Source organism: Kineococcus sp. TRM81007, from assembly GCF_022669155.1.
In the GTDB taxonomy this organism is placed as follows: Bacteria; Actinomycetota; Actinomycetes; order Actinomycetales; family Kineococcaceae; genus Kineococcus.
This window is the reverse complement of the sequence record NZ_JALBVB010000053.1, coordinates 112,556-170,226: the sequence shown is the minus strand read 5'-3', so window position 1 is coordinate 170,226 and position 57,671 is coordinate 112,556. Positions and strand designations below refer to the sequence as shown.

Annotated in this window: 55 protein-coding genes and 1 pseudogene (1 of these 56 cut by a window edge); 35 read left to right on the top strand and 21 right to left on the bottom strand. The window is 75.7% G+C overall.

Annotated elements, in window-relative coordinates:
• The 3 genes from MN205_RS12325 to MN205_RS12315 all read left to right on the top strand — a co-directional run.
• Positions 1-654 carry the 3' portion of an iron chelate uptake ABC transporter family permease subunit gene (locus MN205_RS12325; protein ID WP_242127650.1) on the top strand. The gene continues 465 nt to the left of window position 1, outside the view, so only the last 654 of its 1,119 coding nucleotides appear in the window; its start codon lies beyond the left edge, outside the window; its stop codon occupies positions 652-654.
• A gap of 116 nt (positions 655-770) precedes the next feature.
• A complete protein-coding gene (locus tag MN205_RS12320) occupies positions 771-1,628 on the top strand; it encodes an ABC transporter ATP-binding protein (RefSeq protein ID WP_242127648.1) in 858 nt (285 codons plus the stop codon).
• Positions 1,629-1,679: 51 nt separating this feature from the next.
• Positions 1,680-2,678 (top strand): NAD(+)/NADH kinase, encoded by a 999-nt coding sequence (locus MN205_RS12315; RefSeq protein ID WP_242127646.1) that lies wholly within the window; start codon positions 1,680-1,682, stop codon positions 2,676-2,678.
• Positions 2,679-2,721: 43 nt separating this feature from the next.
• Here the strand turns inward: MN205_RS12315 and MN205_RS12310 are convergent, their stop codons facing one another.
• Positions 2,722-3,627, bottom strand: coding sequence for a hypothetical protein (locus tag MN205_RS12310; RefSeq protein ID WP_242127644.1), 906 nt, complete (start codon positions 3,625-3,627; stop codon positions 2,722-2,724).
• Positions 3,628-3,759: 132 nt separating this feature from the next.
• Between MN205_RS12310 and MN205_RS12305 the strand changes: the two genes are divergently transcribed.
• Entirely contained in the window at positions 3,760-4,122 is a 363-nt protein-coding gene (locus MN205_RS12305) for a PRC-barrel domain-containing protein (protein ID WP_242127642.1), read from the top strand.
• Positions 4,123-4,158: 36 nt separating this feature from the next.
• Here the strand turns inward: MN205_RS12305 and MN205_RS12300 are convergent, their stop codons facing one another.
• From MN205_RS12300 to MN205_RS12280, 5 genes are all read right to left on the bottom strand, one after another.
• Complete coding sequence (locus tag MN205_RS12300) at positions 4,159-5,199, bottom strand: hemolysin family protein (RefSeq protein WP_242127640.1); 1,041 nt, start codon at positions 5,197-5,199, stop codon at positions 4,159-4,161.
• Positions 5,196-6,620 (bottom strand): hemolysin family protein, encoded by a 1,425-nt coding sequence (locus tag MN205_RS12295; protein WP_255819402.1) that lies wholly within the window; start codon positions 6,618-6,620, stop codon positions 5,196-5,198. The genes MN205_RS12300 and MN205_RS12295 overlap by 4 nt, the downstream gene beginning before the upstream one ends.
• A 175-nt stretch (positions 6,621-6,795) precedes the next feature.
• The gene (locus MN205_RS12290) at positions 6,796-8,037 is read right to left on the bottom strand and encodes an acetamidase/formamidase family protein (RefSeq protein ID WP_242127636.1); all 1,242 of its coding nucleotides are present in this window, start codon (positions 8,035-8,037) and stop codon (positions 6,796-6,798) included.
• Positions 8,038-8,140: 103 nt separating this feature from the next.
• The gene (locus MN205_RS12285; protein WP_242127633.1) at positions 8,141-8,971 is read right to left on the bottom strand and encodes an alpha/beta fold hydrolase; all 831 of its coding nucleotides are present in this window, start codon (positions 8,969-8,971) and stop codon (positions 8,141-8,143) included.
• Between the two features lie 53 nt (positions 8,972-9,024).
• Complete coding sequence (locus MN205_RS12280) at positions 9,025-10,485, bottom strand: GuaB1 family IMP dehydrogenase-related protein (RefSeq protein ID WP_242127631.1); 1,461 nt, start codon at positions 10,483-10,485, stop codon at positions 9,025-9,027.
• Between the two features lie 110 nt (positions 10,486-10,595).
• On the opposite strand from MN205_RS12280, the gene MN205_RS12275 reads away from it, so the two are divergent.
• The 5 genes from MN205_RS12275 to MN205_RS12255 all read left to right on the top strand — a co-directional run bounded on the left by MN205_RS12275 (position 10,596) and on the right by MN205_RS12255 (position 17,477).
• Positions 10,596-11,369 (top strand): response regulator transcription factor, encoded by a 774-nt coding sequence (locus MN205_RS12275; RefSeq protein WP_242127629.1) that lies wholly within the window; start codon positions 10,596-10,598, stop codon positions 11,367-11,369.
• Complete coding sequence (locus MN205_RS12270; RefSeq protein WP_242127627.1) at positions 11,366-12,544, top strand: HAMP domain-containing sensor histidine kinase; 1,179 nt, start codon at positions 11,366-11,368, stop codon at positions 12,542-12,544. Before MN205_RS12275 ends, MN205_RS12270 begins: the two co-directional genes overlap by 4 nt.
• Before the next feature lie 103 nt (positions 12,545-12,647).
• Entirely contained in the window at positions 12,648-16,520 is a 3,873-nt protein-coding gene (locus MN205_RS12265; protein ID WP_242127625.1) for a multifunctional oxoglutarate decarboxylase/oxoglutarate dehydrogenase thiamine pyrophosphate-binding subunit/dihydrolipoyllysine-residue succinyltransferase subunit, read from the top strand.
• Positions 16,521-16,620: 100 nt separating this feature from the next.
• Positions 16,621-16,878: a hypothetical protein gene (locus MN205_RS12260; protein ID WP_242127623.1), complete on the top strand. Its 258-nt coding sequence runs from the start codon at positions 16,621-16,623 to the stop codon at positions 16,876-16,878.
• Positions 16,875-17,477, top strand: a complete 603-nt coding sequence (locus tag MN205_RS12255) for a GDSL-type esterase/lipase family protein (RefSeq protein WP_242127621.1) — start codon at positions 16,875-16,877, stop codon at positions 17,475-17,477. Before MN205_RS12260 ends, MN205_RS12255 begins: the two co-directional genes overlap by 4 nt.
• Positions 17,478-17,508: 31 nt before the next feature.
• On the opposite strand, the gene MN205_RS21910 is transcribed toward MN205_RS12255, so the two are convergent.
• Positions 17,509-18,261 (bottom strand): AAA family ATPase, encoded by a 753-nt coding sequence (locus tag MN205_RS21910; RefSeq protein ID WP_242127619.1) that lies wholly within the window; start codon positions 18,259-18,261, stop codon positions 17,509-17,511.
• Between the two features lie 181 nt (positions 18,262-18,442).
• Between MN205_RS21910 and MN205_RS12245 the strand changes: the two genes are divergently transcribed.
• The 3 genes from MN205_RS12245 to MN205_RS12235 are packed head-to-tail and all read left to right on the top strand — an operon-like array spanning position 18,443 to position 21,110.
• Positions 18,443-19,360, top strand: a complete 918-nt coding sequence (locus tag MN205_RS12245; protein ID WP_242127617.1) for an ABC transporter substrate-binding protein — start codon at positions 18,443-18,445, stop codon at positions 19,358-19,360.
• On the top strand, positions 19,357-20,325 hold the full coding sequence (locus tag MN205_RS12240) for an amino acid ABC transporter permease (protein ID WP_242127615.1): 969 nt from the start codon (positions 19,357-19,359) through the stop codon (positions 20,323-20,325). Before MN205_RS12245 ends, MN205_RS12240 begins: the two co-directional genes overlap by 4 nt.
• Positions 20,322-21,110: an amino acid ABC transporter ATP-binding protein gene (locus MN205_RS12235; protein WP_308220277.1), complete on the top strand. Its 789-nt coding sequence runs from the start codon at positions 20,322-20,324 to the stop codon at positions 21,108-21,110. Before MN205_RS12240 ends, MN205_RS12235 begins: the two co-directional genes overlap by 4 nt.
• A 22-nt stretch (positions 21,111-21,132) precedes the next feature.
• Here MN205_RS12235 and MN205_RS12230 read toward each other — a convergent pair whose 3' ends face one another.
• From MN205_RS12230 to MN205_RS21900, 3 genes are read right to left on the bottom strand one after another with little or no spacing between them, the layout of a single operon-like run.
• Complete coding sequence (locus tag MN205_RS12230; protein ID WP_242127613.1) at positions 21,133-21,882, bottom strand: GAF and ANTAR domain-containing protein; 750 nt, start codon at positions 21,880-21,882, stop codon at positions 21,133-21,135.
• Between the two features lie 58 nt (positions 21,883-21,940).
• Positions 21,941-22,963, bottom strand: coding sequence for a PDR/VanB family oxidoreductase (locus MN205_RS21905; protein ID WP_242127611.1), 1,023 nt, complete (start codon positions 22,961-22,963; stop codon positions 21,941-21,943).
• Entirely contained in the window at positions 22,956-23,756 is an 801-nt protein-coding gene (locus tag MN205_RS21900) for an MOSC domain-containing protein (protein ID WP_242127609.1), read from the bottom strand. Before MN205_RS21900 ends, MN205_RS21905 begins: the two co-directional genes overlap by 8 nt.
• A gap of 107 nt (positions 23,757-23,863) precedes the next feature.
• On the opposite strand from MN205_RS21900, the gene MN205_RS12215 reads away from it, so the two are divergent.
• Both MN205_RS12215 and MN205_RS12210 read left to right on the top strand, forming a co-directional pair.
• On the top strand, positions 23,864-24,382 hold the full coding sequence (locus MN205_RS12215) for a DinB family protein (protein ID WP_242127607.1): 519 nt from the start codon (positions 23,864-23,866) through the stop codon (positions 24,380-24,382).
• A 78-nt stretch (positions 24,383-24,460) separates the two neighbouring features.
• Positions 24,461-26,575, top strand: coding sequence for a methyl-accepting chemotaxis protein (locus tag MN205_RS12210; protein ID WP_308220276.1), 2,115 nt, complete (start codon positions 24,461-24,463; stop codon positions 26,573-26,575).
• Positions 26,576-26,597: 22 nt separating this feature from the next.
• Here MN205_RS12210 and MN205_RS12205 read toward each other — a convergent pair whose 3' ends face one another.
• Together MN205_RS12205 and MN205_RS12200 are read right to left on the bottom strand one after the other, a co-directional pair.
• Complete coding sequence (locus tag MN205_RS12205) at positions 26,598-27,503, bottom strand: YihY/virulence factor BrkB family protein (RefSeq protein ID WP_242127604.1); 906 nt, start codon at positions 27,501-27,503, stop codon at positions 26,598-26,600.
• A complete protein-coding gene (locus MN205_RS12200; RefSeq protein WP_242127603.1) occupies positions 27,500-28,543 on the bottom strand; it encodes a GlxA family transcriptional regulator in 1,044 nt (347 codons plus the stop codon). Before MN205_RS12200 ends, MN205_RS12205 begins: the two co-directional genes overlap by 4 nt.
• Before the next feature lie 100 nt (positions 28,544-28,643).
• Between MN205_RS12200 and MN205_RS12195 the strand changes: the two genes are divergently transcribed.
• Positions 28,644-28,850, top strand: a complete 207-nt coding sequence (locus MN205_RS12195) for a hypothetical protein (protein ID WP_242127600.1) — start codon at positions 28,644-28,646, stop codon at positions 28,848-28,850.
• Positions 28,851-28,902: 52 nt separating this feature from the next.
• On the opposite strand, the gene MN205_RS12190 is transcribed toward MN205_RS12195, so the two are convergent.
• Complete coding sequence (locus MN205_RS12190; protein WP_374115932.1) at positions 28,903-30,033, bottom strand: type IV pilus twitching motility protein PilT; 1,131 nt, start codon at positions 30,031-30,033, stop codon at positions 28,903-28,905.
• Between the two features lie 102 nt (positions 30,034-30,135).
• Here MN205_RS12190 and MN205_RS22345 point away from each other — a divergent pair, with 102 nt between their 5' ends.
• Positions 30,136-30,210 carry a 50S ribosomal protein bL37 gene (locus tag MN205_RS22345; protein ID WP_099052597.1) on the top strand — a complete coding sequence of 25 codons (75 nt, stop codon included), beginning with the start codon at positions 30,136-30,138 and terminating at the stop codon, positions 30,208-30,210.
• A 64-nt stretch (positions 30,211-30,274) separates the two neighbouring features.
• Here MN205_RS22345 and rsrA read toward each other — a convergent pair whose 3' ends face one another.
• The 3 genes from rsrA to MN205_RS12175 all read right to left on the bottom strand — a co-directional run bounded on the left by rsrA (position 30,275) and on the right by MN205_RS12175 (position 32,070).
• Positions 30,275-30,553 carry a mycothiol system anti-sigma-R factor gene (gene rsrA, locus MN205_RS12185; protein ID WP_242127596.1) on the bottom strand — a complete coding sequence of 93 codons (279 nt, stop codon included), beginning with the start codon at positions 30,551-30,553 and terminating at the stop codon, positions 30,275-30,277.
• Positions 30,550-31,305 carry a sigma-70 family RNA polymerase sigma factor gene (locus MN205_RS12180; protein ID WP_374115921.1) on the bottom strand — a complete coding sequence of 252 codons (756 nt, stop codon included), beginning with the start codon at positions 31,303-31,305 and terminating at the stop codon, positions 30,550-30,552. Before MN205_RS12180 ends, rsrA begins: the two co-directional genes overlap by 4 nt.
• Positions 31,306-31,389: 84 nt before the next feature.
• Positions 31,390-32,070: an SOS response-associated peptidase gene (locus MN205_RS12175; protein WP_242127592.1), complete on the bottom strand. Its 681-nt coding sequence runs from the start codon at positions 32,068-32,070 to the stop codon at positions 31,390-31,392.
• Between the two features lie 215 nt (positions 32,071-32,285).
• Here MN205_RS12175 and MN205_RS12170 point away from each other — a divergent pair, with 215 nt between their 5' ends.
• The 3 genes from MN205_RS12170 (at position 32,286) to rsgA (ending at position 35,324) form a co-directional block, all read left to right on the top strand.
• Complete coding sequence (locus tag MN205_RS12170) at positions 32,286-32,753, top strand: DoxX family protein (protein ID WP_242127590.1); 468 nt, start codon at positions 32,286-32,288, stop codon at positions 32,751-32,753.
• Between the two features lie 110 nt (positions 32,754-32,863).
• Positions 32,864-34,219: a 3-phosphoshikimate 1-carboxyvinyltransferase gene (aroA, locus tag MN205_RS12165; RefSeq protein WP_242127588.1), complete on the top strand. Its 1,356-nt coding sequence runs from the start codon at positions 32,864-32,866 to the stop codon at positions 34,217-34,219.
• Positions 34,220-34,244: 25 nt separating this feature from the next.
• The gene (gene rsgA, locus MN205_RS12160) at positions 34,245-35,324 is read left to right on the top strand and encodes a ribosome small subunit-dependent GTPase A (protein WP_242127586.1); all 1,080 of its coding nucleotides are present in this window, start codon (positions 34,245-34,247) and stop codon (positions 35,322-35,324) included.
• A 51-nt stretch (positions 35,325-35,375) separates the two neighbouring features.
• Here the strand turns inward: rsgA and MN205_RS12155 are convergent, their stop codons facing one another.
• Positions 35,376-36,056, bottom strand: a complete 681-nt coding sequence (locus MN205_RS12155) for a vitamin K epoxide reductase family protein (RefSeq protein WP_242127584.1) — start codon at positions 36,054-36,056, stop codon at positions 35,376-35,378.
• Between the two features lie 148 nt (positions 36,057-36,204).
• Between MN205_RS12155 and hisN the strand changes: the two genes are divergently transcribed.
• The 4 genes from hisN (at position 36,205) to MN205_RS12135 (ending at position 40,141) form a co-directional block, all read left to right on the top strand.
• The gene (gene hisN / locus MN205_RS12150) at positions 36,205-37,056 is read left to right on the top strand and encodes a histidinol-phosphatase (protein WP_242127582.1); all 852 of its coding nucleotides are present in this window, start codon (positions 36,205-36,207) and stop codon (positions 37,054-37,056) included.
• 10 nt (positions 37,057-37,066) lie between these two features.
• Positions 37,067-37,873 (top strand): CPBP family intramembrane glutamic endopeptidase, encoded by an 807-nt coding sequence (locus tag MN205_RS12145; RefSeq protein ID WP_242127580.1) that lies wholly within the window; start codon positions 37,067-37,069, stop codon positions 37,871-37,873.
• 261 nt (positions 37,874-38,134) lie between these two features.
• Positions 38,135-39,310, top strand: a complete 1,176-nt coding sequence (locus MN205_RS12140; protein WP_242127578.1) for a mechanosensitive ion channel family protein — start codon at positions 38,135-38,137, stop codon at positions 39,308-39,310.
• Between the two features lie 144 nt (positions 39,311-39,454).
• The gene (locus MN205_RS12135; protein WP_242127576.1) at positions 39,455-40,141 is read left to right on the top strand and encodes a SemiSWEET family transporter; all 687 of its coding nucleotides are present in this window, start codon (positions 39,455-39,457) and stop codon (positions 40,139-40,141) included.
• On the opposite strand, the gene MN205_RS12130 is transcribed toward MN205_RS12135, so the two are convergent.
• Entirely contained in the window at positions 40,081-40,491 is a 411-nt protein-coding gene (locus MN205_RS12130; RefSeq protein ID WP_242127574.1) for a MarR family winged helix-turn-helix transcriptional regulator, read from the bottom strand. The genes MN205_RS12135 and MN205_RS12130 overlap by 61 nt on opposite strands.
• Positions 40,492-40,547: 56 nt before the next feature.
• On the opposite strand from MN205_RS12130, the gene MN205_RS12125 reads away from it, so the two are divergent.
• The 9 genes from MN205_RS12125 (at position 40,548) to MN205_RS12085 (ending at position 49,988) form a co-directional block, all read left to right on the top strand.
• On the top strand, positions 40,548-41,687 hold the full coding sequence (locus MN205_RS12125; RefSeq protein ID WP_242127572.1) for an ABC transporter substrate-binding protein: 1,140 nt from the start codon (positions 40,548-40,550) through the stop codon (positions 41,685-41,687).
• A gap of 151 nt (positions 41,688-41,838) precedes the next feature.
• On the top strand, positions 41,839-43,512 hold the full coding sequence (locus MN205_RS12120) for a cytosine permease (RefSeq protein WP_242127570.1): 1,674 nt from the start codon (positions 41,839-41,841) through the stop codon (positions 43,510-43,512).
• 43 nt (positions 43,513-43,555) lie between these two features.
• Positions 43,556-44,236 (top strand): urease subunit gamma, encoded by a 681-nt coding sequence (locus tag MN205_RS12115; RefSeq protein WP_242127568.1) that lies wholly within the window; start codon positions 43,556-43,558, stop codon positions 44,234-44,236.
• Positions 44,229-45,947, top strand: a complete 1,719-nt coding sequence (locus MN205_RS12110; RefSeq protein ID WP_255819191.1) for an urease subunit alpha — start codon at positions 44,229-44,231, stop codon at positions 45,945-45,947. Before MN205_RS12115 ends, MN205_RS12110 begins: the two co-directional genes overlap by 8 nt.
• On the top strand, positions 45,947-46,642 hold the full coding sequence (locus MN205_RS12105) for an urease accessory protein UreF (protein ID WP_242127566.1): 696 nt from the start codon (positions 45,947-45,949) through the stop codon (positions 46,640-46,642). The genes MN205_RS12110 and MN205_RS12105 overlap by 1 nt, the downstream gene beginning before the upstream one ends.
• 50 nt (positions 46,643-46,692) lie before the next feature.
• Positions 46,693-47,451 carry an urease accessory protein UreG gene (ureG, locus tag MN205_RS12100; protein WP_242127565.1) on the top strand — a complete coding sequence of 253 codons (759 nt, stop codon included), beginning with the start codon at positions 46,693-46,695 and terminating at the stop codon, positions 47,449-47,451.
• Positions 47,448-48,149, top strand: a complete 702-nt coding sequence (locus MN205_RS12095) for an urease accessory protein UreD (RefSeq protein WP_242127563.1) — start codon at positions 47,448-47,450, stop codon at positions 48,147-48,149. The genes ureG and MN205_RS12095 overlap by 4 nt, the downstream gene beginning before the upstream one ends.
• 118 nt (positions 48,150-48,267) lie before the next feature.
• Positions 48,268-49,491: a GGDEF domain-containing protein gene (locus tag MN205_RS21895; RefSeq protein ID WP_242127561.1), complete on the top strand. Its 1,224-nt coding sequence runs from the start codon at positions 48,268-48,270 to the stop codon at positions 49,489-49,491.
• 83 nt (positions 49,492-49,574) lie between these two features.
• A complete protein-coding gene (locus MN205_RS12085; protein WP_242127559.1) occupies positions 49,575-49,988 on the top strand; it encodes an HNH endonuclease in 414 nt (137 codons plus the stop codon).
• A gap of 19 nt (positions 49,989-50,007) precedes the next feature.
• Here MN205_RS12085 and MN205_RS12080 read toward each other — a convergent pair whose 3' ends face one another.
• Entirely contained in the window at positions 50,008-51,489 is a 1,482-nt protein-coding gene (locus MN205_RS12080; protein ID WP_242127557.1) for a glucose-6-phosphate dehydrogenase, read from the bottom strand.
• A gap of 235 nt (positions 51,490-51,724) precedes the next feature.
• Here MN205_RS12080 and MN205_RS12075 point away from each other — a divergent pair, with 235 nt between their 5' ends.
• Complete coding sequence (locus MN205_RS12075) at positions 51,725-53,707, top strand: anthranilate synthase family protein (RefSeq protein WP_242127555.1); 1,983 nt, start codon at positions 51,725-51,727, stop codon at positions 53,705-53,707.
• A 46-nt stretch (positions 53,708-53,753) separates the two neighbouring features.
• Here the strand turns inward: MN205_RS12075 and MN205_RS12070 are convergent, their stop codons facing one another.
• Positions 53,754-54,401 (bottom strand): DUF305 domain-containing protein, encoded by a 648-nt coding sequence (locus MN205_RS12070; protein ID WP_242127553.1) that lies wholly within the window; start codon positions 54,399-54,401, stop codon positions 53,754-53,756.
• Between the two features lie 103 nt (positions 54,402-54,504).
• Between MN205_RS12070 and MN205_RS12065 the strand changes: the two genes are divergently transcribed.
• Together MN205_RS12065 and MN205_RS12060 are read left to right on the top strand one after the other, a co-directional pair.
• Positions 54,505-55,983, top strand: coding sequence for an LVIVD repeat-containing protein (locus MN205_RS12065; protein WP_242127551.1), 1,479 nt, complete (start codon positions 54,505-54,507; stop codon positions 55,981-55,983).
• Between the two features lie 158 nt (positions 55,984-56,141).
• Positions 56,142-56,327 carry a hypothetical protein gene (locus MN205_RS12060; protein WP_242127549.1) on the top strand — a complete coding sequence of 62 codons (186 nt, stop codon included), beginning with the start codon at positions 56,142-56,144 and terminating at the stop codon, positions 56,325-56,327.
• Between the two features lie 33 nt (positions 56,328-56,360).
• Here MN205_RS12060 and MN205_RS12055 read toward each other — a convergent pair.
• Positions 56,361-57,536, bottom strand: a pseudogene (locus tag MN205_RS12055) (hypothetical protein); the annotation flags it as partial.
• Positions 57,537-57,671 lie beyond the last annotated feature (135 nt).

Sequence of the window (57,671 nt, the reverse complement as noted above, 5' to 3'; positions counted from 1 at the left end):
GACGTCGCGGTCGGCGCGGTCGCCGGTGGCTTCGCCAGCGCCCTGCTCGTCTACTTCCTCTCCCGCGGGGGCGGCGGCGTGCAGGGCTACCGCCTCATCCTCGTCGGCATCGGCACGAGCGCCGCCCTGCAGGCGGTGAACAGCTACCTGCTCACCCGCTCCGAGGTGGAGGAGGCCCAGGCGGCGCAGGTGTGGGTCACCGGCAGCCTCAACGGCCGCGGCTGGGAGCAGGCCGCCCCCCTGGGTGCCGGGCTGCTCGTGCTGCTGCCCGTGCTGCTGGTGCTGAGCCGCGCGCTGGGGATGCTCGACCTCGGCGACGACGCCGCGCGCGCCCTGGGCGTGCGGGTCGACGGGGTGCGGGTGGCGGTGCTCCTGCTCGCCGTCACGCTCACCGCGCTGGCGGCGATGGCCGCCGGCCCCGTGGCGTTCGTGGCGCTGGCCGCCCCGCAGGTGGCCCGCCGCCTCACCGGGACGGTCGGTCCCGGGCTGGTGGCCGCGGGCCTGACGGGGGCGCTGCTCGTGGTGGTCAGCGACTTCGCCGCGCAGCGCCTGTTCGCCCCCACCCAGCTGCCCGTGGGCGTCGTCACCGGCGCCGTGGGCGGCGTGTACCTGGCGTACCTGCTCGTGGGGCAGTGGCGCCGCGGGCGCGGCTGACCGGCCCCGGCGGCGACCGCCCGCGACGGCGGCGGACCTCCGGGGAGGCACCCCGGACGGCGACCCGAACGACCCCAACGACCCCAACGACCCGCACGACGAGGAACGGCTGAGCATTGGCGAAGGACGCGCGCACCACCCCCGGGCCCGGGCCCGGGACCCCCGGCGGCAACCGCCTGCGAGGGGAGGACCTGACCCTCGCCTACGGCGAGCGCACCATCGCCACCGGGCTGGGCATCGAGGTGCCCGACGGCTCGTTCACCGTCGTCATCGGCCCCAACGCCTGCGGCAAGTCCACGCTGCTGCGCGCGCTGGCGCGGATGCTCCCCCCGCAGCGCGGGCACGTGTACCTCGACGGCTCCGTCATCCAGTCGCTGCCGTCGAAGGAGGTCGCCCGCCGGCTGGGCCTGCTGCCGCAGAGCGCCACCGCGCCCGACGGCATCACCGTCGCCGACCTCGTGGCCCGGGGCCGCTTCCCGCACCAGAAGCTGCTGCGGCAGTGGACGCGCGAGGACGAGCGCGCCGTGGACGCCGCGATGGCCGCCACCCGGGTGCTCGACCTCGCCGAGCGGGGCGTCGACGAGCTCTCCGGCGGTCAGCGCCAGCGGGTGTGGATCGCGATGGCGCTGGCGCAGGAGACGCCGCTGCTGCTGCTGGACGAGCCGACCACCTACCTCGACATCGCCCACCAGATCGAGGTGCTGGACCTGTGCGCGCAGCTGCACGAGGAGCAGGGCCGCACCCTGGTGGCGGTGCTGCACGACCTCAACCACGCCTGCCGCTACGCCACCCACCTCGTCGCGATGCGCGACGGGCGGGTCGTCGCCGAGGGCGAGCCCACCCGGATCGTCACGGCCGGGCTCGTGGAGGAGGTCTTCGGGCTGCCGTGCGTGGTGGTGCCCGACCCGGAGACCGGCACGCCCCTGGTGGTGCCGCGGGCGCGCAGCGGGCGCGGACGGACCGTGGCCGTCTGAGGCCGCGCACGGGGGCGGGCCGGCGGCGGGGTGGGCAGTAGCGTGGGCGACGTGCCCCCCGCCGCGCCGACCGCACCGACCGACGCGGCCCGGGACCGCAAGCGCCTGGGCCTGGTGGTCCACCCCACCCGCGACGTGACCGAGCAGGTCGCCCTCGTCGTGGACTGGGCCCGCGGGCACGGCGACGAGGTGGTGGGGCTGCGGGCCGACGGCGCTCGCCTGGGTGAGCGCGGCCGCGACGTGGTCCTCGTCGGTGAGGACGAGTTCACCCGCACCGTGGACGCCGTCGTCAGCCTCGGCGGGGACGGCACGATGCTGGGCGCGCTGCGCCTGCTGGTGGGCCGCCGCATCCCGGTGCTGGGGGTGAACCTGGGCCACCTGGGCTTCCTGGTGGAGCTGGAGCCGCGCGAGCTGCCCGGAGCGCTGGAGCGCATCACCGCCGGCGACTTCACGGTGGAGCCGCACCTGTGCCTGCGCGTGCAGGGCCCGGGCCACGAGTGCGTCGCCTTCAACGACGTGGCGCTGGCCCGCACGCCCGGGCGCGGCACCGTGGTGGCCGCGCTGTCCGTGGCGGAGCAGCGCATCGGCTACCTGCGCTGCGACGCGGTCGTGCTCGCCACCCCCACCGGGTCCACCGCCTACAGCTACGCCGCCGGCGGGCCGGTGGTCTCCCCCGGCGCCGACGCCCTCGTCGTCACGCCCGTCGCCCCCATGTCCGGGATCGGGCGGCCCATCGTGCTGGGCGTGGACGAGCCGGTGCGCGTGGAGCTGCTGGAGTCCTCCGGGCCGCCGGTGCTGGAGGTCGACGGCATCGCGTCCGGGGAGCTGGCCGTGGGCTCGGTGCTGGAGGTGCGGGCCGAGCGCGACGCGGGGCACGTCATCCGCCTGGACCCCACCGGCCACGGCCGCCGCTCGCGCGTGAAGCTGAGCCTGCTGGACCTGCCCCTGCTGCCCGACGAGATGCTCGAGCTGGTCCCGCAGGCCATGCGCCGCCACGACGCGCCCCGGCCGGAGAGCCCGCACCCGCACCAGCGGCCGCAGCAGGGCTGAGGGCAGCGGCTCCGGGGCAGGGAGCGGCGGGGACCACCGCGGGTCAGGGGGCGGTGGGGACGACTTCCGCGGGCCCGGCGGGCGCCTCGGGGCTCGGCGCGGTCACGACGTCGGCCTCCCCGGACCCCGAGGACCCGGGGGACCCCGCGGCGGCCCCGTCCGCCGCGCCGTCCGGCTCGTCCGGGTCGCTCGTCGCCGTCGCGGTGGACGAGGCGGTGGACGAGGCGGTGGCGGTGGGCGAGGCCCCGCGCGTGCTCGTCCCGCCGGTGGCGGAGGCGTCCGGGCTCCGCGTCGCGGACGCGGTGGCCGTGGGCGTGGCGGTGGGGCTGGTGCTCGCCGTGCCGGTCGGGCTCGCCGCCGGGCCGGTGGGGGTGTCCGCGGGGGCCGGCGTGCGCGGCGCCTGCGTGAGCGAGCCGCCCAGGACGCCGGTGGTCACCTCCTCCTCGACGTCCTGGCGCTGCGCGGCCACGCTGCGGCCCCCGACGTGCTCGTAGACGGCGATGCCGCCCACGGAGATCACGAAGGCGAGCACGCCGAGCAGCACCGCGTGCCGGGCACCGAAGCGGCGGGCCGTCACGGGCGCGGGCACCAGCTCCGGGGCGGGCGCGGGCACCGGCGCGGGGTCACCGGCTCCGCCGGGCGGCGCGTCGGCGCGCTCGGGGTGCTCGTCCTGCGGTGCGGGCACCGGCGAGGGGTCCTGGCGCCGCTCGCGGGCGCGCCGGGCCGCCTCGGCCAGCCGCTCCTGGCTGGTGGTCAGGTAGTGGTTGTAGACCGCCGCCGCCGTGGAGGCCGCGATGCTGCCGACGGCGGCGCCCAGCAGGGTGCTCAACGGCCCCAGGCTGCGCAGTCCGGCCAGCAGCACCGCCGAGGTGGCCGCCGCCAGGGCGCCACCGGCGATCTGCACCCAGTTGATCTTGAGTCGGGTCCGCTCGGGGTTCTGCTCGCTCATTCCGCGCTCATCGTCGCACCCCGCGCCCGGCGCGCCGCGCACCCGCACGGGGTGCGCAGCGGGAGGGTTCGTGGAGCTGTGGTGAGGACCGCACCGGTGGCCGCCCGGGACGGGCTCGGCCACAGTGGCGGCATGACGATCCTCGTGCAGGACCTGAACCAGTGGAAGGGCGCTCCGGTCACCGACGCGGCCGATCAGAAGATCGGCACGCTGGCCTCGGTCTACGTCGACGCGGCCACCGACGAGTGGTTGTTCGCGGCCGTGGAGACGGGCGTGGTGGGGTTCAGGAAGGTGGTGCTGGTGCCGCTGGAACGGGCGGCGGTCGGCCGGCACGACATCCGCGTGGACTTCGCGAAGGACGACGTGAAGGCCGCCCCGGAGTTCCGCACCGACGAGGAGCTGGGCCCGGACGACGAGCCGCGCATCTACGCCCACTACGGCATGGCGTACTCCCCGGCGGACACGCCCAGCGGGCGCCGGCTGGCGCGCCGCTGAGCGTCCCTCCCCGCACGCCCCGGGCGCGCCCNCGCGTCAGGCGCGGGCGCGCTGGGTGGCGTCGCTGACCTCCCCGACGAGCTCCTCGATGACGTCCTCGAGGAAGACCACGCCGGTGACCGCCCCGCCGGCGTCGACGACGCGGGCCAGGTGCGCTCCGGTGCGGCGCATCGAGGCCAGCGCGTCCTCGACCTCCTCGCCGGCGCCGAGGGTGCCGAGCTGGCGGATCCGCTTCTCCGGCACCGGCTGGTGGTAGCGCTCGTCGTCGGCGTAGAGCAGGTCCTTCAGGTGCAGGTAGCCGTGCAGGTCCCCGGCGGCGTCCAGCACGGGGAACCGGCTGAACCCGGTGCGCGCCACCAGCGCCTCCACGTCCGCGGGCGTGGCGCCCACGGTGACCGTGCGCAGGTCCGCCAGCGGCACGGCGATCTCCTCGACGCTGCGGTCGGAGAACTCCAGCGCCCCGGTGACCAGGCCGTTGGGGTCGCCCAGGGTCCCCTCCCGCTGGCTCTCGGCGACGATCGACTGCACCTCCTCGACGGTGAAGGCGCTGGAGACCTCGTCCTTCGGCTCCACGCCCACCAGGCGCAGCACCGCGTTGGTCAGAGCGTTCAGGGCGCGGATCACCGGGCCGATGGCCCGGCCGATCGCCACGAGAGGCGGCGCCAGCAGCAGCACCGCCCGGTCGGGCCCGGCGATGCTGAGGTTCTTCGGGATCATCTCGCCCACCACGACGTGCAGGTACACCACGACGGTCAGGGCGAGGACGACGGCGACCGGGTGCACGAGGCCGTGCGGCACGTGCACGGCCTCGAACAGCGGCTCGAGCAGGTGCGCGAGCGCCGGCTCGGCGACGGCCCCCAGCCCGAGGGAGCACAGCGTCACCCCCAGCTGGCAGGCGGCCAGCATGAGGGAGACGTGCTCCATGGCCGAGAGCGCGGAGCGCGCGCGGGCGCTGGTCGCGGCCAGCGGCTCGATCTGGCTGCGCCGCGCGGACAGGACGGCGAACTCGGCGCCGACGAAGAAGGCGTTGCCGAACAGCAGCAGCACGCCCACCAGCAGGGACGCCCCGGTGCTCACGAGCGCCCCCCGGTGCCGGCGCCGGCGGGGTGCGCACCGGAGGGTGCGGCGCCCTGCGAGGCGGCCCGCGCGGGGTGCGCGCCCGCCTGCGCCCTGTCGGCGGCGTGCGCGGCGGCCTCGGTGAGCGGCGGGCGAGGGCGCAGCCGCAACCGGTCCACGCGGCGGCCCTCCATGCGGGTCACGCGCAGCACCCCGCCGTCCACCGCCACCTCGTCACCCACGGCGGGGATGCGCGACAGGCGCGCCATGACGAACCCGCCGAGGGTCTCGTACTCGGGCGCCTCGGGGACCTCGACGCCGGTGCGGTCCTGCACCTCGTCGGGGCGCGCCAGGCCGGGCACCGTCCACGAGCCGTCGCGGTGCTGGCGCAGCCCGCCGCGGTCGCGGTCGTGCTCGTCGGAGACGTCGCCGACGATCTCCTCCACGAGGTCCTCCAGGGTGACGACCCCGGCGGTGCCGCCGTACTCGTCGACGACGAGGGCGAACTGCAGGCCCTTCTGCCGCAGCTGCAGGAGCAGCGGCTCCAGGCGCAGCGAGTCCGGCACGCGGCGCACGTCCTGCATGAGCGCCGCGGCGGGCACCTCGTGGCGGCGTTCGACGGGCACGGCGACGGCGGCCTTGACGTGCACGACGCCGCGCACGTCGTCGTCGTCGTCGCCGGTGACGGGGAAGCGGGAGTGCCCGGTGCTGCGGGCGAGGGCGACGACGTCGGCGGCGGTGTCGTCCAGGCGCACCGCCTCCATCCGCACCCGCGGGGTCATGACGTCGGCGGCGGTCTGGTCGCCGAAGACGAGGGTGCGGCTGAGGAGGTTGGCGGTGCCCGGGTCGAGGGTGCCCATGTCCGCGGAGCGGCGCACGAGCGAGGCGAGCTCGCGGGCGGAGCGCGCACCGGACAGCTCCTCCTGCGGCTCGACGCCCACGGCCCGCAGGAACCGGTTGGCGCTGCCGTTGAGGACCTTGATCAGGGGCCCGGCGCCCCAGGTGAAGCCGCGCTGCAGCGGTGCGACGACGCCCGCGGTGGGCAGCGGCAGGCTCAGCGCCAGGTTCTTCGGGATGAGCTCGCCGACGACCATGGAGAAGACGGTGGCCGTGACGACGCTGGCGACGGTGGCGACGGTGGCCGCGGCAGGCTCGGACAGGCCGGTCGCCGTCAGCGGCACCTCGAGCAGCGCCGAGAGCGAGGGCTCCATGAGGTAGCCGAGCAGCAGCGTGGTGAGGGTGATGCCGACCTGGGCGCCGGACAGCTGGGTGGACAGGGTGCTCAGCGCGGGCAGGACGCCGGCGGCCCGGCGGTCACCGCCCTCCGCGGCCTTCTCGACCGCGAAGCGGTCCAGGGTGACGAAGGCGAACTCGGCGGCGACGAACACGGCCGTGCCGAGGGTGAGGAGGACCCCGACGAGCAGGAGGAGCCACTCGATCAGCACGGGGGCTCCCCGGGCGACGCCGGGCCGGGATGGTGGGGGGGGCCGCTGAGCGGCCCTTCAGATGAGTCCATGGCGCCACGGATTCTAGGAGCACCGGCCCCCGGCGCGCCCGTCCGAGCGGGGCGCGCCGGGGATGCGCGGGGAACGCGCCGGGGACCCGGGCCGCCGCCGGTCAGCGACCGCCGAAGTCCCCCTTGCGCAGCGTGGCGTGCACGCCGACGGTGCGGTCCACGACCTGCGAGACGTGGAAGTCGCCGGCGGCGCTGAGGTAGGCGTAGGCGACCGGGCCGGGCAGGCCGAGGTCCTCGGTGAGGAAGGACATCGCGTTGCGCACCGCGGTGCGCATCGCCACGTCGAGGTCGGTGCCGTTGCCGCCGCCGTCGGGGCCGTCGGGGTCGGACAGCCCCACGGGGATCCAGTGCTCGGGCGTCTCCGCGAACGGGTACTCCCCCGCGATGCGCGGCGCACCGTCGCCGGGCCGCACCACCGACAGGCGCACCGTGGCCCGCAGGGAGCCCTCCATGGCGGTCAGCGCCACCTCGCCGTGGCCCTGCGCCATGTGCGGGTCGCCGGCGAAGAACATGGCGCCGGGCACCTGCACGGGCAGGTACAGGGTGGAGCCGACGACGAGGTCCTTGACGTCCATGTTGCCGCCGGCGACGGTCGGCGGCACGGAGTCGACCACGGCCGAGGTGTCGCGGGCGACGCCCATGAGGCCGAGGAAGGGCGCCAGCGGGAAGCGCGGGCCCGCGGCACCGGGCATCACGCCGACGAGGTCGCCGCCGGAGGCGGCCACGGACGTGAAGACGCTGACGTTGCCGCCGGCGTTGAAGTACTCCGCGAGGGCGGGGTCGTCCTGCCAGGCGCCGGGCAGCTCGTCGGGGAGCGCCCCCTTGCCGTGGCGGTTGGAGATCACGCCGTAGGGGACGCGCAGCGCCAGGTCGAGGACCTCCACCTTCAGGACGTCGCCCGGTTCGGCCCCGGCGACCGCGACGGGACGGCTGACGACGTGGGGGCCGGGGCCGTCGTGCGGGACGCGGGCCGCGATCTGCACCGCGTCGTCGAGGACGTCGCGCTCGTCGACGCCGAAGGAGGTGAAGTACCCCAGCGGGTCCTGCCCCTGGTCCTCCAGGACGCCCTCGTGGGAGACGGTGTCCAGGGTGACGACGGCGCCGGAGCGCACCACGGCGACCGGCTCGGTGTCCCGGTTGGGCAGCCGGCCCCACAGGACGTTCTCGGCGGCGGAGGACACGTACGTGCCGCGGCGGGGACCGCGGCCGGGCTGCAGGGTGCGCAGCGCGGCGCCACCGGGGCTCGCGGCGGCGGCACCGGTGGCGGACAGGGCGGCGGGGGCGGTGGACAGGCCGGCCGCGACGGCCAGGAGGGAACGGCGGCGGGGGTGCTGGGTGGTCACGGGCGCACTGCACCAACGGCGCGTTCCGCGCGGGTTTCCCGCCCGTTGCGCGCGAGTGACGCGCCGTTTCGCCCTCGTGACGAGGTGCTCACCGGTGCACGCCTCAGAAGAGAGTGTCCCCCGAGAGGAAGGTGACCAGCGGGTCCACGCACCGGCGCGCCGCCCGCAGCAGGGAGTCGTGCCCGCACCCGCCGGCCACCAGGGCCGTCGCCGACGGCACGGCGGCCGCGAACTCCGTCGCGGCGACGCGGAAGTACCCGGGGCTGCGCTCGCCCGTGAGCAGCAGGGCCCGGGCGGGCAGACCGGCGTAGGCGTCGACCGGGGAGTCCAGCTGCAGCCCCGCGCGGGTCTCCTTGAGCACCTGCGGCAGCCGCGCGGCGGTCGAGCGCCCCCACCCGGTGCGGGCCAGCACCCCGCCGACGAGCCGCTGCACCCGCTCGGAGCGCCCGGCGGCGGTCAGGCCCAGGGAACCGGTGCGCAGGTGCCGGTCCAGGTGGGCCAGCGCCAGCTCCGGCGAGCCCGTCGCCAGCGCCCGCGCCGCCTGCTCCAGCGCCTCCTCCGGCACCGCGCCGTCCAGCGGCAGCACCGCGTCGTAGACGGCTACCCGGTCGATGCGGCGCTCCAGCAGCCCGCCGGTGGCGAGCAGCGCCACCAGGCCGCCGAGGCCGTGCCCGAGCACCCGGCGGGCGCCGGTGGCCGCCAGCACCGCCCCGAGCAGGGCCACGTCGTCCGCCACGGCGTAGCGAACGCCGGGGCGCCCGGCCACCTCCCGGTCGTAGCGGTGCACGGTGAAGCGGGCGCCCAGCCTCTCGGCGAGCCGGTCGTGGTCGGCCGCCGGGCGGGCGCCGTGCACGAGGACGAGGCCCGGCCCGGCACCGCCGGTGACGAGCTCGACGGGCGAGCCGTCCGCGCGGCGCACCCCCTCGAGGATCACCGCACGACCCCCCGCCGCTCCCGGGCGGTGCCCACCGGCCCGTTCACCGGTCGTCACCAGCCCGCGGGCAGCGGGCGACCCTCCTCGTAGCCGGCCGGGGACTGCAGACCGACCACGGCGCGCTCGGCGAACTCCGCGACCGTGCGCGCGCCGACGTAGGTGAACGAGGAGCGCACCCCGGAGGTGATCTGGTCGATCAGGTCCTCCACGCCGGGCCGGGCCGGGTCCAGGTGCATGCGCGAGGAGGAGATGCCCTCCTCGAACAGTCCCTTGCGGGCGCGCTGGAACGGGGAGTCCGCGCGCGTGCGCGCGGCCACGGCGCGCGCGGAGGCCATGCCGAAGCTCTCCTTGTAGGGGCGCCCGTCGGCGTCCACCGCCAGGTCGCCGGGGCTCTCGTGGGTGCCGGCGAACCAGGAGCCGACCATGACCTGGCTGGCGCCGGCGGCCAGGGCGAGGGCGACGTCGCGCGGGTGGCGCACCCCGCCGTCGGCCCACACGTGCGCGCCGAGCTGGCGGGCGGCGGCGGCGCACTCCAGCACCGCGGAGAACTGCGGGCGGCCCACGCCGGTCATCATCCGGGTGGTGCACATCGCGCCCGGGCCCACGCCGACCTTCACGATGTCGGCGCCGGCGGCCACGAGGTCGCGCACGCCGGCGGCGGTGACGACGTTGCCGGCCACCACGGGCACCTGCGGGTCGAGCCCGCGCACGGCGGCCAGCGCCTCCAGGGTCTTCTCCTGGTGGCCGTGGGCGGTGTCCACCACGAGGGTGTCCACGCCAGCCTCCAGCAGCGCCTTCGCGGTGCCGGCGACGTCGCCGTTGATGCCCACCGCGGCGGCCACGCGCAGCCGGCCGGCGGCGTCCAGGGCCGGGGCGTAGACGGTGGAGCGCAGCGCGCCCGTGCGGGTCAGCGCCCCGGCGAGCACCGGGCCGTCGCCGTGGTCGCGCACCACGGGGGCGAAGCGGCGCCGGGCGGTGTGCAGCACCTCGAAGGCGGCCTCGAGCCCGTCGCGCTCGACCGCGGCGGCGTCCAGCGTCACCGGGGACGGGCTCATCACGGCGTCCACCCGCGTGAAGCGGTCCACGTCCGCGCAGTCGGCCGGGGTGACCACCCCGAGGACCCGGCGCTCGTCGTCGACGACGACGGCGGCGCCGTGGGAGCGCTTCGGCAGCAGGTTCAGGGCGTCGTGCACGGTGTCGGTCGGGTGCAGCACCACGGGCGTCTCGAAGACCCGGTGGCGCGCCTTGACCCAGGAGACGACCTCGGCGACGACGTCCAGCGGCACGTCCTGCGGCAGCACGGCCATCCCCCCGCGGCGGGCGACCGTCTCGGCCATGCGGCGGCCGGAGACGGCCGTCATGTTCGCCACCACGAGCGGCACGGTGGTGCCGGTGCCGTCGGCGGTGGCGAGGTCCACGTCGAGGCGGGAGACGACCGAGGACCGGCCCGGCGCCAGGAAGACGTCGTTGTAGGTGAGGTCGTGGGCGGGCCGCTGCCCGTCGAGGAAACGCACCCGACCAGGGTAGGCGCCGGTGCGGGCCGGCCGGACGGATCGCGTGGAGGGCTCGTGCACGCCGCGCCCGCCGCGGCTGCGCCGGTGCCGGCGCGCCCTACCGTGGGTCCATGACCACGGGCACCTCCCCCGCCGGCGGCGCCGCCGGCGCTCCCACCCCCTCCCGCACGGCCGTCGTCGTCGAGGACGAGCCGACCATCGCCGACGCCGTCGCCCGGCGCCTGCGCGCCGAGGGCTACGCGGTGGAGACCGCCGGCGACGGCCCCGGCGGCGTGGAGCTGTGCGAGCGGGTGGGCCCGGACGTCGTCGTGCTGGACGTCATGCTGCCCGGCTTCGACGGCCTGGAGGTGTGCCGGCGCGTGCAGGCGTCGCGGCCCGTGCCGGTCCTCATGCTCACCGCGCGCGACGACGAGACCGACAAGCTCGTCGGCCTGGGCGTGGGCGCGGACGACTACATGACCAAGCCGTTCTCGATGCGTGAGCTCGTCGCCCGCGTCAACGCCCTGGTGCGCCGGGTGGAGCGGGCCCGGCAGCTGGTGGGCACCCCCGCGGCGGTCGGCACGCTGACCTTCCCCGTCGACGGCGGTGAGCTGGTGGTCGACCGCGACCAGCGCCGGGTGCGCCGCTCGGGCGCCGAGGTGCACCTGACGCCCACCGAGTTCGACCTGCTGGTGTGCCTGGCGGCGTCCCCGCGCACCGTCCTGACGCGCGAGAAGCTGCTGGAGGAGGTGTGGGACTGGGCCGACGCCTCCGGCACCCGCACCGTCGACAGCCACGTCAAGGCGCTGCGGCGCAAGCTGGGGGCGGACCTGGTGCGCACGGTGCACGGCGTGGGCTACGCCTTCGAGCCCGCCGGGCCCGCCCCGGCGGAGGGCGCGCCGTGAGCGGCGGCGAGCGCGGCGCGGGCCCGCCCCCGCACGCGGGCACGGGGCTCACGGGGCCTATCCCGCTGACCGGCGCGGCCCGCGACGCGCGCGTGCGGGCCCGGGAGAGCGTGCGCGGCGACGCCGCGGCGACCCGCCCGTCCCGGCGCAGCTGGCCCGACGTGCGACCGCTGGACCCGGTGCACTCGCTGAAGACGAAGCTGGCGCTGCTGGTCGCGGCGTCGGTGACGGTGGCCTCCCTGCTGGTGTGGGCGGGGCTGCGGCTGGACCAGCTGCGCATCGGGCCCCGCTACACGCTGCCGCTGGCGATCGTCGTCACGCTGGTCTTCACGCAGCTGCTGGCGCGCGGCATGACCTCGCCGCTGCGGGAGATGACCGCGGCCGCGCGCGCCATGGCCACCGGGGACTACTCCCGGCGGGTGCGTTCCACGAGCAGCGACGAGGTGGGCGAGCTGGCCGACGCCTTCAACCGGATGGCGCAGGACCTGGAGGCCGTGGACCGCGAGCGCCGCGAGCTGGTCGCGAACGTCAGCCACGAGCTGCGCACGCCGGTCTCGGCGCTGCACGCGGTGATGGAGAACCTCGTGGACGGGGTCACCGAGCCGGACCACGAGACCCTCGGCACGGCGCTGGCGCAGACGGAGCGGCTGGGCCGGCTGGTCGAGCAGCTGCTGGACCTGTCGCGGCTGGACGCCGGGGCGGTGTCGCTGGACCGCGAGGAGCTGGCGCTGGAGCCGTTCCTGGGGCAGGCGACGCGCGCGATGTCGATGACGGGCCGGGACGTCCGCTACGTGCTCGACGTGGACCCGGAGGGCCTGTCGGTGCAGGTGGACTCAGCGCGGCTGCACCAGGTGGTGGCGAACCTGCTGGACAACGCCTCGCGGCACTCCCCGCCGGGGGGCACGGTCACGGTGTCGGCGCACGCGGCCGGCCCGGTGGTGCGCATCAGCGTGCAGGACGAGGGGCCGGGCATCGCCGACGCGGACCGCGAGCGGGTGTTCGAGCGCTTCCAGCGCGGCAGCGCGCGCACCGACGGCGGCACGGGGCTGGGGCTGGCGATCGCGCGGTGGGCGGTGCAGCTGCACGGCGGCACGATCCGCGTGGGGCCGACACCCCCGCAGGGCGGCTGCCGCATCGACGTGCACCTGCCGCGGGAGGTCGCGTCCGCCCGCTGACGACGGGCGCGGCGCGCGTCGCGCCGTGCCGCGCCGCTCCCGGGCGCGGGTAGGGTGGGAGTGCGCCCGCGTAGCCCGACCCGAGGAAGAAGGCGACAACGCCGTGCCTCAGCAGCCCTCGCCCCACGAGGACAAGCTCGCCACGTTCGGCCCGAACGAGTGGCTCGTCGACGAGCTGTACGAGCAGTACCTGAAGGACAAGCACTCGGTCGACGAAGCCTGGTGGGACTTCTTCGCCGACTACACCCCCGCGGACAACCCGGCCGGGTCCACCACCGCCGGCTCGGCGAACGGCTCGGCGAACGGCTCGGCGAACGGCTCGGCGAACGGCTCGGCGAACGGCTCGGCGGGCGACAGGTCCGCCCCGCGCGACACCGGCGCCGCGGCCCCCGCGCAGACCCCGGCGCCCGCGGAGGCGAGCAGCCCGGCGCCCGCGAAGGCCCCCGCCCCGGCGCCCGCGAAGGCCCCCGCGGCGCCGGCCGCGCGCACCACGACCCCCTCCGAGGCGCCCGCGAAGGCCCCCGCCCCGGCGCGGGCGGCCGGCGGCGCCCCGGCCCGGGTGCCCGCGAAGGCCCCGGCGCAGACGGCGTTCCCGGAGCGGGACACCGTGGAGAAGCTGCGCGGCCCCGCCGCGCGCGTGGTGGCGAACATGGAGGAGTCGCTCGAGGTCCCCACGGCCACGAGCGTGCGGGCGGTCCCGGCGAAGCTGCTGGTGGACAACCGCATCGTCATCAACAACCACCTCAAGCGGGCCCGCGGCGGCAAGGTCTCCTTCACGCACCTCATCGGGTACGCGATCGTCGAGGCGCTGGGGCAGATGCCGTCGATGAACGCGGCGTACGCCCTGGACGAGAAGGGCAAGCCCGCCGTCCTGCAGCCCGCGCACGTCAACCTGGGCATCGCCATCGACCTGCCCAAGCCCGACGGCTCCCGCCAGCTGATGGTGCCGGCGGTCAAGGAGTGCGAGACCAAGGACTTCGCGGAGTTCTGGGCCTCCTACGAGGACGTCGTGCGCCGGGCGCGCGGCGGCAAGCTGACCACCGAGGACTTCGCGGGCACCACGATCAGCCTGACCAACCCCGGCACCATCGGCACCGTCCACTCGGTGCCGCGGCTGGTCAAGGGCCAGGGCGCGATCGTCGGCGTCGGCGCGATGGAGTACCCGGCGGAGTACCAGGGCGCCAGCGAGGAGACCCTGACCCGCCTGGCGGTCAGCAAGGTCATCACGCTGACGTCCACGTACGACCACCGCATCATCCAGGGCGCCGGCTCCGGCGAGTTCCTGCGGATCGTGCACGCCAAGCTGCTGGGCGAGGACGGGTTCTACGACCGCGTCTTCCAGGCCCTGCACATCCCGTACCAGCCGATCCGCTGGACCGCTGACATCTCGGTCTCGCACGACGACCAGATCAACAAGACCGCGCGCGTGGTGGAGCTCATCCACGCCTACCGGGTGCGCGGGCACCTCATGGCCGACACGGACCCGCTGGAGTACCGCCAGCGCGTCCACCCGGACCTCGAGATCGAGTCGCACGACCTGACGCTGTGGGACCTCGACCGCGAGTTCCCCACCGGCGGCTTCGGCGGCAAGGCGCACATGAAGCTGCGCGACGTCCTCGGCGTGCTGCGCGACTCCTACTGCCGCACCGTCGGCATCGAGTACATGCACATCCAGGACCCGGAGCAGCGCCGCTGGATCCAGGACCGCGTGGAGCGCCCGTACGCCAAGCCCAGCGCGGCCGAGCAGCTGCGGATCCTGCGCCGCCTGAACGCCGCGGAGGCGTTCGAGACGTTCCTGCAGACGAAGTACGTCGGGCAGAAGCGCTTCTCGCTGGAGGGCGGCGAGTCCGTCATCGCGCTGCTGGACGCGCTGCTCTCGCGCGCGGCCACCGCCGGCCTGGACGAGGTGTGCCTGGGCATGGCGCACCGCGGCCGCCTGAACGTCCTGACGAACATCGCCGGCAAGAGCTACAGCCAGGTGTTCCGCGAGTTCGAGGGCGTGCAGGACCCGCGCACCGTCCAGGGCTCCGGCGACGTGAAGTACCACCTGGGCACCGAGGGCACCTTCACCGGTGAGGACGGCGAGCGGACCAAGGTCTACGTCGCGGCCAACCCCTCCCACCTGGAGGCCGTCGACCCCGTCCTGGAGGGCGTGGCGCGCGCCAAGCAGGACCGGCTGAACAAGGCGGGCGCCTCGTTCCCGGTGCTGCCGGTGCTGCTGCACGGCGACGCCGCGTTCGCCGGCCAGGGCGTGGTGGCCGAGACGCTGAACCTGTCGCAGCTGCGCGGGTACCGCACCGGCGGCACCGTGCACGTGGTCATCAACAACCAGGTCGGCTTCACCACCGGCCCGGCCTCGGCCCGCTCCTCGGTGTACGCCACCGACGTCGGCCGCATGATCCAGGCGCCGATCTTCCACGTGAACGGCGACGACCCCGAGGCGTGCGTGCGGGTGGCGCAGCTGGCGTTCGAGTTCCGTCAGGAGTTCGACAAGGACGTCATCATCGACATGGTCTGCTACCGCCGACGCGGCCACAACGAGGGCGACGACCCGTCGATGACGCAGCCGCTGATGTACAACCTCATCGAGAAGAAGCGCAGCGTCCGCAAGAGCTACACCGAGCAGCTCATCGGCCGCGGCGACATCTCGGTGGAGGACGCGGAGGAGGCGCTGCGCGACTACTCCGCCCAGCTGGAGCGGGCGTTCGCGGAGACGCGCAACGGCGAGGCGAGCGGCGGCGACGGCGACAGCCGCGGCGGCCTGGAGCGCCCCAGCGCGCAGGAGGCCGACGACCACACCCCGCACGCCACCCGGCCCACCGCGGTGGACGCCTCGGTGCTGGAGCACATCGGGCGGGTGCAGGCGAACCCGCCGGAGGGCTTCACCGTCCACCCGAAGCTGCGCCAGCTGCTGGACCGGCGCGAGCAGATGTCGCTCGAGGGCGGCGTCGACTGGGGCTGGGGCGAGCTGCTGGCGTTCGGCTCGCTGCTGCTGGAGGGCACACCGGTGCGCCTGGCCGGTCAGGACTCCCGCCGCGGCACGTTCGTGTCCCGGCACGCGGTCCTCACCGACCGCGTCACCGGCGAGGAGTGGACGCCGCTGCTGCACCTGGGCGGCGAGGGCCGCGAGCAGGCGAAGTTCTGGATCTACGACTCGCTGCTGAGCGAGTACGCGGCGATGGGCTTCGAGTACGGCTACTCCGTGGAGCGCCCCGACGCCCTGGTGCTGTGGGAGGCGCAGTTCGGCGACTTCTTCAACGGCGCGCAGACCGTCATCGACGAGTTCATCGCCGCCGGCGAGCAGAAGTGGGGCCAGCGCTCCTCGGTCGTGCTGCTGCTGCCGCACGGCTACGAGGGCCAGGGGCCGGACCACTCCTCCGGCCGCATCGAGCGGTTCCTGCAGATGTGCGCCGAGGACAACATGACGGTGGCGGTGCCGACGACGCCGGCCAGCCACTTCCACCTGCTGCGCCGCCAGGCGTACGCCCGCCCGCGCCGCCCGCTCGTCGTCTTCACCCCGAAGTCGATGCTGCGGCTGAAGGCGGCGCAGTCGGCGGTGGAGGACTTCACCACCGGCACCTTCCGCGAGGTCATCGGCGACGAGTCCGGCCTGGACCCGCGGGAGGTCGACCGCGTCCTGCTCTGCAGCGGCAAGGTCTACTGGGACCTGGTCGCCGAGCGCGCCAAGCGCGGCGACGAGCGCACCGCGATCGTGCGGGTGGAGCAGCTGGCGCCGCTGCCGGTGGACGCGCTGCTGGAGGCCGCCGGCGAGTTCCCGGGCGCCGAGCTGGTCTGGGTGCAGGAGGAGCCGGCCAACCAGGGCGGCTGGCAGCACGTGGCGATGAACCTGTTCCACCGCTCCGAGACGCGCCTGCGGCGCGTGTCGCGGCCCGCGTCGGCGTCCCCGGCCGCCGGGTCGGCCAAGCGCCACCAGGCCGAGCAGCAGCAGCTCGTGGCGGAGGCCTTCGACCGCTGAGCAGCGGCCGCTGAGCACCGTGCGCCCGACGCCCCCACCGCCCACCCGGGCGGCGGGGGCGTCGTCGTGGGCCGGCCCCGACGCGGAGGAGGTGGACCACGTGGCGGTGAGGACACCGGAGGGCGGTCGCCCGGTCTCCCGGGACGAGCACGACGCGCTGCCGGAGGACCCCCGTGTGGAGCACGTCGACGGGCACCTGCTCGCGAGCCCGAGCCCGACGCGGTGGCACCAGGAGCTGTGCGTCGACCTGCTGCTGGACGTCGCGGCGCTGCCGGGTCCGCAGGCGCACTACCCTGGCTCGCGCACTCCCCCGACAGACGACAGGAGCACCACACCCGTGCGCGAGGACCAGCTGTGAACGGCCGCTACGACGTGCGGGTGTGCCTGGTGGGCGACGAGTTCGTGACCGGCGTGGGCGACCCGCGCGCGCTGGGCTGGGTGGGCCGCGTCTCGGCCCGCACCCCCCGCGAGGACCGCGACATCACCCTGTACCCGCTGGGCGTGCCCGGCGAGACCACCACCGACCTGAACGCCCGGTGGCGCGACGAGACGGCCCGCCGCTTCGCCGGCGGCGACGAGCACCGCCTCGTCGTGGGCCTGGGGCACGCCGACCTCGACGCGGGCACCACGCTGGCGCGCAGCCGGCTGAACCTGGCGAACGTCCTCGACGAGTGCGAGGCGCGCGGTCTGCCGACGCTCGTGGTCGGCCCCACCCCGGTGGCCGACGAGGACCGCAACGACCGCATCGCGGACCTCGCCGACGCCTTCGCGGACGTGTGCACCCGTCGCCGGGTGGTGTACGTGGACACCTTCGGGCCGCTGGCGAACCACGAGGACTGGTACGCCGACCTCGCCGCCGGCGACGGCGTGCACCCCGGGCAGGCCGGCTACGGGCTGCTCGCGTGGCTGGTGCTGCACAGCGGCTGGTACGACTGGCTGGGCGTCCCGCAGCCCTGACCCGCCGGGGGCGGGGCGCACCGGCGCGGCGTCACAGCAGGCGGCGCCAGTACCGCTCCGGGGCGTCCAGGAAGAAGCGCCACTCGCGCACCAGGTCCAGCTCCTCCCACTCCACGGGCGTCAGGCCGCGCTCGTCGAGCTGGAGCACGTGCGCGCCGGGCAGCGCCGTCAGCAGCGGGGAGTGCGTCGCGCACAGCACCTGCCGGCCCTCCGCGGCCGCCGCGGCGAGCGAGGCGCCCAGCAGCAGCTGGTTCTCGAACGACAGCGCCGACTCCGGCTCGTCGAGCAGCAGCACCGACGCCTCGCGCACCCACCGGCTGCGCAGCAGCACCTCGGTGAACCCCTCGCCGTGGCTGACGCGGTGCAGCGCGTGCGGGCGCGGCGGGCCGTCGCCGGTGTGCGCCGCCTCCTCCAGGTAGGTGTAGAAGCGGTGCGCGGTCTCGGCGCGCAGGAAGAACACCGACCCGCGCCGCCCCGCCGAGCGCACCACCCGCAGCCGGCCGGCGAGACCGGAGCGGTCGGCCCCGCGCCCCCGGTCCGCCCCGGCCAGGTGCGCGGCCGAGCCGCCCTCGGGGTGCACGCCCAGCACCTCCGCGACCGCCTCGACGACCGTGGACTTGCCGGTGCCGTTCGCACCGACGAGGAACGTCACCCCGGCCGGCAGGTCCAGCCCCTCGCGCAGCAACTGCGCCACCGCCGGCACCGCGTCCGGCCAGGCACCCGGGTCCACCGCGGCCCCGGGGACGCGTTCGACGCGGCGCACGGCTCGACCCTCGCTCCTCACGCGGCCCAGGGTGCCGCGGCCCACCGACACCGCGGCGGCAGCGCGCGACCGGCCGGGCACGCGGCGGCGCCCCGGCGTGACGTCCGCGTGACGAACCCCCTCCGCGTGGACCGCCGTGCACCCGCGCCCCGCGGCGTGGTCCACACTGTCCTGGCTCACCACGACTCCGGAGGTACGTCCCGTGCTCCTCAGCACCCCCCGCAGGTCCCTGCTCGGCGCGGCCGGCACGTTCGCGCTCGGCGCCCTGGCCCTGGCCGGGTGCGGGTCCGACTCCCTGTCCGGGACCACGCCCTCCTCCCCGGCGTCCGCGGCGGCGGCGGAGATCACCGCCGACCCCGCGCTGACCGCGATGCTGCCGCAGTCCGTGCAGGACTCCGGGGTCCTGCGCGTGGGCACCAACGCCGAGTACGCGCCCAACGAGTTCCTGCGCGGCGGGGAGGTCGTCGGCATGGACATCGACCTGATGGACGCCGTGGCCGCCAAGCTGGGCGTCGAGGCCGAGTACCAGAACGCCGGGTTCGACACCCTCATCACCGGCGTGCAGGGCAACCGCTACGACGCGGCGATCTCCTCGTTCACCGTCAACGCCGAGCGGCTGGAGCAGGTGAACATGGTCCAGTACTTCGAGGCCGGCACCCAGTGGGCGGTGCGCGAGGGCAACCCCGACGGGATCGACCCGGACTCCCCGTGCGGCGCGACCGTCGCCGTCCAGAACGGCACCGTGCAGGCCGACGTGGACCTGCCCGCCCGCCAGCAGGCGTGCGCCGACGCCGGCGAGCCGGCCGTCGACGTGGTCCCCTTCGACTCCCAGCAGGACGCCACGGCGGCGCTCGCGCAGGGCCGGGTGCAGGCCGTGCTGGCCGACTCCCCCGTCCTGGGGTACGCCGTGCAGCAGACCGAGGGCATCGAGCTGGTCGGCGACGTGTACGACGCCGCCCCCTACGGCGTCGTCGTGCCGAAGGAGCAGACGCAGACCGCCGAGGCGATCTCGCAGGCGTTCCGGGCCATCGCCGAGGAGGGCGCCTACGACGCCGCGATCGAGGCGTGGGGCGCGCAGGACGGCGCCGTGGACGAGTTCCCGGTGAACCCGGCGCAGTGAGCGGGCACGGCTCCGTCGAGGACGCCCGTCCCGGGCGGATCGACGCGGTGGAGGTGCGCCACCCGTGGCGGTGGGTGGCGCTGGCGGTCATCGCGGTGCTCGTCGCGATGCTCGCGCACCTGCTGGTGACCAGCCCCGCGTTCGACTGGGCGTTCACCCTGGAGGTGATGAACCAGACGGCGGTCATCCGCGGCCTGCTGCTGGGCACCCTGCTGATGACGGTGCTGGCCATGGTCATCGCCGTCGTCGTCGGTGTCCTGCTGGCGATCGCCCGGTTGTCGGACAACCCGCTGCTGTCGGGCGCTGCGTGGGTGTACACGTGGTTCTTCCGCTCGATCCCCCGGTACGTGCTGCTGTTCCTCACCGGCACCCTCGGGGCCCTGTTCGCGGACGGGCTCTCGCTCGGCGTGCCGTTCGACTTCCTGCTCACCGACGTCCTCGGCACGCCGGAGCTGCGGTTCTTCTCCGTGGACCAGGCGACGGTGTACGCGTGGCTCGGCGGGTACGCCGGCGGCGTGCTGGCGCTGGGGTTGTCCGAGGCCGCGTACATGGCGGAGATCGCGCGCGCCGGCCTGCTCAGCGTCGACCGGGGCCAGCACGAGGCCGCCGCCGCGCTGGGCATGACCCAGCGGCAGGTGATGCGCCGGGTCGTCCTGCCGCAGGCGATGCGCGTGATCGTGCCGCCGACGGGCAACGAGGTCATCGCGATGGTGAAGGACACCTCGCTGCTGAGCGCGCTGCCGGTGACCGTGGAGCTCTTCTACCAGGTCACGCTGATCAGCGGCCGCACGTACCAGGTGCTGCCCGCGCTGGCCGCGGCGGTGATCTACTACCTCGTCCTGACCAGCGTGCTGATGGTCGGGCAGCACTTCCTGGAGCGGCGCTTCGGCCGCGGGTTCGGCCAGGGCGCCGGTGCGAGGACCGCGGCCGCGGGTGTCGCCGTCGGGCCGGGAGCGCAGAAGTGAGCGCCGGCGCGGCCCGCGAGCCGCTCGTGCGGGCGGTGAACGTCCACAAGTCGTTCGGGCAGGTGGAGGTGCTGCGCGGCGTGGACCTCGACGTCCACGCCGGGGAGGTCGTGTGCCTGCTGGGCCCCTCCGGTTCGGGCAAGACGACGTTCCTGCGCTGCATCAACGCCCTGGAGCGCATCGACGGCGGGCGCATCCGCGTCGACGGCGAGCTCATCGGCCTGGAGGAGCGCGGCGGGCGGCTGCACCGGCTGCCGGACGCGCGCATCGCCGCGCAGCGCCGCGACATCGGCATGGTGTTCCAGCGCTTCAACCTGTTCCCGCACATGACGGCCCTGGAGAACGTCACCGAGGCGCCCGTGCGGGTGCGCGGGGTCGCCCGGGCCGAGGCGCGCGAGCGCGCGCTGGCGCTGCTGGAGCGCGTCGGCCTGGCCGACCGGGTGCACAACTACCCGGCGCAGCTGTCCGGCGGTCAGCAGCAGCGCGTGGCCATCGCCCGGGCGCTGGCGATGCGGCCGAAGCTGATGCTGTTCGACGAGCCGACGTCCGCGCTGGACCCCGAGCTCGTCGGGGAGGTGCTGGCGGTGATGCGCGAGCTCGCCGCGGACGGCACCACGATGGTCGTGGTGACGCACGAGGTGGCGTTCGCGCGCGAGGTCGCCGACCAGGTGGTCTTCATGGACGGCGGTGTCGTCGTCGAGCGCGGGACCCCCGCCGACGTGATCGGCGCCCCGCGCCACGAGCGCACCCGGGCGTTCCTGGCGCGTGTGCGCGACGACGACTGACGGCGGGAGCGCGGCGGCCGGTTCAGCGCGGGGCCGGCCGCCCCGTCCCCGCGCCCGGCTCGGCCAGCTCCCCGGTCTCCAGGACCTCGGTGGCCACGTCGCGCAGCTTGCGGTTGGCGTGCTGCGAGACCCGGCGCAGGTCGGCCACGGCCTGCTCGCGGGTGATCTTCCGCAGCGCCATGAGGACGCCGACGGCTGCGCCGATGTCGCGGTTGGAGGCGACGGCCTCGGCGAGGTTGGCCGCCCGCTGCCGGTGGGCGAACGCCGTGACGGCCCCCGCGGCGACGGCCACCAGGAGGTCGGCCCGGGCGCGGTGGGCGGGGGGCAGGCCGCCGGGGACGGCGTACACGTTCAGGCCGGCCGCCCACTCGAGGTCCTGCGGCGGCACCAGCGGCATCGACAGGACGCTGCCCACACCCAGGTCCGTGAAGCGGCGCACCACGTGCGGCCAGCGCTCGTCCGTCCCCACGTCGGGCACGTGCACGGCGCGGCCGGAGGCGATGGCCTCCAGGCACGGGCCGGCGCCGGCGGCGTACTGCAGCTCGTCGCCGCGCAGGGGCTCCTCGCCGGAGGCGGCGACGGTGGTGGCGCGCGGGCCGCGGCGGACGGTCACGCTGGCGCCGCGCAGACCGGGAAGCACCGTCAGGAACGCCTGCACGACGGCCTCACCGGCCTCCGCCACCTCGCGGGCCCGGCCGACCGCCGCGGAGAGCGCCTCCGCCGCGTCCGCGAGGACGGCGACCTCCTGCTGCGGGGTCGTCGGGTCGCTCACGAACGTCAACGCTGGCCTCCCACCGACGGGGTACGAGGCTCTTGCTTGAACCGGCTGATCAAATCCTAGTGGACGCGCCGGGCACCGGCGCACCGGGCGCCGGGCCGCCGGGGCCCACCGGGTCCACCGGGGTCACGGGGTCGTCCACGGGGGCCACGACGAGCTCCCGCGAGCGCGCCCGGGACACGCACGGCATGACGAAGCCGCCGCGCTCCTCCCCGGTGAGGACCAGGTCGCGGTGCTCCGCCTCCCCGCCCAGCAGGCGCAGCCGGCACGTGCCGCAGGTGCCGGAGGCGCAGGAGGCGTCCACGGCGATGCCGGCGCGCCCCAGCGCGGCCAGCAGCGTGGTGTCCTCGCCGACCTCCACGCGCGCGCCCGTGGGCGCCCACACGGCGGTGAACGGCAGCCGGCGCCCGCCCAGGGGGTCGACGCCGGCGAAGTCCTCCACGTGCACCCGGCTGGGCCGCCAGTGCACCGTCAGGGCCAGGACCTCCTCGACCAGCTCCGTGGGCCCGCAGCAGTACACGCGGGCGTCGTCGTCGGGCTCGGCCAGGTGCGGCCACAGGTCGAGGCGGCCGTGCAGGGCGCTGTGGTGCACCACGGAGCCGTCGGCGGAGAACTCGTCGAGGAACGCCGTCTCCTCCGGGCTGCGCGTCAGGTACAGCACGGTGACGGCCGCGCCGCCGCGCTCGCGCAGCTCACCCACCATCGAGCGCACGGGCGTGATGCCGATGCCGCCGGCGACGAACAGGTAGCGCCGCGCGCGGCGCAGCGGGAAGGCGTTGGCGGGCTCGGAGACGGCCAGCTCGTCGCCGGCGGCGACGTCGTCGTGCATGCTCACGGACCCGCCGCGCCCGCCGGTGTCGCGGCGCACGCACAGCACGTACCGCCGCGGGGCGCGTGAGCCGGGCTCGACGAGGCTGTAGCTGCGCCGGTGCCCGGCGGGGGTGGTCACGCTCACGTGCGCGCCGGAGCGGTAGCCCGGCAGCGACCCGCCGGCCGGGTCCACCAGGACGAAGCGGCGCACCGAGGGCGTCAGGTCCTCGGTCTCGGCGACCCGCAGCCGCAGGTCCTCAGGCACGCACCCCACCCCCCACGGCCAGCGTGCCGCCGGTGACGACCTCGACGTAGAGGCCCATGAGCTGGTGGCCGTACGTGCGCTCCAGCAGCTGCGGCACGGGCAGGTCGCGGCGGCCGGTGGCCGGGTCGACCTCGGTGGCCGCGCAGCGCACCGTGGGCTTCTCCCCGCGCACGCGCACCCCGCCCAGGTCGAACTCGCCGCCCACCAGGTCCAGCTCGCTGAAGGCGGGCAGGCCGTCGACGTGCACGTTGGCGCGGAAGCGCAGCGGGTCCACCGGCGCACCCGTGCGCTGCTCGAGGTCGCGCACGGAGGCCAGGTTGAGGACGGAGACGAGCTCCATCGCGCGGTCGCCGCCGGGGGCGGTGTCGGTGAAGCGGCGCCCCTCCTCGTGCGCCCACACCGGCAGCTCGCCGGGCGGCAGGTCCAGGACGCGGGCGAACAGCTCCAGGACGCGCTGCACGCCCGCGTCCGTGCGCAGGTCGGCGCGCAGCACCTCGTGCCCGCGCACGGCGACGGTGAACGCACCCGTGGCGGGGTCCAGACGGGTGGTGAGGCCGGCGAGGCGGGCCTCGTCGACGAGGACGAAGAACTGCCGCTTGGAGATGCCCCGGCGCACGCCCGGCGCGTACTCGCCGCCGGGACGGGCCAGCGCGAACCAGCGGTCGAAGGGGAACGCGCGCCCCGGGCTCAGCTCCACCTCGGCCAGCGGCTGCGGGCTCAGGCCCTTGACCGGGTACACGTGCAGCGCCGCCACCGCGGCCCCCCCGCTCGTCCCCCCGCTCCTCGTCGTCACGGCGCCACGGTAGCGAGGCGGCCCGGTCGTCCCGCCTCCCGGCTTCCCGCGTCCCGGCTTCCCGCGTTCCGGCCGCGGGCGGGGCACCGGCCACTAGCCTGCTCACCGTGACGAGCCCTCAGAGCACGGCGAGTGAGAAGACGGCCGGCGAGAAGCGGGTCCTGGTCGCCGCCCTGGAACGGCAGCGCCAGGCCGTGCTGTGGAAGCTGGAGGACCTCGATGACGAGCGGCTGCGCCGGCCCCTGGTGCCGTCGGGCACCTCGCTGCTGGGCATCGCCAAGCACCTCGCCTCGGTCGAGAACGGCTGGTTCGGGCGCACGTTCGGGCGGGCGAACGAGGAGGTGCCCGACCAGGCCCTGGCCGAGGACCCGCACGCGGAGTGGCGCATCCACCCGTGGGAGACCACCGAGGGCGTGCTCGCCTACTACGCGCGGGCCCGCGCCGCCTCCGACGCGGTGGTCTCCGAGCTGAAGCTCACCGACCGCGGCACCACCCGCCACGGCGAGGCGGTCTCGCTGCGCTGGGTGCTGGTGCACATGGTGCAGGAGACCGCCCGGCACGCCGGGCACGCCGACGTGCTGCGCGAACTGCTCGACGGCCGCACCGGCGAGCGCCCCGGCGCCTGAGCACCCCCGGTCGGTGACCTCGGCGAACCTCCCGGCGGGTGGGACGAAGGTCCCGCCCACGCTTGCCGATGGGGTGCCGTGCCTCCCCTCCGCCCCCGCTCCCTGCGTTCGCAGATCCTGGTCCCCGGCGTGGGCGCCGTCGTGGTCACCGCCGGCCTGCTCAGCGCCCTGACCGCCTGGCAGGTCGGCGACCTCGCCGACGCCACCTCCGGCGACGTGCGCGCGATGTCCGAGCAGTCCCTGCGCGACGCGGGCGGGCAGGTGCTGACCACGGTGGCCACCCAGTCCGCCGCCGTGCAGTCGCAGCTGGACGGCGACCTGCGCACCACCGACGAGCGGCTGCTGTCGCTGGGTGCGCCGCGCCTGGGGGGCAGCGCCACCTGGACGGCCACGAACCAGGTCACCAAGGAGGCCGTGCAGGTCACCGTGCCGCAGCTGCTGTTCGGGGACACCTCGCTGGGCCAGGTGACCGACCCCGCCCAAACCGTGCCGGCGGTGGACGCCGTGGCCGCGCTGACCGGCGCCCCGGTCACCGTGTTCCAGCGCGTCAACGAGGCCGGCGACATGCTGCGGGTGGCGACGACCGTGGTCGGCGCGAACGGGAAGCGCAACATCGGCACGTACGTCCCCGCCGTGAAGGAGGACGGCAGCGCCACCCCGGTCGTGGCCTCGCTGCTCGCCGGGGAGACGTACCACGGCACCGCCGTCGTCGCCGACCAGCCGTACGTGACCGTGTACGAGCCGCTGCTCATCGACGGCGAGGTCGCCGGTGCGGTGTTCGCCGGGCTGCCGCAGGCCGACGTCACCGAGGACCTGCGCGCCCGGCTGGGCGAGGCGACGGTGGGCCGCACCGGCCAGTACGCCGTCTTCTCCAGCGCCGCCGCCTCGCGCGGCACCGCCGTGGTCGCTCCCGAGGGGGCCGCGGACGGCGACGCGATGCTCGACGCGCGCGACGCCGACGGCGAGCCGTACGTGGAGCGCCTGCTGGAGCTGGCCGCGGACCTGCCCGACGGCGGGTTCACCACGACGACCGTCGAGCTGCCCTCCGGCCCGCAGACCGTGGGCGTCTCGCGCTACGCCGCCTACGACTGGGTGGTCACCAGCTGGCTGCCCGAGGCGGACACCGCGGCCGTCACCGACCGCATCGCCGCGGAGCGCACCGCACTGGTGCGCGACAACGTCCTGGCCGGCCTGGCGCTCGCCGTCGTCCTGGGGGTGCTCGTGGCCGTGCTGGTGCGCCGCATCGTCGGGCGCATCACCCGCCTGACGGCGGTGCTGCGCCGGGTGGCCGACCGGGACCTGTCCGCGGCGGGCACCGCGCACGACGACGGCGCCGACGAGATCGGCGAGATGGGCCGCGCGCTGGACGACGCGGTGGCCGGCATGCGCGAGGCGCTCACGGCCATGAGCCGCGGCTCCGGGCGCCTGTCCGGCACCGCCGCCGGCCTGGAGAGCGCCAGCGCCCAGCTCTCCGGCACCGCCGGCAGCACCTCCGCGGAGATCGCGCAGGTCGCCGGTGACGCCGGGGGCGTCTCCGAGGGCGTGCGGGACGTCGCCGAGGCCGTCGAGCAGCTGCGCGCGGCCGCCGACGAGGTCTCCGCCACCACCAGCGGTGTGACGGTCGTGGCCGGGGAGGCCGTGCAGCTGGCGCAGGCTGCCACGGGCACCGTCGAGCGCCTCGGCGGCTCCTCGCAGCAGATCGCCGACGTGCTGCGCACGATCACCGCGATCGCGGGTCAGACGAACCTGCTGGCGCTGAACGCCACCATCGAGGCCGCGCGCGCCGGGGAGGCCGGTTCCGGGTTCGCCGTCGTCGCCGAGGAGGTCAAGGAACTGGCGCGCCAGACGGCGCAGGCCACCGAGGAGATCGCCCCGACGCTGACGGCCGTGCAGACGGAGGCGGCGGCGGTGCGCGCCGACATCGACTCCATCTCCCGCACGATCGCGCACATCGACGCGCAGCAGGCCACCATCGCCTCGGCGGTCGCCGAGCAGCTGGCCACGACCACCTCGATCGGTGAGACGCTGCGCGCGGCGGCAGCCGGCTCGGGCGGCATCGCCGGGGCCCTGTCCACGGCGGCGGACTCGGTGGCCGGCACCACCGAGCAGGCCGCCTCGGTGCGCACGGCGGTCTCGGAGCTGACGCAGGTGGCGTCGGACCTGGACGCGGTCACCCGGCAGTTCACCCTCTGACCGCGAGCGGTGCGCCCGCGGATCAGCCGCGCAGGCCGGCGCGCCGGGCCGCGGGGCGGGTGCCCGCCGGCGGCGCGGGCACGCGGCGCCGTTCCAGCTCCAGGGTCAGGGCGTAGCCGTACACGGTCAGCGCCGTCAGCACCCACAGCCACAGGCACACCGCGACGGCGCCGCCGACCTGCGTGTAACCGCCGAACGGGGCGCCGAGGTCGACGGGGATGGCGAGGAAGAGCACGAACCCCTGCAGGAAGCCGGAGATGAACGCCCCGGTGCCGAAGGCGCCCCACAGCGTCGCCCACCAGCCGGCGCGCACCGGTCCCAGCACCCGGTAGACGTACACCAGCACCGGGGAGACCACGAGCCAGTCCACGTTGAGGGCGACGTACACCGCCAGCGCCGTGCGGGCGGTGCCGGTGCCGAACCACCCGGCGAGGAACGGGGCCACCTCGAGCACGGCGAGGAACCCCACCGGCGCCAGCAGCAGCAGGGGGGCGGCACGCAGCCGCACCCGCCACGCCCCGGCGCGCCCGCGCACCGGGGGTGGTGGCGGCTCGGGGTACCGCACGCTGACCCGGGCGAAGCCGCGGCGCAGCCCCTCGCCGTACACGGTGGCCGGCACGAGCGCCACCAGCACCGCGAGCCAGCCGACCTCCACGGCCGTGCGCACCAGGTCGCCGACGACCCTCCCCGCGCCCTGCGCCTCGGGCAGGGCGCTCCCGACGGCGTCACCGAGCTCGACGACGCGCTCGGGCCCGAGCAGCACGGCCAGCAGCCGCACCGCCACGACGAGCGAGGGCACCAGGGCGATCGCGGCGTAGAACGTGACACCGGCCGAGACGAGGAACAGGTCGTGCCCGTGCAGGCGGGTGCCGACGTCGGCGAGCAGCGAGCGCAGCCGGACCCACCGGCCCCCACCGGGAGCGCTCACGCGCCGGCCGGGACGGGTCGGGCGGGCGCCTGCTGCGGCACCGGGGTCCGGGTGGGCACGGTCAGCGGCGTGGCGCGCGGCTCGCGCGCCCCCCGGTAGGCGCGCCGGTACGCGGTGGGGGTGGTGCCCACCAGTCGCACGAAGTGCTGGCGCAGCATCGCCGCGGAGGAGAACCCGCAGCGGCGGGCCACCTCGTCGACGCCGTCGTCGCCGTCCTCCAGCAGCAGCCGCGCGGCGGCGACGCGCTGCTCCAGCAGCCAGCGGTGCGGGGTGACGCCGGTCTCGGCGCGGAAGCGGCGCGCGAAGGTGCGCGGGGACATGGCCGCCGAGCGCGCCCAGCGGGCGATGTCGAGCTCCTCGTCCAGGTGGGCCGCCGCCCACGTCAGGGCGCGCTGCAGGGACTCGTCGGCGCACGGGCGCACCGGCGCCTCCACGTACTGCGCCTGCCCGCCGTCGCGGTGCGGCGGCACCACCATGCGCCGCGCGATCGCGGTGGCGACGGCGGTGCCGTGGGCCTCGCGCACCAGGTGCAGGCACAGGTCGATGCCGGCGGCGGTGCCGGCGCTGGTGGCGATGGGCCCGTCCTGCACGTAGAGCACGTCGGGCACGACCCGCACGGCGGGGAACTCCCGGGCCAGCTGCGCGGCGTAGCGGTGGTGCGTGGTGGCCCGCCGGCCGTCGAGGTAGCCACCGCGGGCCAGGGTGAAGGCGCCGCTGCACAGGCTGGCGACGGTGGCGCCGCGGCCCAGGGCGGCGTCCAGGTGGGGGACGAGGGCGGCGACGTCCGGCCCGCGCAGCGCCTGCGAGGGGCCGATGAGGACCAGGTCGGCCTCGTCCACGGGGTCCAGGCCGTGGTCGGGAGTGAGGGTGAACCCCTGGGCGGAGCGCACCGGTGCCCCGCCGGGAGCGCACACCGAGAACTCGAAGGCGGGCACGCCGTCGCCGGTGCGGTCGACGCCGAACACCTCGCAGCCGATGGCGAACTCGAAGGTGGAGAAGTCCTCGCCGACGACCACGGCGACCGAGCGCAGGGAGTCCACGCGGGGAGTCTGCCAGTGCCCGGCGGAGTTGGCAGGATGACGACGAACATCGGCAGAGCTGCCACTCGGCGGCCCGGGCGCACACGGGCACGCTCACGCCGTGACGTTCTCCGACTGGTTCTGGCTCACCGTCCTCGTCGTCCCGCCCGCGCTGGGCCCGCTGTCCTGGTACCTCGCCGCCGGCCACAGCGCCGACGGCCCCTGCGCCGGCCCCGACGGCCCGCAGGGCCCCGGTGGCCCGGGAGGCACCGAGCGGCCCCGCGTGCCCGCGCCGCGCGGCGGCTCCGGCGCGCTCGTGCGGCGCTGACGCGCAGAGCACCCCGGCGCCGCCCCGGCCGCGCACCGGTGGGGCGGCGGCGTCAGGCCACCAGCCCCAGGCGCCGCAGCTCCACCCCCAGGTCGTGCGGGCTGGTCGCCGCCTGCTGGGCGTCCTCCAGCGTGACGACCCCGTCGCGCACCAGCTCCACCAGGTGCTGGTCGAAGGTCTGCATCCGGTAGTACCCGCCCTCGCGGATCAGGTCGGTGATCAGGTGGGTCTTGTCCGGGTCGGCGATCGCGTCCGCGACGCGCCCGGTGTTGACGCACACCTCCATGACCACGCACCGGCCGCGCCCGTCCGCGCGCGGCACCAGGCGCTGGCACACGATGCCGCGCAGCGACCCCGCCAGCGCCAGGCGCACCTGCTTCTGCTCGTGCGGGGGGAAGAAGTCGATGATGCGCGAGACCGTCTCCGCCGCGTCGATGGTGTGCAGCGTGGACATGACGAAGTGACCGGTCTCCGCCGCCGACAGGGCCGCCTTGACCGTCTCGGTGTCGCGCATCTCCCCCACCAGGATCACGTCCGGGTCCTGGCGCATCGCCGCGCGCAGCCCGCTGGTGAAGTCCGCCGTGTCCAGGCGCACCTCGCGCTGGCTGACCAGCGACAGCTTGTCCGCGTGGAGGATCTCGATGGGGTCCTCGAGGGTGACGATGTTGCTCTCGCGCGTGGAGTTGACGTGGTCGATCATCCCCGCCAGCGTCGTCGTCTTGCCCGAGCCGGTGGGGCCGGTCACCAGCAGCAGCCCGCGGTGCTCCAGCGCCAGCTGCTCCAGCACCGGCGGCACCCCCAGCCCCGACAGCGGCACGGCCTGCGCCGCCACCCGCCGCAGCACCAGGCCCACCGCCCCGCGCTGGCGGAACGCGTTGACGCGGAAGCGGCCACCGCCGCCGGGCAGGCTGTGCGCGAAGTCCGCCTCGCTCGTGCGCGCGAACTCCTCCACCAGGTCCGGGCGCAGGATCTGCCGCAGCATCTCCTCGGTGTCGCCGGCCGTCAGCGCCGGCGCCTGCAGCTGGCGCAGCCTGCCGTCGATGCGCACCCGCGGCGGCGAGCCCGCCTTGCAGTGCAGGTCGGAGCCGCGCAGCTCCACCAGGGCCCGCAGGTAGGGCGTGATGAGCGGTTCGGCACCGTCCCGGCCCGCCCCCCGCGCGTCGGCCGCCGGGGTGCTCTCCACGATCGTCACCCAGCCCGCATCGGGCGGGCCGCACCCGACCTTGAGCACCCGTCACCCCGTGGGACGATGGGAGCCGGAGATCTCGACAGGGAGGAGCAGCTCATGAGCAAGCGAGGCCGCAAGCGCCGCTCGCGCAAGGGCAACGCCGCGAACCACGGCAAGCGCCCCAACGCCTGAGCAGGCGCACGGGAACGACGAGGGGCCCCGGACCGCACNGGGGCCCCTCGTCACGTCCGGGCGCTCAGCGCGCCACGGCGCTCACCTCGGTGATGTGCACGAGGATGCGCGCCCGCAGCTGCGTCGGTGCGGTCTCGCACGGGCAGCCGTCGCGGATGGCCCGCTTGAGCTTCTCGTCCTCGGCGATCTGCTCCACGCAGCTCGCGCACTCCTCCAGGTGGGCCCGGAGCCGTTCGCAGTCGAGGTCGGCCATCTCGCCGTCGAGGTACTCGAAGGCCCGCTCGAGGACCTCGCGGCACTCCTGGCCGGGCCCGGCGACCTCGCGCTTCTGTTGACCGCTCACTTCGCCACCTCCGTCTCGCGCGCGGCACCCGACACGCCGCGATCGACGGCGTAGTCGCGCAGCAGCTCGCGCAGCTGGCGCCGGCCCCGGTGCAGGCGCGACATCACGGTCCCGATGGGGGTGCCCATGATCTCGGCGATCTGCTTGTAGGCGAAGCCCTCCACGTCGGCGAGGTACACCGCCATGCGGAAGTCCTCCGGCACCTGCTGCAGCGCGCGCTTGACGTCGGTGTCCGGCAGGTGGTCGAGCGCCTCGGTCTCCGCCGAGCGCAGCCCGGAGGAGGTGTGCGACTCCGCCCGCGCCAGCTGCCAGTCCTCGATCTCGTCCGAGTGCGACTGCTGCGGCTCGCGCTGCTTCTTGCGGTAGGTGTTGATGTACGTGTTCGTCAGGATCCGGTACAGCCAGGCCTTCAGGTTCGTGCCCGGCGCGTACTGGTGGAACGCCGCGTAGGCCTTGGCGAAGGCGTCCTGGACGAGGTCCTCGGCGTCGGAGGGGTTGCGCGTCATGCGCAGCGCCGCGGAGTAGAGCTGGTCGAGGAAGGGCAGCGCGTCGCGCTCGAAGCGCGCGGCCCGTTCGTCCGCGGTCTCCTCCGAGGGCGCCCTCGAGGTCTGTTCGGTCATCGGGAACGAGCCTAGGCCCTCACCGCGCCGGGCGCTCAGCACGCCCGTCGGGCGCCGTTCGTCCCGGCGGCCCGGGGGCCCGGCCGAACGGCGGGGCCCGGTGCGGGCACCGGTCGTCTCTACCACCAGCATGCCCGCGACAACGCCCCCCGCGGCGGGCCCATTCCGTCCCCGGGCGCGCGACCGGGCCGCCCGCGCCCCGGTCCGCGCCCCGGTTCACGCCCCGGTGAGCTGCCCGGTGCGCAGGTCCACGACGCCCTCGAGCTCGGCCTCGGGCACCTCCTCGAGCAGGTGCGGGCCGTCCTGGCGCACGTCGCCCACCGCGCGCGGCACCGGGTGCGCGGTCAGGGCCGTGGCGAACTGGTCGCGCGGCACCGCGGCCAGCAGCGCGGCGACGTCCTCGGCGTCGTCGAGGGTGGGGTCCAGCCAGGCGTCGCGCAGGTCCCGCGGCACGAGCAGCGGCATCCGCTCGTGCAGCCGGTCCAGGCCGGGCTCGGCGGCGGTGGTGACCACCGCGAAGGTGACCAGCCAGCGGGCGGGGTCGCCGGGCGCCGCCGCCGGGTCCTGCCAGAACTCGTAGACGCCCGCCAGGGACAGCACGGAACCGTCGGCGGCGCGCACCGCGAAGGGCTGCTTGCGGGGCCCGCCCGCCCCGTCGCGCGCCACGGGGCTGACCTGCCACTCGTACCAGGCGTCGGCCGGCACCAGGCAGCGGCGGGCCAGCGCGGCCTGCGCGAAGGACGGCTTCTCCAGCAGCGTCTCGGCGCGGGCGTTCAGCGCCCGCGGGCCGCCGGAGGCGTCCTTCGCCCAGGACGGGACCAGCCCCCAGCGCAGCGACCGCAGCGAGCGGGCCGGCGGGGCGTCGGGCTCGCCCCTGCGGAAGCGCTCCAGGACCACCGGCGGGCTGCTCGTGGGCGCCACGTTGGAGGACGGGCGAACCCGCCGGGGCCGAGGGCCACCTCCTCGACCTCGAACTCCGCCACCAGCTCGTCCACGTCCCGCCGCAGGGCGTACCGACCGCACACGGGTGCCACCCTGGCACGCGGTCCCGACACGGCGCGGCGACCACCCCGGCGGGTGCGCGCGCGACGCCGGTGCGGTAGGCAACTCCCATGACTCTGGTGCGACGTGTGGCCCGACCGATGCTCGCCGCGGTCTTCATCAAGACCGGCATCGACCAGGTGCGCGGCGCCGCCGACCTCGCCCCGGCCGCCGAGCCGGTCGCCGAGCGGGTCGCCGGGCCGCTGCACCTGCCGCAGGACCCGGTGCAGCTGGTGCGCCTGAACGGGGCCGCCATGGCCGCCGCCGGCGTCCTCTTCGGCCTGGGCCGCGCCCCGCGGCTGTCCGCGGCCGTGCTGGCGGCCACCACCGCGCCCACCGCGTACGTGGCGCACCCGTTCTGGACGGAGAAGGACCGCTCGGTGCGCCAGGAGGTGCTGGGCGACTTCCTGAAGGACGTCGGCCTGCTGGGCGCGGCGCTGCTCGGGGCGGTGGACACCGCCGGCAAGCCGGGCCTGGCCTGGCGCGCGGGCCGCGCCGGCCGCGACGCGAAGCGCCTGGCGGCCACGAAGGTCGCCTGAGCCCCGGCGCTCCCCCACCCCGCCGCCCCCGGCGGTCCCCCACCCCGCCGCCCCCGGCGGTCCCGGCCCGCAGGTCGAGGACCGTCGGGGGTTGCTGCGAGGATGCCCGCGTGAGCCCGACGACAGCCGACGCCGTCCCCCCGTCACGACCGAGCCGGCCCACGCCCGAGCTGTGGCCCGCCCCCCGTGCGACGGGCCCGCTGGACGCCGTGGTCCCCGTGCCCGGCTCGAAGTCGCTGACGAACCGCTACCTCGTGGTGGCCGCGCTCGCCGAGCGCCCCTCCCTGCTGCGCGCCCCCCTCGTCTCGCGCGACACGACCCTCATGGTGGCCGGCCTGCGCGCCCTGGGCGCCCGCATCACCGAGGGCGGCGCCGAGGACGACCCGGAGGGCCTGGCGGCCGGCGACTGGCTGGTGCAGCCCGGGCCGGTCACCGGGGGCGGCCGCGTGGACTGCGGCCTGGCGGGCACCGTGATGCGCTTCCTGCCGCCGGTGGCCGCGCTGGCCGCCGAGCCGGTGGCGTTCGACGGCGACGCGCGCGCCCGCGAGCGCCCCATGGGTGCGGTGCTGGACGGCCTGCGCCAGCTGGGCGCCGTCGTCGACGACGGCGGGCGGGGCCTGCTGCCGTTCAGCGTGCGCGGGCCCGCCGGCGGCCTGCGCGGCGGCCCGGTGCGCATCGACGCCTCCGGCTCCAGCCAGTTCGTCTCCGCGCTGCTGCTGGTGGGGGCGAGCTGCCGCGAGGGGCTGGAGGTCGTGCACGACGGCCCGCCGCTGCCCAGCGCCCCCCACGTGCGGATGACCGTGGAGGTGCTGCGCGACGCGGGTGTCGTGGTCGACGACGCCACCCCGGGCCGCTGGGCCGTCGAGCCCGGGGAGGTCAACGCCCTGGACGTGCAGGTGGAGCCGGACCTGTCCAACGCCGGCCCGTTCCTGGCCGCGGCCGCCGCCGCCGGCGGGCGGGTGCGGGTGCCGGGCTGGCCGCAGTCGACCACCCAGGCCGGCGACCTGCTGCGCGACGTGCTGGACCAGATGGGCGCCGAGGTCTCCCTGGACCGCGACGGCCTCGTGGTGGAGGGCAGCGGCGAGCTGTACGGCCTGGACCTGGACCTGAGCGACGCGGGCGAGCTCACGCCCGTGGTCGCGGCGCTGGCGGCGCTGGCGTCCACCCCGACGCGGCTGCGCGGCATCGCGCACCTGCGCGGGCACGAGACGGACCGTCTCGCCGCCCTGGCCACCGAGCTGAACTCCCTGGGCGGGGACGCGGAGGAGACCGCCGACGGGCTGCTCATCCGGCCCCGCCCGCTGCACGGCGGGGTGTTCCGCACGTACGCCGACCACCGCATGGCCACCGCCGGGGCCGTGATCGGCCTGGCCGTGGAGGGCGTGCTCGTGGAGGACGTCGCCACCACCGGCAAGACGCTGCCGGACTTCCCCGGCATGTGGGCGGCCATGCTGCGGGGCGAGTGAGGACGGGTGAGCAGGTGAGGCTGACGTGAGCGACCGCCGCCGCCGGTGGGACGAGGACGACGTCCGCGTCCGGCCGAACCCGCGCGGCTCGCGCCCGCGCACCAAGGAGCGTCCCGCGCACGCGGACGCCGTGCCCGCCCTGGTGGTGGCGGTGGACCGGGGCCGGTCCACGTGCCTGGCCGAGCCGGGCACGCCCGCGGAGCGGGCGGTGACGGCGATGCGGGCGCGGGAGCTGGGCCGCACCGGCGTCGTCGTCGGCGACCGGGTGGGCCTGGTGGGCGACACGTCCGGGCGCACCGACACCCTGGCGAGGATCGTGCGCATCGACGAGCGCCGCACGGTGCTGCGGCGCACCGCCGACGACACCGACCCGGTGGAGCGCGTCGTCGTCGCCAACGCCGACCAGCTGGTGGTGGTCACGGCGGTGGCCGACCCGGAGCCGCGCGCGCGCATGGTGGACCGCTGCCTGGTGGCGGCGTACGTGGCGGGCATGCGCCCGCTGCTGTGCCTGACGAAGGGCGACCTGCGCCCGGCGCAGGAGGTGCTCTCGACGTGGGCGCCGCTGGGCCTGGACGCGGTGGTGACCTCCCGCGGCCCCGCCGGGGAGCTGGTGGGCCTGGAGGAGGTGCTCGAGCGGCTGCGCGGGCGCACCAGCGTGCTCGTGGGGCACTCGGGGGTGGGCAAGTCCACCCTCGTCAACGCCCTCGTGCCGGACGCCGGGCGCGCCACGGGTCACGTCAACGCCGTCACCGGCCGCGGCCGGCACACCTCCACCTCGATGGCGGCGCTGCGCCTGCCCGGCGGCGACGGCTGGGTCGTGGACACCCCGGGGGTGCGCTCGTTCGGCCTGGCGCACGTGGACCCGGAGGCGGTGCTGAGCGCCTTCCCCGACCTGGCGGCGGGAGAGGAGGGGTGCCCGCGCGGGTGCACCCACGACGAGGACGAGTGCGCCCTGGACGAGTGGGTCGCCTCCGGGCGCGCGGGCACCGCGGGCCCGGCCCGGCTGGCCTCGTTCCGGCGGCTGCTGTCCGCGCGCCGCGGCGAGGAGCGCGAGGACGAGCGCCCCCGTGAGCGGGACCGCGACCACGCGCACGACCGGGACTGACACGACCGGCCCGGGCGGCGCGGGTCGCGCTGCCCGGGCCGGGGGCACCGCTCAGAGCAGCGTGACCCAGTAGTCCCAGAAGGACACGCCGACCAGCACGGCGACCGCGGCCAGGGTCAGCACGACCAGCAGCGCCCGGAAGTCGACGACGGCGCGCGCCACGGGCCGCAGCGGCCGCGGCACGGGGACCAGCCCGCGGTCCAGGGCGTCGGCCAGCGAGACCCAGAAGGTCGTGACCACCACCACCCACACGACCATGCAGTACGGGCACAGGGCGTGGATGGTGAACAGGGCCGCGGCGACCAGCCAGCCGACGAACACCATCCCCAGCGCCAGGCCCGCCAGCAGACCGCGCTCCACCCGGCGCGGCAGCGCGGTGCCGGACAGCAGCAGCACTCCGAGGGTGGCGGTGACGGCGAAGGCCGCGATGCCGAGCAGCGGGTTGGGGAAGCCGAACAGCTCCGCCTGGGCGCTCTCCATGACCGTCTGGCAGGAGATGAAGGGGTTGACGCTGCAGCTGGGCCGGTAGCCGGGGTCGGTGGCCAGCCGGAAGCGCTCGACGGTGAGGACCATCGAGGCCAGGAGGCCGATCGCCCCGCCCAGGGCCAGCAGCAGGCCCCGTGCGCGCGGGGAGACCGGCAGGTGGGACAGGTGCTGCCCGCCCTGCTCGTCGAGGTGCTCGTCGCCGGGCTCGTCCCGGTGCTGCTGCGCCGCCGCGCTGGTGCCGGCCATCGCTCCTCCGTGCTCGTCCGGTCGGCGCCCGGCCGGTGCCGGGCGTCCTCACAGCATCCTCGGCGCACCTGGGAGCGGGCTGGACGGGCCGGAGGTCCCGGGCGCGCGTCGCCGGGGGTGCGCGCGGGGGCGGCGGTAGGTTCGGCCCGTGCCCCCCACCTCCTCCTCCCCCGCGCCGTCCCCGGCGACCCGGCCCCGCTACGACGACGACCTGCGCCTGGCGCACGTGATCGCCGACCAGGTGGACGGCGTGACGATGGACCGCTTCCGGGCGCAGGACCTCGCGGTGGAGACGAAGCCGGACCTGACGCCGGTCACCGACGCCGACCGGGGCGCGGAGGAGCTGATCCGCTCCCAGCTCAAGCGCACCCGCCCCCGGGACGCGGTGCTGGGCGAGGAGTTCGGGCTGGTCGGGCACGGCTCGCGCCGGTGGGTGGTGGACCCGATCGACGGCACGAAGAACTTCGTGCGGGGAGTGCCGGTGTGGGCGACGCTCATCGCCCTGCTGGACGACGGCGAGCCGGTGCTGGGGCTGGTGTCGGCGCCGGCGCTGCAGCGCCGCTGGTGGGCGGCGCAGGGCTCGGGGGCGTGGACGGGCCGCAGCCTGTCCACGGCGACCCGCATCTCCGTCAGCGGCGTCACCGACCTGGCGGACGCGTCGTTCTCCTACTCCTCCCTGGACGGGTGGGAGGCCACCGGCAGCCTGGACGGCTTCCTGGCGCTCTCCCGGGCGGCGTGGCGCACCCGCGCCTTCGGCGACTTCTGGTCGTACATGCTGCTGGCGGAGGGGGCGGTGGACGTGGCCGCCGAACCGGAGCTGGCGCTGCACGACATGGCGGCGCTGGTGCCGATCGTCACCGAGGCGGGGGGCCGCTTCACCTCCCGCGCCGGCGTGGACGGCCCGCACGGCGGGGACGCCGTCGCCAGCAACGGGCACCTGCACGCCGCTGCGCTGGCGCACCTGGGCCTGCCGGCGCCCGAGCAGCCGACCGCCCCGTGAGGACCCGCTGGTGAGGACCCGCCCGGCGGGCACCCGCGCCGCGGTGCCCGCGGTCGTGACCGACCCGCGCGAGCGCCGCCTGATCGTGTGGGAGGTCGTGGCGGTCTTCGCCGTCTCGCTCGGCATGAGCGGGGTGCGGGCGCTGGTGCGCTTCATCGGCCTGGTGACCGCTCCGGAGGCGCTGAACGCCCAGACGTCGACGGTGCTGGGCAGCTACGCCCCGGACCGGCCGTGGCTGGACCTGGCGCTGCAGCTCGTGTCGATCGCCTCGGGCCTGGCGCCGGTGCTGCTGGTGGCGTACCTGCTGACGCGCGGCGGTCAGTCGCTGCGCACGCTGGGCGTGGACGGGCGCAGGCCGGGCCGGGACCTGCTGGGCGGGGTGGGCCTGGCGGCGCTGATCGGCGGGTGCGGGCTGGTGCTGTACGTGAGCGCCCGCACCGCGGGGTTCAACACCAACGTGGCGGCCTCCACGCTGCCGGACGTGTGGTGGGCGGTGCCGATCTCCGTGCTGGCGGCCGCGGAGAACGGGGTCCTGGAGGAGGTGCTGGTCGCCGGGTACCTGCTGCACCGGCTGGCCCAGCTGGGGGTGCGGTGGCTGCCGGCGCTGGTGGTCAGCGCGGTGCTGCGCGGCTCGTACCACCTGTACCAGGGGCTGGGCGGGTTCGTCGGGAACGTGGCGATGGGGGTGGTCTTCGGCTGGGTGTACCAGCGCTGGGGGCGGGCGATGCCCCTGGTGGTCGCGCACACCCTGATCGACGTGGCGGCCTTCGTCGGGTACGCGCTGCTGGTGGGACGGGTGAGCTGGCTGCCCGCGTGAGCCCCCTCGCGTGAGCCGCCTCGCGTGAGCCCCCTGGCGTGAGCCCCCTGGCGTGAGCCCCCTGGCGTGAGCCCCCTGGCGTGAGCACTGCCGCACGCACCGCAGCCGGGGTGGGACCGGACGGGTGAGGGGTTGTGAAGGCCCGGTGCGGATGGCCCCGCGGCGCGCTCCGGCGCTGCCGACGCCCGCGGGCTGACCTAGCGTGGAGGAGGTCCGACGGACGCCGACGTCCCCGCCACCGATCCGCAGGAGCCGCCTGAAGTGGCCTCATCCCTCAGTTCCGCCCTCCCGACGATCAGCCACTCGGTGTGGCTGACCCTGGCCGTCGCAGCCGCCTCCGCTGCCGTCGCGGTCCTGCTCGGCGAGCTGGCGGCCTTCGCCGTGCGCCGGCTGGGTCACCGCCGCCCCATCCTCGTCACGCTCGGCCGACGGGTGCGCCGGCCGCTGGCCGGGCTGCTGGCGATCGTGGCCGTGCAGGTGTCGCTGAACATCTACACCGGGGAAGCGGACTGGCGACCACCCACCTTCTTCGTGCTGAAGCTGCTGACGGTGGCGTTCGTGGCGTGGCTGGCCGTCGTCGCCGCGAACGCCGTGCAGGACGTGGTGCTGCGCCGGTACCCCATCGACGTGGAGGACAACCGGCGCGCGCGCCAGCGGCGCACCCAGGTCACGCTCCTGAAGCGGGTCGTCGTCGTCCTCGTCATCGTCGTGGCAGCCGCCTCGATGCTGCTGACCATCCCGGGGGCGCGGGCCGCGGGTGCGAGCGTGCTGGCCTCGGCCGGTCTGCTGTCGGTGGTCGCCGGCCTGGCGGCGCAGACGTCGCTGGCGAACGTGTTCGCGGGCCTGCAGATCGCGTTCACCGACGGCCTGCGCGTCGACGACGTCGTCGTCATCGAGGGCGAGTGGGGCAACGTCGAGGACATCACGCTGACGTACGTGGTGGTGCGGGTGTGGGACAAGCGGCGGCTGATCCTGCCGTCGACGTACTTCACGACCACCCCGTTCGAGAACTGGACCCGCAACTCCGCGGACGTCATCGGCACCGTGGAGTTCGACGTGGACTGGCGCGTGCCGGTGGGTGCCGTGCGCGAGCACGCGGAGCGGTTCGTGCACGAGCACCCGCTGTGGAACGGCAAGGCCCTCGGCCTGCAGGTGCTCGACGCGAAGAACTCCTTCGTGACGTTCCGGGTGCTGGTGAGCGCGAACTCCGGCGGGCAGCTGTTCGACCTGCGCTGCGCGGTGCGCGAGGAGCTGGTGGGCTGGCTGCAGCGGGAGCACCCGCAGGCGCTGCCCCGGGTGCGGGTGGAGACCGGCACACCGCTGCCCCGGCAGGCCCCCCGCGCCGGTGCGCGGGACGGCTCGCAGGACGGCTCGCGAAGCTCCGCCGGCGATCGGCTGGGCGGCGTCACCGCGGACCGGGACAGCTCACGACGCTGAACGGTTCACGGAGCGCTCGGGAACCGCTACGCGGTGGATTACCAGACGAACACGACGGGTCGATGAAAGTGTGACGCGTCGCACACCCGCGGACGGGGGGCGTGCCGTCAAGTCGGGGTGGGGGCCTGGACGAAGAACAGGCACGTGCCCCTCGACGCCCTCATCTCCTCGCTCGGCCTGCTCGCCGCCTCGGTCGGCATCGTCACCGGCGTCCCGCAGCTCGTCCACCTCGTCCGGTCGCCGGACGCCAGCGGCCTGTCCTTCTCCTCCTCGGTCCTCGGCGTGCTCGGCGCGGGCACCTGGCTGACCTACGGCCTGCTGCTGATGGACCCCGCCCAGCTCCTCGGGAACGTCCCCGGCCTGGCGTGCGCCGCGGCCACCGCCGTGCTGGCCGCCCGCCGCCTGGGCGTGCCGCTGTCCCGGGGCCTGGCCGCCGTGGCCGCCTGGGTCCCCGCGGTCTTCGCGGCGCACACGGCCGGCGGCGCCGCCCTCGTCGGCGCGCTCGCCACCGCCGTCTCTCTGGTGCGGATGGTGCCGCAGGTGCGCACCGCCTTCGGCAGCGGCTCGCTGACCGGCCTGGCGCCGGGCACCTACGTGCTCACGCAGGTGTCTGCGACGCTGTGGACCGTGTACGGCCTGGCCACGGCGCAGCCCTCCGTCGTCGTCTGCTCGGTGGTCTCCGCCCTGCTCGCCGGCGTGGTCCTGTCCCGCCGCCTGCCGCCGCGCCACGTGGTGCGGGCCCTGCACGCGGGCCGCTTCGGGCTGCCGGGTCAGCTGCTGGTGCGCCCGCTCATCGCCCTGGTGCGACCGGGGGTGGCGCTGGCCGCCTGATCGGCGAGGGCCAGCTCCGCCGCCACGGCCGCCGCGCCCGGGCGCACCCCGTCGAGGAGAGCGGCACCGGTCGCCGTGGGGTGCAGCACCACCCTGCGGCGGTCGGCGGGGTCGACCGCCCGGTACACCGCACCGGTCTCCACGAGGGCGTCGACGGCACGGGTCGCGGTGGCCGGGGCCATCACCAGCGCGGCGGCGACGTCCGTCATCGAGGTCCCCGGGTTCGCCACCACGTGCTCCAGCACCCGCCAGCGGTCCACCGTCAGGCCGTGCTCGCGCAGGGCCCCGGCGAGGCGGTCCTCCGCCAGGGCGGCCAGCCGCAGGGTCCTCAGCACGTCCGATGCGCTCACGCGGGGCTCCGTCCGCAGGGGCACCCGCGCGGGGCGGGTGTGGGATCGTGCCCAGCATGGCAGAGGGTCCGCGCCCCGCACCGGGCACGTACCGCGTGGCGCTGCTGCTGCCCCGGCGGGGGCCGTCGGGGATGTTCGGGCCTGCCTGCCGCGCCGCCGCGGAACTGGCCGCCGCCGAGGTCGAGCGCGACGGCGGTGTCGGCGGCCGGCGCCTGGAGCTCGTGGACGTCGACGCGGGCGCGGAGCCCGCAGCGGTGGCCCGGGAGGTGGCAGCCCTGGTGGGCACCGGCGCGGTCGACGCGGTGACCGGCTGGCACCTGTCGACGGTGCGCCGGGCGGTGGCGCCCGCGGTGGCCGGGCGCGTGCCGTACGTGTACGCCACCGCCTACGAGGGCGGCGAGCGGCACGACGGGGTGCTGTGCAGCGGGGAGCTGCCCGGCGAGCAGGTGGTCGCCGCCCTGCGCTGGCTGGGCGAGCAGGCCGGGCTGCGCCGCTGGTTCGTCGTCGGCGACGACTACGTCTGGCCGCGCGCCACCGCGCGCCGGGTGGCGCGGGCGCTGGCGGCGGGCGGCACGGCGCTGACCGGCAGCCGCTTCGTGCCGCTGGGCTGCGACGACGAGGCGACCTGGCGGGCGGCCGTGGACGCGTGCGCGCGCAGCGGCGCCGACGGGGTCCTCATGCTGCTGGTCGGCACCGACGGGGTGCGCTTCAACCGGGCCTTCGCCGCCGCCGGCCTGGACGCGGCGATGTCCCGGTTCAGCCCCTTCATGGACGAGACGATGCTGCTGGCCAGCGGTCCGGACGCCACGCGCGGCCTGTTCGCCTCCGCGGGCTGGTTCGCCGGGCTGCCCGGCGCCTCGGCCGCGGAGTTCTCCCGGGGCTTCGCCACGGCCTTCGACCTGCTGGCCGGCGCCGGTCCCGTCGGGGCCCCCACCGCGCCCGCGCCCGGGACGATGGCCGAGGCGACGTACTCGGCGGTGCGCCTGCTGGCCGGACTGGGCGGCGGGGACCGCCCGGGGGTGCAGCACGTGCGGCGCGCGCTGGCCGGGGCGGCGTGGGACTCCCCGCACGGGACGGTGCAGCTTCGGCGCGGGGTCGCCGGGCACCCGGTGCACGTCGCGCTCGCGGACGGGGTGGGCTTCGACGTGCTCGCCAGGGTGAGCGGCACCGGCGGCCCGCCGGGCGCTTCCGGCTGACCGCGACCTCCCCGCGACCCGCTGTGTTTCCGGCGTGTTTCACGGCCGTAAAAAGCTGTCGAGAACCCCCCTGGAGGTTTGCCGGGCCCGTCGGCGCACCCCTAGCGTCGCAGTCCTTCCAGCTGGAAGGTTCCCCGTCGAGAGGCCCGCGATGAGCCAGCACGCCCCCGGTGCCACGCCGCCCACCGGCACGAGCACCTCCACCGTCCCCAGCACCACCGCAGCGACGTCGGAGACGCTGGAGGACTACACGCTCCGGTTCGCCCCGCGCAGCTACCGCCGCTGGACCCCGGGCGTCGTCGCGACCTCGGCCCTCGGCGGCATCGCCTACCTGGCCGACTTCTCCATCGGCGCGAACATCGGCATCGCCCACGGGACGGTCAACGCGCTGCTGGGCATCGCCGTGGCGGCGGTCGTCATCTTCGTCAGCGGTTTCCCGCTGGCGTACTACGCCGCCCGCTACAACATCGACCTCGACCTCATCACCCGCGGATCGGGCTTCGGGTACTACGGGTCCGTCCTGACGAACGTCATTTTCGCGACGTTCACGTTCATCTTCTTCGCCCTCGAGGGCTCGATCATGGCGCAGGGCCTGTACCTGGGCCTGGGCGTCCCGCTGTGGGCGGGGTACGCGGTCTCCACCATCATCGTCATCCCGCTCGTGGTGTACGGCATGAAGGTGCTGTCCACGCTGCAGGTGTGGACCACGCCGTTGTGGCTGGTGCTCATGGTGATCCCGTTCGCCTACCTGGTCATCGCGAACCCGGAGTCGGTGGGCGACTTCTTCGCCTACACGGGCGCCGACGGCAGCGGTTCGTCGGTGAGCGTCGCCTCCGTGCTCCTGGCCGCCGGTGTGTGCCTGTCCCTGATGGCGCAGATCGCCGAGCAGATCGACTACCTGCGGTTCATGCCGCCGCGCACCGCGGAGAACAGCCGCCGCTGGTGGACGGCCGTGGTGATGGCCGGACCCGGCTGGGTCGTCTTCGGCGCGATCAAGCAGGCCGTCGGGCTGTTCATCGCCGTCTACCTCATCGCCACGCTCGACCCGCAGGCCTCCGCCACCGCGAACGAGCCCGTGCACCAGTTCCTCGGCGTGTACGAGGAGATGATGCCGGGCTGGCTGGCGATGACCCTGGCCGTCGTCCTCGTCGTCATCAGCCAGATCAAGATCAACGTGACGAACGCCTACTCGGGCTCGCTGGCGTGGACGAACTCCTTCACCCGCGTGACCAAGCGGTACCCGGGCCGGATGGTGTTCGTCGTGGTGAACCTCGTCATCGCGCTGACGCTGATGGAGGCGAACATGTTCGACTTCCTCAACACCATCCTGGGGTTCTACGCGAACTGCGCGATGGCGTGGGTCATCACGGTCGCCACCGACATCGTCGTCAACAAGCACCTGCTGGGCATCTCCCCGAAGGTGCCGGAGTTCCGCCGCGGCATGCTGTACGCGGTGAACCCCGTCGGGTTCGTCTCGGTGCTGCTGTCCGCGGGCCTGTCGATCGCGGTGTTCTTCGGCGCCTTCGGCCCCGGCATCCAGCCGTACTCCCCCGTCGTCGCGATCGTGCTGGCGGTCGTCTGCCCGCCCGCCCTGGCGATCGCCACGCGCGGGCGGTACTACCTGCGCCGCGACGACGACGGCATCGCGCTGCCGATGTTCGACGCGGACGGCAACCCCTCCGGCGAGGTCCTCACCTGCCACGTGTGCCGGCAGGACTACGAGCGTCCCGACCTGGCGGCCTGCGCCACGCACGACGACGTCGTGTGCTCGCTGTGCCTGAGCACCGACAAGGTCGCCGACCACGTGCTGCCCGCCCGGTCGTGAGGGAGCGGCACGGCAGCGGCCCGGACACGGCAGGATGTCCGGCGTGCACCTGAGCCCTGCGGACACCGAGAAGCTGCTGATGGCGGTCGCGGGCATGGTGGCCCGCGACCGCCTGTCGCGCGGCGTGAAGCTCAACCACCCCGAGGCGGTGGCCCTGCTGAGCTGCTGGGTCGTCGAGCGGGCCCGCGAGGGTGCGCTGGTGACGGAGCTGATGGAGTCCGGCCGGCGGGTGCTGACCCGCTCTCAGGTGGTGCCGGGGGTGGCGGAGATGCTGCACGACGTGCAGGTCGAGGCGACGTTCCCCGACGGCCGCAAGCTCGTCACGCTGCACGACCCGATCGGCGGGGAGGACGAGGACACCTCCGCCGACGACGCCCCCACGAGCGCGGTGGTCCCCGGCGAGGTGCGGGTGCGTCCCGGCAGCATCGCGCTGAACGCCGACCGCGGCGAGCACGAGCGGCTGGAGCTCGTGGTGGAGAACACCGGCGACCGCCCCGTGCAGATCGGTTCGCACCTGCACCTGCCGGACGCGAACCCGGCGCTGCGCTTCGACCGCGCCACCGCCCGGGGTTTCCGCCTCGACGTCCCCTCGGGCACGTCGGTGCGCTTCGAGCCCGGCGTCTCGCGGACCGTGCGGGCCGTGGCGCTGCGCGGCGCGCGACGCGTGCCCGGCCTGCACACCGACCGTTCGCACCTGGGAGAGGGGGGTTCCCTCGATGGCTGAACCGCACGTGACCCGGATCGACCGCGCCGCCTACGCGGCCCTGTACGGGCCGACAACCGGCGACCAGGTGCGCCTGGGCGACACCGACCTGTGGATCGAGGTGGAGGCCGACCTCACCGCCGGCGGCGAGGAGGCCGTCTTCGGCGGCGGGAAGTCGATCCGCGAGTCCATGGCGCAGGGCACCACCACCCGCGCCCAGGGCGCCCCGGACACCGTCGTCACGAACGTCGTCGTGCTCGACCACACCGGCGTGTTCCGCGCCGACGTCGGGATCCGGGACGGGCGCATCTGCGGCATCGGCCGCGCCGGGAACCCGGACGTCGCCGACGGCGTCCACCCCGCGCTGCGGATCGGGCCGTCCACCGACGTGATCTCCGGCGAGCGGAAGATCCTCACCGCCGGGGGCATCGACACCCACGTGCACCTCATCTCCCCCTCCCAGGTGCACGAGGCGCTGGCCGCGGGGCTGACGACGATCGCCGGTGGCGGCACCGGCCCCAGCGAGGGCTCCAAGGCCACCACCGTCACCCCCGGCGCCTGGCACCTGGAACACGCGCACCGGGCGCTGGACGCGCTGCCGGTCAACGTCCTGCTGCTGGGCAAGGGCAACACCGTCAGCGCGGCCGGCCTCGCCGAGCAGGCCCTGGCCGGCGCCGGCGGGTACAAGGTCCACGAGGACTGGGGTTCCACGCCCGCCGCGATCGACGCGGCGCTGCGCGCCGCGGAGGAGTTCGGGCTGCAGGTCGCCCTGCACTCCGACTCCCTCAACGAGGCCGGGTACGTCGACTCCACGATCGCCGCGATCGCGGGCCGCTCGATCCACGCGTTCCACACCGAGGGTGCCGGCGGCGGGCACGCCCCGGACATCATCACGGTGGCGGGGCTGCCCCACGTGGTGCCGGGCTCGACGAACCCCACCCTGCCGCACACGGTGAACACCGTCCCCGAGCACCTCGACATGCTGCTCGTCTGCCACCACCTGAACCCGCGCGTGCCGGAGGACCTCGCGTTCGCCGAGTCGCGCATCCGCGCCACGACCATCGCCGCCGAGGACGTCCTGCACGACCTCGGCGCGCTGTCCATCACGAGCTCCGACGCGCAGGCGATGGGCCGCATCGGTGAGGTGATCACCCGCACCTGGCAGGTCGCGCACGTCATGAAGGACCGCCGCGGGCGGCTGAGCGAGAACCACCCCGCGGACAACGAGCGCGCCCGCCGCTACGTCGCCAAGTACACGATCAACCCGGCGGTCGCGCACGGCGTCGACCACCTCGTCGGTTCCGTGGAGGTCGGCAAGATGGCCGACCTGGTGCTGTGGGACCCGGCGTTCTTCGGGGTGCGCCCCTCGGTGGTCCTCAAGGGCGGCGCCCTGGTGCTGGGTGCCCTGGGCGACCCGAACGCCTCCATCCCCACCCCGCAGCCGGTGCTGCTGCGCCCGGCGCTGATGCACCCGAACGGCGCGGACGTCTCCGTCAGCTTCGTGGCGCCCGCCGCCCTGGACGACGGCCTCGCCGCCCGCCTCGGCCTGCGCAGGCGCCTGGAGGCCGTGCGGGACACCCGCGCGGTCGGCAAGGCGCAGATGGTCCACAACGACGCCCTGCCGGACATCCGCGTGGACCCGGAGACGTTCGCGATCACCGTGGACGGGGAACTCGTGGAACCGGCGCCCGCCACGGAACTGCCGCTGGCGCAGCGCTACCAGCTGTTCTGATGCCCGAGCCCTCCCCCGACCTCGTGCTGGCTCTGCTGGCCGACGCCCGCCTGCCCGTGGGCGGGCACACCCAGTCCGCCGGCCTGGAACCCGCGCTGACGCACGGCGGCCTCACCGCCGCGGACGTGCCCGCGTTCCTGCGGGGTCGGGTGGCCACCGTCGTCGCCGTCGAGGCGGGCACCGCGGTCGTGGCGCGGTACCGCGCCCTGGCCGTCGGCGCCCTCGACACGGCACCCGGCGACGTGGCGTTCGGCGACGTGGAGCAGGCGTGGGCCGCCCGCACGGCGAGCGGCCCGCTGCGCGAGGCGTCCCGCACCCTGGGCCGCGGCTACCTGCGCCTGGCGCAGCGGTTGTGGCCGGGCTCCACCGTCCTCGATGCGCTGGGGCGCCGCCCGCCGCGGCCGCTCGTCCTGGGCGCGGTCGCCGCCCTCGCCGGGCTGGACGCGGCCCGCCTGGTGCGGCTGTGCGGGCACGAGGACGCCGCCACCCTGGGCGCGGCCGCCCTCAAGCTGGACCCGCTGGACCCGGCGGAGACCGTCGCCTGGACGCTGGCGGCGCACCCCCTCGTGGAGGAACTGGTGCCGCGCCTGGCGGTGCTCACCGAACCGGGCGACATCCCCGCCGGCAGCGCCCCCCTCGTGGAGGAGCACTCCCTGCGCCACGCCCGCACCACCCACCGCCTGTTCCAGGCGTGAACCCCGAACCCCTCAGCACCGCACCACCAGCACCGACCCGGAGGAACCCCGTGCCCCAGCCCACCCGATCGTTCCGCCTCGGCGTCGCCGGGCCCGTCGGCACCGGCAAGAGCTCGCTCATCGCGCTGCTGTGCCGGGAGCTGTCCGCCTCCCTGCGCATCGGCGTCATCACCAACGACATCTACACCGACGAGGACGCCCGGTTCCTGCGCTCGGCGGGCGTGCTGGACCCCGAGCGCATCCGGGCGGTGGAGACCGGCGCCTGCCCGCACACCGCCATCCGCGACGACGTCACCGCGAACCTGCTGGCGGTGGAGGACCTGGAGGCGGACTTCGACCCGCTGGACCTCGTGCTGGTGGAGTCCGGCGGTGACAACCTCACCGCCACGTTCTCCCCCGCCCTCGTCGACGCGCAGGTGTTCGTCCTCGACGTCGCCGGTGGTGGGGACGTGGCGCGCAAGGGCGGCCCCGGCATCGCCCGCGCCGACCTGCTGGTGCTGAACAAGACCGACCTGGCACCGCACGTGGGCGTGGACGTGCCGCGCATGCTCGCCGACGCGCTGGCGGCCCGGGGACACCGCGACGACCGGCCCGTCGTGGCGCTCTCGCGCACCGACCGCCCCTCGGTGGAGCAGCTCACCGCGTGGCTGCGCGGCGTCCTGGCGGAGTTCCGCGCCGGCCGGCACGAGGCGCGCGACCCGGGCCCGATGGCGCCGCACTCGCACGCCGACGGCACCGTGCACACCCACGAGCACACCCACGAGCGCACCCGCGAGGACCACCACCCGCACGAGCACGCGCCGGCGTGACGCGCGTCCACCTGCACCCCGGGGGCCGGCTGGACCTGGCCAGCGGCGCCCTGGTCCCCCGGGTGCTGTCCCGCGCACCCGGGGCCGCGCGGGTGGCGCTGGTGGGTGCCCGGGCGCTGCTGGTCGCCGGTGACGACGTCCACCTCGACGTCGCCGTGGGCGCCGGGTGCGCGCTGGAACTGGTGGAGGTGGCCGGCACGGTCGCGTTCGACCAGCGCGGCGGCCCGCCCGCGTCGTGGCGGGTGCGGGCGCGGCTGGGCTCCGGTGCGCGGCTGACCTGGCACGGGGAGCCGTTCGTGGTGGCGGACGGCGCCTCCGTCGAACGGTCCACCGACGTCGAGCTCGCGGAGGGGGCCGTGGCGCTGCTGCGCGAGACGCTCGTGCTGGGCCGCACCGGCGAGCGCGGCGGGGCCCTGCTGTCCCGCACCCGGGCCCACCTGGACGGCCGCCCCCTGCTGGCGGAGGACCTGGACCTGCGCGAGCCGGCGGTGCGCACCTCCCCCGCCGTCCTCGGCACCGCCCGGTGCGTGGACAGCGTCACGCTCCTGGGCGCCCGCCCGGCCGGTGACGAGCCGGACGCGCTGCACCTGCAGGGCCCGGGAGCTCTGGCGCGCACCCTGACCGCCGACGCGCACACCAGCGACCTGGGCGGGGTGTGGAGCCGCTGGTCGGCGCAGCCAGCACCGGTCCGCCGCTGAGCGACCGCGGGTGCGGTCGCTCAGGTCCGCCGCACAGCACCCGATGAACCGGGGAGGGCCGTTGAGGGCACCGGGTGCGCTGCCCGGCCGGTGGCCGGGCGGAAGAGGGAGACCGATCGTGCGGACCGCGTGGCGCGACCTGCTCGTCGTGCGCCACGGCGACGACCGGGTGCGCCGCCGCGGACGCGTGCTGATCATCGTGCTCGCCACGCTCCTCGCGCTGATCGCGGTGTCCACCCCCGTCGTGGCCGTGGTCGTCCCCGCCGGTGGGCTCGCCGCCGCGCTGATGTCCGGGCTCTGCCTCAGCTACCTCGGGCTCGTCGCGCTGGCGCGCCGTGGCCGCGTCAGCGCCGCCGCCTGGCTCCTGCTCCTCGCCCACTACGCGGCGCTCGCCGGTGGAGCGGTGGCCGTGGGGCACGTCAGCAACCCCCCGGTCTTCCTGCCGGCCCTGGTGCTCATGGCGGGGGTGGGGCTGTCCCGCCGTGCCCTGCCCGCCGCCCTGCTCGGCACGGTGGCGGCCACCGTCGCGCTCCCGCTGGTCGTGGACGGGCGCACCGGGCCGGTGGCCTACCCGGACCTGCTGGTCATGGGCACCCTCGTGGCCGCCTTCGCCGGGCTGGTCGTCACGGTCGCCAAGAGGGTCGTGGAGTCCTCCTTCGAGGAGGCCGGGCAGCTGACCCGCGCCCTGCTGGCCTCCAACGCCGAGCTGGAGCACCGCGTCGCCGAACGGACCGCAGAGCTGTCCGCTGCCCTGGTCAACGCCCGCTCGCTGGCCGAGCAGCTCAGCGAGCTGTCGGAGCGCGACCACCTGACGGGGTTGTTCAACAGGCGGCGCCTGGACGCGGAGCTCGACCACCTGGCCGCCACCCCCTCACCGCTGTCGCTCGCGCTGCTCGACCTGGACGACTTCAAGCGCATCAACGACACGCTGGGTCACCACGTCGGTGACGTGGTCCTGCAGCGCGTCGCGCAGACGCTGCTGACCGGGTGCCGCGGCAACGACGTCGCGGCCCGCTGGGGAGGCGAGGAGTTCACGCTCGTGATGCCGGCGACCACCCTGGACGCCGCGAGCACCCTGTGCGAGCGCCTGCGGCTCGCGGTGGCGGCCCTGCCCTTCGACGACGTCGCCCCGGGGTTGCGGGTGACGGCCAGCTTCGGGCTCGCGACCTCCACGAGCGCACCCCGGCCCGTCGTGGTCGAGGCCGGTGGTGATCCGCGAGCCGTGCCGGCCCGGGTGCGCCGCGACGACCTCCTGCGCCGCGCCGACGAACTGCTCTACACGGCGAAGAGGACCGGCAAGAACCGGGTGGCGGGTCGCCTCGAGCCGTCGCCCGGCCCCTGACCCCGGCGGGCCACCGAGCCGGCGGGTCCGCCCGGACGGCGCGCGGGGCGGCGGCCGGAGCGCCCCCGTGCGAGGCTCGGGCGGTGGCCGAGCACGCCCCCGCCGGGCCGGACCCCGCGCACCAGCTCGACCGCGCCGACCGCCTGGAGCGGGCGGTGGCCCGTGACGGCTCCGCGTGCGTGTGGTGCGGGCGGGAGCTGGGCGGCCTGGTGCGCCCCACCACCGACCACCTGGTGCCCAGGGTCAAGGGCGGGCCGTCGTGGCTGGAGAACGAGGTCGCGGCGTGCCGGCGCTGCAACGGCGAGCGCGGGCACACCTCCCCGGTGGACTGGCTGCTGGAGTGCCGGCGGCGCGGCTGGCCGGCGGACCCGGGGTGGCTGCGCCGGCGGCTGGAGGAGCTGGACGCGGCCGTCACCGCGCGCGGTGGTCAGCGCCGGGCCCGCCCCTACGTGCAGGCGCAGCTGCGCCGGGTGCGCCGCTCGGCCGGGGCGGCCTGAGCGACGCACCCGGCGGGGCTCAGCGCAGGAACCACTCCCCGGGCTCGGCGAGGCGCTCGACGTCGTCCGGGCCCCAGGTGCCCTCCGCGTACGGCAGCACCTGCGGGCGCTCGTTCGAGAACCGCTCGATGGCCCGCCACGCGGCGCGCAGGCCGTCGACGCCGGTGAACAGGGAGCGGTCGCCGGTCAGGACGTGGTCGATGAGGTGCGCGTACGGCAGCGCCGGCTCGGTCCCCTCGAAGCGGTCCAGCGGCAGGCTCGCGGTGCCGCGCACGGTGCCGCCGGCGACGCCGGGGCGGCGCACCGCGATCCCCACGTCGAGCGAACCGCCCTCGAGCAGCGAGAAGCTCACCACGGCGGGTTCACCGCCGGGCTCGCCGCCCGCGTACGGCCCGTCGGCGGGGGGCTTCAGGACCAGGGTGATGCGCTGCTCGTCGGCGGCCATCTTCTTGCCGCTGCGCAGCAGGAACGGCACGCCCTCCCAGCGCTCGTCGTCGACCCACAGCCGCGCGGCGGCCAGGGTGTCGGTCGTGGAGCCGTCGGCGACGCCGTCGATGTCCGCGTACCCCTCGAACTGCCCGAGCACCACCTCGGCCGGGTCGAGTTCGCGGAAGCGCTGCAGCGCAGCGTCCCTGGCGGCCTGCACGGTCTCCGGGCGCAGGTCGGCGGGCGGTTCCATGGCGACGGTGGCGGCGAGCTGGAACAGGTGGGTGACGATCATGTCGAGGAAGGCGCCGGTGGCGTCGTAGAAGTCGGCGCGCTGGGCGACGTCGAGGGTCTCGGCGATGTCGATCTGCACCTGGGAGACGTGCTCGCGGTTCCAGATCCCCGCCAACCACGGGTTCGCCAGGCGGGCGTGGATGAGGTCCTGGGCGGCCTCGAACGCCAGGAAGTGGTCGATGCGGAAGACCTGCTCCTCGTCGAAGACGCGCTGCACCTCCGCGTCCAGCTCCTCGAAGCTCGCCAGCGACGTGCCGTACGGCTTCTCGTAGACGACGCGGGCGCCGGCGGCCAGACCGTGCGCGTCGAACGCCTTCGTGGTGGCCAGGAAGGCGCCCGGCGGGATCGCCAGGTAGTGCACGAGCTGCACGTCGCCCTCGCCGGCGCCGAGCTGGTCGCGGGCCTCGGCCAGCACGTCGAGCAGGGTGCCGGGGTCGTCGGCGCTGAAGCCGCCGCTGGCGAAGAGGAGGTGCTCGGCGAAGTCGTCCCAGGGCCCCTCGGAGGGCTGCGGGCCGAACTCCTCCAGCGCCTCCCTGATGTACTGCCGGAACTCGTCGTGGGTCATCTCGCCGCGGCTGCTGCCGACGATCCGCCACTGCTCGGGCAGCCGGCCGAGGGCGGCGAGCTGGAAGAACGCGGGCATCACCAGCCGGCGCGACAGGTCGCCCGTCGCCCCGAACATGACGAACACCGTGGGCTTCTCGTCCCGTCGGGCCTGCTGCTGTGCCTGCTGCTGTGCCTGCTGCTGTGCCTGCTGCTGGGACTGCGCTGTCTCGGTCACGGGGCAGACGCTATTGCCCGCGGCGCCGCCGCGCAGAGTAAGGTGCGGCTCGTGACCACCACGACGACCTCCGTGCGCCCGGGCTCCCGCCCGCGCGCGCTGAGCGGTGCGTGGTGGTGGGTGTCGGCGGTCGCCTGACGCTCCCACGTCCCGGTGGCCGCCTCGTCGAGGAGGCCCACCACCCGGGACGGCCCCTCGACGGCCGGCCGCGCCAGCCCCACCGAGGAGGAACCCCGTGCCGCACCCCGACCCCGCCGCGCTCGTCGACGAGCTGCTGCGCGGCGACGCGCCGTTCGCGCTGCTGCGCCGCCTGGACCCCCGCACCGGCGAGCCCGGCCCCGTGGAGGTGCTGCGCGGGCCCGTCACCACCGCCGAGCGCCTCGCGGACGTGCCGCTGCCCACCGGGACGCCCGGCTCCGCGGCACCCGACGCCCTGGCCCTGGTGCCGTTCCGGCAGCTGCGTGAGCGCGGTTTCGACGTCCACGACGACGGCACACCGCTGCAGGTGCTGCGCGTCGAGCACGCCGACGAGCTGGTGCTGGAGGACGCGCTGCGCGTGCTGCCCGACGCGGAGGTGCCGCTGCGCGACGTGGCCCCCGACCTGTCCGACGACGACTACGCCGCGGTGGTGCGCCGCATCATCGACGACGAGATCGCCCAGGGCTCGGGGGCGAACTTCGTCATCCGCCGCGACGTGGACGGCGCGATCGACGGCTTCACCGCGACCACCGCGCTGAGCCTGTTCCGCCGCCTGCTGGTGGCCGAGCAGGGCGCCTACTGGACGTTCGTGGTGCACGTGCCCGGCGACGACGGCACCGGGGGCTCGACCTCGCGCACCCTCGTGGGCGCCAGCCCGGAGGTCCACGTGCGCATGGCCCGCGGCGAGGTCGTCATGAACCCCATCTCCGGCACCTACCGGTACCCGGCGTCCGGCCCGGACGCCGACGGCCTGGTGGAGTTCCTCGCCGACCCGAAGGAGGTCGAGGAGCTGTTCATGGTGGTCGACGAGGAGCTGAAGATGATGTGCTCCGTCGGCGACCTGGGCGGCACCGTGCACGGCCCGTACCTGCGGGAGATGGCGAACCTCGCGCACACCGAGTTCGAGCTGCGCGGGCGCTCCACGCTGGACGCGCGGGAGGTGCTGCGGCAGACGATGTTCGCCGCCACCGTGACCGGCAGCCCGCTGCAGAGCGCGTGCCGCGTCATCAAGCGGTTCGAGCCGTCGGGGCGCGCCTACTACGCCGGGGCGCTGGCGCTGCTGGGCCGCGACGCCGACGGTGCGCAGACCCTGGACTCCCCCATCCTCATCCGCACCGCCGACGTGCGCACCGACGGCTCCGGCACCGGCCGGGTGCGGGTGTCGGTGGGTGCGACCCTGGTGCGCGGTTCCACCCCGGAGGGTGAGGTCGCCGAGACGCACGCGAAGTCCGCCGGCGTGCTGCGCGCCCTGGGTGCCCTGCCGCCGCTGCCGCGCCGCGAGGACGCGGGGGCGGGTGCGCCGGCGCGGCGGGTGCCGCTGGTGGCCGATCCGCGGGTCGCTTCGCTGCTGGCCTCCCGTCGCGACCGGCTGGCGCGGTTCTGGCTGGAGCCGCAGCGGCCCGCGGAGGGGGCCCCGCTGGGCGAGGCGCTCGTGGTGGACGCCGAGGACACGTTCACCGCGATGCTGGTGCACCTGCTGGCCTCGGCGGGCCTGCGGGCGCGCGTTCTGCGCTACGACGACCCGGGCCTGGACGCGGCGCTGGCCGCGCACCGCGGCCTGGTGGTGCTCGGGCCCGGCCCTGGCGACCCGGAGGACCCCGCGGACCCGCGCATCGCCCGGTTGCGGGCGCTGGCCCGCGAGCTGGGCGGGGCCGCGCGCGAGGGCGGCAACCCGCTGCTGGGGGTGTGCCTGGGTCACCAGCTGCTCGCCGGGACGCTGGGCCTGCCGCTGCGCCGCAAGGACGCCCCGCACCAGGGCACCCAGCTGGAGGTCGACCTGTTCGGCCGCCGCGCCACCGTGGGGTTCTACAACTCGTTCACCGCGCGCGTCGACGACGGCGCCGTCCGGCGGCTGGCCGCGCAGGGCACGGAGGTCTCGACCGGCCCCGCCGACGAGGTGGTGGCCCTGCGCGGCGGGGGCTTCGCCGGCATCCAGTTCCACCCCGAGTCCGTGCTGACGCTGGACGGCCCGGACCTGCTGCGCTCCGTGGTGCAGCCGCTGGTGAGCACCGTCCGCTGACGCACCGGCCGTCCGGGGCGGGCCGGCGCCCCGGACGGTCACGGCCCTACCCGGCGACGCGCTCCAGCAGTTCCCGCATCCGTCGGACCTCGACCTCCTGCGTCACGGCGACATCGGTGGCCAGCTCCTGCATCCGCACGTCGGTGCCGCTGCGCAGCGCGTCACCCGCCATGGCGAGAGCACCCTCGTGGTGGTCGATCATCAAGTCCAGGAACAGCTCGTCGAACCCCGCCCCGCGCGCGTCGGCGAGCTCCTGCAACTGCTCGGTCGTCACCGCGCCCGGCATGTCGGCGGTGTCGTGACCACCGTGGTGGTCCTGCTGAGCGGCGGCCCAGGCGACGCCCCCGCGGTCGTCGAGCCAACTGGTGAGGACGTCGATCTCCGCGCCCTGCCCCTGGGCGATGCGGGTGGCGAGGGTCCGCACGGCCTCGTCCCGCGCGCGCTGCGGCGCCAGTTCCGCCATCTGCACGGCCTGCCGGTGGTGCGGGACCATCATCACCGCGAACTCCACGTCGGCCTCGGCGGGGGCGGGGTCCTCGGCGGGCGGGACGGCCGTCGTCGTCGCCGCCGGCTCCCCCGGCCCCTGAGGCAGCACGACGGGTGCGGTGGGTTCGGGCACGTCGGACTCGGCGACGGTGCAGCCCGCGAGGAGGGCGGTGGCGCACAGCAGCGCGGCAGGCGTGAGGCGCTTCACCCACGGCTGTCTATCTGCTGGGTGTCGCCGAGGTCAACCCTGTACGAATCTTGTGCGACCGTACACACTGCGTGTCACTGATCGGACGACCAGTGAGGAACACGTGAGCACTCCCCCCTCCACCAGCGTTCGCCCGGCACACGGGACCACTCTCCGGGACCGCCGACGCGTTCCCCGGCGCACGGCGGCCGCGGGCCTGTCCCTCGCCCTGCTGGGCCTGGGCCTGCCGACCGCCACGGCTGCGACCAGCGCTCCGCCGCTGCCCGCCGGTGTGCCCGCCGTCGACCAGGTCGCCTCCACCCCGAACCTCCTGCAGCTGGCCAACGTGCCCAAGCAGCAGGGCTTCGAGGGGGTCGACGCCTTCGGCACCGACATCGCGTTCCAGGACGACTACGCATACGTCGGCAACTACCAGGGCTTCACCATCTACGACGTCAAGCACCCGCAGGCGCCCTCGATCGTCAGCCAGGTGCTCTGCCCCGGCTCCCAGAACGACGTCAGCGTGCACGGTGACCTGCTGTTCCTGTCCACCGACTCCAGCCGCAGCGACGACTCCTGCTCCAGCACGGCCCTGCCCGCCTCCGAGGAGAGCGCGTGGGAGGGCATCAAGGTGTTCGACGTCAGCGATCCCACCTCGCCGCGGTACGTCTCCGCGGTGGAGACGAAGTGCGGCTCGCACACCCACACGCTGCTGCCCGACGAGGAGTCCCGCACCGCGTACCTGTACGTCTCCTCCTACGGCCCGCGCGAGGAGTTCCCCGACTGCGCACCGCCGCACGACCTCATCTCCATCGTCGCCGTGCCGTTCGACGCGCCCGAGGACGCCTCGCTGGTCGCTGAGCCCGTCCTCTTCCCGGACGGCGGCAACCCCGGCGACGAGTACACCAGCGCCACCTCCGGTTGCCACGACATCACCGTCTACCCGGCCAAGGACCTCGCCGCCGGTGCCTGCATGGGCGACGGGATCCTCATGGACATCTCCGAGCCGCTGTACCCCCGCGTCATCGAGCGCGTGCAGGACCCGAACTTCGCGTTCTGGCACTCGGCGACGTTCAACGACGAGGGCACCAAGGTGGTCTTCACCGACGAGCTCGGCGGCGGTGGGGCAGCGACCTGCACCCGCGCCGTCGGCGCGGAACTCGGGGCCGACGCCATCTACGACATCACCGGTTCCGGTGACGACCGGTACCTGGAGCGCCGCAGCTACTTCAAGATCCCGCGCATCAACGCGGACACGGAGAACTGCGTGGCTCACAACGGCTCGCTCATCCCGGTGCCGGGCCGCGACATCATGGTCCAGGCCTGGTACCAGGGGGGGATCTCGGTGTGGGACTTCACCGACTCCGCCAACCCGGTCGAGATCGGGTACTGGGAGCGTGGGCCCCTGTCGGAGACCGAGCTCGTCATCGGCGGTTCGTGGTCCGCGTACTACTACAACGGCTACATCTACTCCAGCGACATCCAGAAGGGCCTGGACGTGCTCGCCCTGAAGGACCCGCTCACCGCCCCCGCGCGTTCGGTGAAGTGGGACCGGCTGAACGTCCAGTCGCAGCCGGAGGCGACGCGGGGCCGAGGCGCCTGACCCGCGGAGGTTCGGCCGTCGCCTGGGGAGGTTCCCCGGCGGCGGCCGCCGCGCGTCCGGGCCCCGGCGCGCCTGCCCCGCCCGGCCCGCCGCCCCCGGCACAGTGGTCGGTGGGAGGACCCGGGACGGGCTCGGGGCCGAGGCGCGACGGGAGCGACGTGGACGACTGCTGGCACACCTTCAGCCCCCACGACCGGCGGCGGGCCGCCGCCGCGGACGGCGCCCGCCCCGACGCCCAGGTGCTCTCCCCCTGCCTGGACTGCGGCTGCGTCGTGGACCTGCTGACCCCGCTGCCCAGCCCGCAGGGCACCGCCCTGTTCGACCTCGCCGAGCCGCCCCGCTGAGGCTCCGGCCGCAGCGGGGCGGGCCCCCGCCGCCTACAGGCGCGGGTCCACCGGTTCGGACTCCATGGCCAGCACCGCGAGGACGCACTCGTGGACCCGCCACAGCGGTTCCGCGCGGGCCGCGCGCGCCAGCCCCTCCAGGCCGAGGGCGTGCTCGCGCAGCTCCGCCGAGCGCTTGCGGCCGAGCGAGCGCTGCCGCAGCCGCTGCAGGTCCTCCGGACGCAGGTGGTCCGGGCCGTAGGTCAGCCGCAGGTACTCGCGGCCGCGCACCTTCAGCCCCGGCGGCACCAGGCCGCGCGGCCCGCGCACCCGGTTCGCGGCGGGTTTGACGACCACCCCCTCCCCACCGGCCGCGGTCAGCTCCTCCCACCACGTCGTGGCGGCGGCGGTGGACGCCTCGTCGGTGGTGTCCACGTCGATGCGGCGTGTGCCGGCCGAGCGGGCCGGGTCGGCCGCCACGAGGCGGTCGGCGACGTCCAGGTGCCAGGCGTGCGGGCGCTCCTCGAAGGTGGCGCCCTGCGCGGCGAGCAGCGCCTCCGCCTTCGCGTTCCACGGCAGGAGTTCCCCGTCCAGCAGCAGCCAGCCGGTGCCCAGCTCGTCGAACAGCCCCGTCCGCTCGCAGGCCGTGCGCAGCTCGCCCACGAGCTGCTCCGTGAGCGCGGGGCCGAAGAAGCTGCGGCCGGTGCGCGTCCACACCGCGCCGGTGGCGCCACCGGGTGCGCCGAAGCGCGCGCGGGCCGCGGCGGCGTCGCGGCACACCAGCGCCACCGCGCGCGAGCCCATGTGCTTCTCCTGGCGGACGACCTCCTGCACGCCGTCCGCCCGGTAGGCGGCGAACGCCTCGTCGGGGTGCTCCAGGTAGCCCTCGCGCGCGCTCGTCGCGACCGGCGCCGTCGTCGCCGGCAGGTGCAGCAGCCAGCGCGGGTCCACCGCGAACCGGCTCACCACCTCCAGGGCCGCGGCGGCGTTCTCCTCCCGCACGCTCACCCGGCCGTGCTCGGCGGTCTCCACCACCCGACGGCCCAGGACGTCGTCGACGTCCAGCAGGTCGGGGTCGCGCACCCGCCCGGAGGCGCGGCCGTGGAACCGCTCGGGCAGCCCGGCGTGCGCGACGACGAGGCGGCCGCCGTCCAGGACGTGGTGGGAGACGAGGGAGTCGAGGAACTCCTGCACCCGCTCCCGGAACGCCTCGTCCTCGCGGCCGACTTCCGGCGCCGGCCGGCCCCGACGGGCGGGGACACGACGAAGGCCCCGGACCAGTAGGTCCGGGGCCTTCGCCTCTCACGAGTAGCGGGGACAGGATTTGAACCTGCGACCTCTGGGTTATGAGCCCAGCGAGCTACC

What these genes read in the sequence shown, in the direction of transcription:
- MN205_RS12310 (WP_242127644.1), bottom strand. Translation starts at nt 3,627, where the DNA reads ATGAGCGAGCAGAACCCCGAGCGGACCCGACTCAAGATCAACTGGGTG.
- MN205_RS12305 (WP_242127642.1), top strand. Translation starts at nt 3,760, where the DNA reads ATGACGATCCTCGTGCAGGACCTGAACCAGTGGAAGGGCGCTCCGGTC.
- MN205_RS12275 (WP_242127629.1), top strand. Translation starts at nt 10,596, where the DNA reads ATGACCACGGGCACCTCCCCCGCCGGCGGCGCCGCCGGCGCTCCCACC.
- MN205_RS12180 (WP_374115921.1), bottom strand. Translation starts at nt 31,305, where the DNA reads ATGCTGGTGGTAGAGACGACCGGTGCCCGCACCGGGCCCCGCCGTTCG.
- MN205_RS12170 (WP_242127590.1), top strand. Translation starts at nt 32,286, where the DNA reads ATGACTCTGGTGCGACGTGTGGCCCGACCGATGCTCGCCGCGGTCTTC.
- MN205_RS12155 (WP_242127584.1), bottom strand. Translation starts at nt 36,056, where the DNA reads ATGGCCGGCACCAGCGCGGCGGCGCAGCAGCACCGGGACGAGCCCGGC.
- MN205_RS12125 (WP_242127572.1), top strand. Translation starts at nt 40,548, where the DNA reads ATGGCAGAGGGTCCGCGCCCCGCACCGGGCACGTACCGCGTGGCGCTG.
- MN205_RS12120 (WP_242127570.1), top strand. Translation starts at nt 41,839, where the DNA reads ATGAGCCAGCACGCCCCCGGTGCCACGCCGCCCACCGGCACGAGCACC.
- MN205_RS12110 (WP_255819191.1), top strand. Translation starts at nt 44,229, where the DNA reads ATGGCTGAACCGCACGTGACCCGGATCGACCGCGCCGCCTACGCGGCC.
- MN205_RS12105 (WP_242127566.1), top strand. Translation starts at nt 45,947, where the DNA reads ATGCCCGAGCCCTCCCCCGACCTCGTGCTGGCTCTGCTGGCCGACGCC.